We start from the raw sequence: 57,671 nt of genomic DNA on the forward strand, positions 1-57,671 counted from the left end.
TTTGGCAATGGAATAGGCGCCGCCGCCGCTTGGATAGGCGATGATGCCCATTATGTAAGAGAGAATGAGAATAAACAGCAGAATGACCGATGCCGCTGTTATCGGCAATACGAACCATAGCCCTGACCGGCCCAAATGCGCAAGCTCTGTTAAGCCCGCTTCAGGACCATAAGCCACAGATGAATATAAGTCAGCTGATAAGATAGGGAGGGCAATCATCCAGAACAGCTTGTTATGTTTCTCATGCAGCTCTCGGGAGCGCATCGGACGCCCGATGACGACTCTTTTAAACGTACTGAAGTTAACGACAGCGTACCACATCACGAACAAAGCGATGATGACAAGGACGATCTCGATGAGGCGAATGTGATGGATCAAGGCTTTGGTCCTCCTTTAGTGAATTGTTGTCCGTAGGATTCCCTGTTACGTCTCTCTTTACCATACTGATGGATGCGAATGCGAGGCGGATGTGGCAGCGCACATAAGAAAGAGGTCCGCTCTTCGTCATCGCGAACCTCTCTTCTTCATTACATCAAGTCACTACATCAGATCAGTTTCTTCCGGTGCAGCACGGTCAGCAGCCGATAGAAGTCATAGCTGCCGCCGACTGTCGCATCGATCAGCTTCGCTTTGACCGCTGCATCGACTGCGTCCTTCGCCCATGCCGGAATCGCATCCATCTGATCTTTCGCCTGAATCTGGGCAGCCTGTACTTGCAGCGCAGCAACTGCCGCAGTTTGAACATTAAGTGCAGCGCTTAGCAGCTTCACCTGGTCCATTAAGTCTTGAAAAGCTTTCTTCTCCTCTGCCGTCATCGGTTCATCGCCTCCATTCTTGCTGTCATATTGCGTTAATCCGCTCCCATTGATAATTGCAATGATCTGCTTCGCATAGTCCGGATCTGTCGCATAACCGCATTCCAGCAGCATTTGTGCTTGCTCGAAAGGCCCTTTCGCTTCACGGACCCGCGTATACCGGCTGCGAGCAAATAGCAGATCTTGATCCTTGAAGAAGTCATAAACGCTGTCGTATGCGCGGAAGGTTGCAACGACATCAACCCTTCTCCCATTGATGACTTCCCACGTCTGCTTGTTCACGACTGCCCCTTTCCAATAGCCGTTCGGGACAGCGGAGCCAACCTTATAGCCTGCTAGATTGTTCCAATAGGGGATATTGCCGCCGGTCTCAAGCCAGCACTGCGCAAGCCGCACAGACGGATAAATGGGCGAGCCTTCCAAGTAAAGCTGCTTGGCGATCGGGACTAATTTTGCAAAAAAACTGTCCATCTTGTATCCACCTCCCACCGTCGATCATATAGCCGAATCAAAACTATCAATCTACTTTCTCTGTATATGCTAGAGTTCATAGATTGGATACGGCACTTGCGCAGAATAGCAAAAACCCGCTATCATGCATTGGTCGCACGACAAGCGGGTTTAAAGGTTCTTAATAGATGACCCATAGCCCAGGTTAAGACTGCGATTTCTCTCGACTGCGTCCCCGTAAGCCATGTAGACCGAGCAGACCGAATAAACCAAGCCATCCGGGATATCGACTCCGATGATTATCCTCCTGCCCGAGAAAAGAAGTTCAAAATAGGCTTATTTTTATGTGTCATAAAATTTATATTGACATAATAACGATTGTGTGGTATAATAAAATATTTATTTGACCGAAAGTAATCTATCCGCTATTATTGTCGTTAGACTTAACAAGCGGAGGTTTTGAACAATGCAAATTCAAGCAGGAATCGCGATGCTAGACATTACAGCCACAATTATGGGACGAACGAATTCCATTTATCCGAGTGTCATCTGGAACGAGAATCAAGCGGTCCTGATTGACGCTGGCTATCCCGGACAAGCCGCGCTCATCCAAGAAGCGCTGCAGCGCGAAGGCTTGCCGTTCGAACGACTAACCGACATCATTATCACCCATCAAGATATTGACCATATCGGCAGCCTGTCTACTCTATGCGAGGCAAGCATGGCCCCGATTCAAGTATGGGCATCTGCAATCGAGAAGCCTTATATCCAAGGCGAACGAATGCTCATTAAAGTGACTCGAGCGGGAATTGACCTAGCAGTGGCTTCACTGCCGAAGGAGATGCCCGGGGCTCAGAAGCAAGCGTTCCGTTACGCGCTCGAGCATCCGCCGACTGGCAAGGTAGATCAGCTGATCGGATATGGCGAGAACGCGCAGCCGTTCGAGGGAATCACAGTAATTGATACGCCGGGGCATACGCCTGGTCACGTCAGTCTCTACCATTCTCCAAGCCGCACCTTAATCGCTGCCGACGCATTAATGGTCATCGACGGCGTGCTTCAGCTCGGCCAATTCAACTACGATAGCGCGGCTGCAACGAAGTCGTTGCAACAGTTCACCGCATACGACATAGAGCAAGTTATTTGCTACCATGGCGGACTATACCGAAGCGGCGACGTGAACAGCCGCATTCAATCACTCATCCAAGAAATATAACAACAGCAAGAAAGGGAGCCTCGCCACACGGCGAAAGCTCCCCTCTCTTCATACATCTATTCCTTCTGGCACGCTTCACACACGCCATATACTTCAAAGCGATGATTAATAATTTTGAACGAGCCCGGCAAATCCAGCGATTGCTCCATTGGGCAATACTCGAACGTGAGCGTCTTCTCGCAGTTCACGCAAATCAAGTGATGATGATGGTGCGACAGACAGCTGGTCCGAAACTTCAAACCGCCCTCCATAAAATAAAACTGCTCCAGCGCGCCCATCTCACTCAGCAGACGCAGGTTGCGATACACCGTATCGAAGCTTACGCTTGGATACGCAACCGTCATCTGGTCATAAACATCCTTTGGCGACAAATAACCTTCCGTCCGCGCGAATATCTCAGCCAGCTCACGGCGCTGATCCGTAATGCGCCAGCCGTTCTTCGACATCACTTGTATCATTTGCTTCACAGGATCATGTGTATGGTCACCCGAGTCCACCGATTCTGAATGCTCGTGCGGATGAGTATGTGCATGTGCATGTGCGTGCTGTTCTGACATCAGCCAATCGTCCTTCCCTTACCTCGTGCGGGCAAACCTGTCTTTTTTCATTAGTTTAGCATAAATCATAACGGACTTGCGCATTTTTGAGCAAAAAGAAGGTCTCCTCTAGCGTCTCGTTAGACGATCCAACCAGAAGGATGCCTTCGTATAAAAAAACGGCCCGGGTCATTAAGACCCGCGGCCGCCGCGAAACTTCTGCGTATGTGTTTTCGCTTCTTCAATATTCGTCACCCGATTCCGGCTCCATTCGAGCAGAATGCGGTCAATGTAGCGGAAATGCAGCTTCCCTGCAAATACCGCTTCCTTCAGCGCGAAGCGGATCAGCTCATCCGGATACCGGTCCTGATCCACCCAAGCGCTGATCGTCTCGCATTCCATCGGGGAAAGCGGACGACCGAATTCCTGCTCGAACACCGAGAACAGATCCGACGAAGTTGCAGCTTGGGCCGCAGCACTGCTGCTGCGCTGCTGCAGCTCCCGCTCCGTCTCGAACGACTGCTTCGCTTCGTCCGCCAGCCATTCGGCGCAGCGGATGACGAAGCCGTTCCAGTTGTAACGCTCTGTCTGCATGCCGCTCTCCGAATCGATCTCATCATCAATTGCGAGCAGACCTTCCTTCATGAGACGGCTTAGCAGCTGATGCGCCGCCTTCGGCATTAAGCCAAGGCGCTCCGCCAGCTGCTCCGGCGTAGGAAAGTCGACACCTTCAAGCTGACGGTACATCATCAGCTGCACCATCAGCATCATCTCGGTGTCGGATAAACCAACGCCGCGGTAAGCACGCAGCAGACCGGCTGGAACGACGACACCGCCGCCGTTCATTGCCGCCGCCATGCCTCTGGCGTAAGCTTTCCACATTTCATTTTTCACCGGTTATGCCTCTCCCCTTGTTTATGGATACAAACGGTACAGTAAACGTGGGAATGGAATCGTCTCACGAACATGTTCCAAACCGCAAATCCACGCTACCGTACGCTCAAGGCCGAGCCCGAAGCCGGAATGCGGCACTGTGCCGTATTTACGAAGATCAAGGTACCATTGGTACGCTTCCGTCGACAACTCGTGCTCAGCGAAGCGCTCTGCCAGCAATTCCGGATCGTCGATCCGCTGCGAGCCGCCGATGATTTCCCCATAGCCCTCAGGCGCGATCATATCGGCACAGAGCACAACCTCCGGACGGTTCGGGTCCGGCTTCATGTAGAACGCCTTGAACGATGCCGGGTAGTGCGTAATAAATACCGGACGATCGTGTGCCTCTGCGATTGCCGTCTCATGCGGCGCACCGAAGTCTTCGCCCCACTGGATTTCTTGGCCTTGCTCCTGCAAGAACTTAATGGCATCGTCATACGTGATGCGCGGGAACGGTGCCTGGATATTCTCCAGCTTGCTAATGTCGCGGCCGATCGTTTCGAGCTCCTTGCGACAGTTCTTCACAACGTTCTGCACGACGAAGGAAACGAATCGCTCTTGTACGCGCAGGTTCTCTTCGTGATCGACGAAAGCCATCTCCGGCTCGATCATCCAGAATTCGATCAAGTGTCGGCGTGTCTTCGACTTCTCTGCACGGAAAGTCGGACCGAACGAGTATACTTTGCCAAGCGCCATTGCTGCCGCTTCCATGTACAGCTGTCCGCTTTGCGTTAAGTACGCATCTTCTTCAAAATATTTCGTATGGAACAGGTTCGTCGTTCCTTCGCACGAAGAAGGCGTCAGAATCGGCGGATCTACGAGCGTAAAGCCATTGTTGTCGAAGTACTGCTGAATCGAGCGGATAATCTCGGCGCGAATGACGAGAATGGCGCGCTGCTTCGGCGAACGGAGCCACAGGTGACGGCGGTCCATCAAGAAGTCGACGCCATGCTCCTTCGGCGTAATCGGGTATTCCTGCGTCACTTGAATGATCTCGATGTCTTCAACCGTCAGCTCGTAGCCAGACTGACTGCGCGGCTCCTCACGTACAATACCTTTCACATAAAGCGAGCTCTCCTGCGTCAGTTCCTTCGCAGCTGCCCAGATCTCTTCCGATATCTCGCTCTTCACGACGACGCCCTGCACATAGCCAGTACCATCGCGCAGCTGGAGAAATTGGATTTTGCCGCTGGAACGTTTGTTGTTTACCCAGCATCCAATCCATACCGATTGACCAGCGTTGTCCTTCAGCTGGCTAATTGTTGTTAATGTTTTCATATTCGATTCCGCCTTTACAAGTATTCAACTTTTACAATTTACTTCTATCCTGCTAGGTTTATGATGATTTCACAATTTCAAACGTATCTCTTGCGATGAGCAGCTCTTCATTCGTCGGTACAACGAGCACACTCGTACGGGAGCCGTCCTTCGTAATGTAACGCGCTTCCTTGGAACGCTCCTGGTTGCGCTCTTCGTCGAACTCGATGCCAAGGAACGTCAGCTTCTCGCATACGGCCTTGCGAACCGGCCACGAATTCTCGCCTACGCCAGCGGTGAAAATAACCGCATCAATGCCGTCCATCGCCGCTGCATAGGCACCGATATATTTGCGGAGCCGGTATGTATACATATCGAATGCCAGCTTCGCATGGCTGTCGCCTTCGTTCATCGCTTGAACGATCTCGCGCATATCGCTGCTGATGCCGCTAATGGCTAGCAATCCGCTGTGCTTATTCAGCATGGAATTGACTTCGTTCAGCGTCAGCTCTTCCTTGTTCATCGTGAACGGCACGATTGCCGGGTCGAGGTCGCCGCTGCGCGTCCCCATCATGAGCCCTTCGAGCGGCGTTAAGCCCATGCTCGTATCGAGCGTCTTGCCATGCAGAATCGCTGCGCAGCTTGCGCCGTTGCCGATATGGCAGGTCACGAGCTTCAGCTCCTCAAGCGGTCTGCCGAGCGCTTTCGCCGCTTGCTTGCTCACATAATCATGCGATGTGCCGTGGAAGCCATATCGTCTGATCTTGTGACGGCGATAGAGCACCATCGGAATCGGGTACAGGAAGGATTCCTTCGGCATCGACTGATGAAACGCCGTATCGAACACGACGACCTGCGGCACGCTGGGCAAATTAAGCTCGACGCCTGTAATGCCCATCATCGCAGGCGGATTATGTAGAGGGGCGAGGTCGAACAAACGTCTGATCTCCTGCTTCACCTCTTGCGTGACAAGCGTCGATTGCTTGAAGCTCTCGCCGCCGTGCACAACCCGATGACCTACCGCATTAATCTCAGAGATTGCTTTCAGCACGCCATGCTCCCGGTGCGTCAGCATATCAATGACTTTGCGAACCGCTTCATTATGATCGAGAATTTCGCTTACGCGGTTCACTTCGATGCCGCCGGTAGGTTCATGCGTCAGAATCGAATCATCCATCCCGATACGCTCGACGCGGCCGACTGCGAGAACATCCTCGCTCTCCATGTTGTAAAGCTGATATTTTAACGAGGAACTCCCCGCATTCATCACTAGGATAATCATACACGGACTCCGTCCTTATCGTAGTTAAAGAAGCCTGCGCCGCTCTTCACGCCGAGCTGCCCGCCGCGAACCATCTTCTTCAGAATGAACGACGGCCGGTACTTCAGCTCGCCATATTCACGGAACATTCGCTCTAGCGCGGCAAGCACCGCATCCAATCCGAAACGATCCGCCATCTCGAAGGGTCCATGCTGGAACGAATATCCGATCCGCATCGCGCTATCTATATCGTTAACCGATGCAACGCCTTCTTCAAGAACATGCATCGCTTCGTTGATGAATAGACAAATAAGCCGTGTCGTTACAAAGCCAGGCGATTCGAAGACCATGACTCCGTTCTTATGTATCGTGTTCTCGACAAAATACTTCGTTTGGTTGAATGTTTCATCCGACGTCTTCAGGCCTCGCACAATTTCAACCAGATCCGTCTTGATTACCGGATAGACGAAGTGCATGCCAATAACCCGCTCCGGATGAGCAGTCACGCTTGCAAGCTCCGTTAAGCTCAGTGTTGACGTATTGCTCGCCAAAATAACATCCGGCGCGCAAATATCATCCAGCTGCTTGAAAATATCAAGCTTGCGCTCCAAATCCTCGGTAATGGTCTCGATGACGAGCTCGCACTCCGACAGATCGCTCAGATGCTCCACTTTATGAATCCGGTTCATCACCAGCTTCTTCTCTGCAGAAGTGAGCGCCCACCGCTCCATTTGCTTATCTAAGCTTTGCTCGATCATGCTGAGCGCTTGATTTAGCCTTTCTTCGTCTTGTTCTACCATGCAGACATCAAGGCCGTTGAAGGCGAGCATTTCGCAAATGCCCTGACCCATCGTTCCGGCGCCAACGACGCCTGCTTTCCTTACTGCTGTCAACTTCCCACCTCCATAGTTCAGTAGTTATTATACCGTTTTTAAGCAAAAATAAGAAGGACTCCTCCGGAGTCCTCCGACCTTCGAGTTTAAAACAATCGTCCTTCGGCAGCGATAATATCGTGTTCAAGTAGTATGCTCGTCTTTATGGCAATTTCGATCGCGCGTTCCATGACATCCAAGCTCATGCTTGGCATATTCGGCCGCTCTGCGATTTGGGCAGGCAGATAAGGAATATGAATAAAGCCGCTTTTCATAGAGGGATATTCTGATGCAATTATATGCTGAAGTCCATAAAATAGATGATTGCATACAAACGTGCCTGCGCTGTAGGAGACGGACGCCGGTATTCCGTCTTGGCGAATCGCTGCCGCTATTGCTTTTACAGGCAATGTAGACCAGTAAGCTGCCGGACCGCCTGGGATGATCGGCTCATCAATCGGCTGATTCCCTTCGTTGTCCGGGATCCGGGCATCGCTCAGATTAACAGCAACTCGTTCGATAGCAATATCGCTTCTCCCACCAGCTTGGCCGATGCAGATAACCACATCAGGCTTCACATCCAGAAGCAGCTGCCGGAGCAGCTTCAATGACTGATGGAAGACGGTAGGAAGCTGTCTGGCCTCCACCTCAAGCCCCTCGAGCTTTCTATGGTGAAGCCGGCTGACCACTTCCCAGGATGGATTGATCGTATCCCCGCCGAACGGATCAAAACCGGTAAGCAGCACTTTCTTCATTGAACACGCCTCCAATGTTTGCATATAACCTTAATCTATCAACCTTAGCCTATCATAACAGCTGCAAGCAAAGAAACGGAGTCCGGGTAATCCCGAACTCCGTTTCTCATTTATATCAGGCTGCGCTCGCCAAGCCCCAATCGCTCATATTGCTCCGGCGGTGCATCGTTTTCTCGCATTAGCCCGATCATAAGCTCGACCAACCGCGCCTCCACCTCGGGATCATGCAACGGGGCAGCTTGCTCTGGATCATGTGTCAAATCGAATAAGAGCGTACCGAATTCATGCAAATTGCCCCGTGTTTGAACCGGAATGCGAAGCGGCTTGATCTGCTTCGTGAAGGTGAAGGGCTCCGCTAACTCAAGCTGCTTCAATTCCTCTGGAGCGAAGCGGCTCCGCATGTGAGTCGGCATAAGCGTGTAATCGTACAGTGGCTGGTTGTCTGCAGCCGCTGCCGCTCGCATGTAAACGTATCGTTTGTCCGTTATGTTGATGTGTCCGCCGTGTATGCCGAACAAGGCTGCCTCACGAATGGGCACATCCGCCTCAATTGTTCGGCGCAACGATCTGCCCTGCATATCCTTCGGCCGCTCAATGTCGAAGAAATCGAGCAGCGTAGCCGGCAGGTCAATCATTTGCACCAGGCTTTGGCGCCGCTCGTTCTGAATGCCCGTCCGCGGGTCCCATATGAACAGAGGTGTATGCGCGACTTCATTATAGAATGGCTGCACGCACTTCGCCCATTGATCATGCTCGCCGAGCAAGAAGCCGTGATCCGTGTTCACGATTAGCAAGGTATCTTGCCACAGGTCCAGCCGGTCCATCGTATCCAGCACTTGTCCCAAATAGTGATCGCACATCGAGAGCAGCGCGGCATATTCGAACCGCATATGCCGGACGTCCTCCGGCTCTTCGGTAACCGGCCCGTAAATCGGCCAATCCGCAAGCGTCCCTTCGTAATCATGCGAGTACCGTTCTTTAAACTCTGCCGGGCTGTAGAAGGGCTCATGCGGATCGAAGGTTTCGATCTGAAGATACCAATTGTCTTCCAAATAATTGGATTCGATGAATTCAAGACCGCCTGCGAAAGTCCGTGCTTGCGGAAATTGCTCCTGCTGCTGTATGTATTTCCGGTTGACGCGATCTTGACGAACCATTTTCTTCGCAATTGGATGCAGGTGATCCAAGCCGGCGCCATCCGGGTTTCTTACTTCGCCTTTCCACGGATCGCCCTCCTGCCCGCGAATAAGCTCAAATGAATTGTACCTTGTATGATACGTCCCGCCGCCATCCTCCCAATAATGCTGATGATCGGTGACCAAATGCGTATACACCCCGGCATCTCCCATCAACGCTATGGCGGAGTCGTCGAACGGTTCGAGCGGTCCCCAGCTGCGATGCAGAAAATTATGCCGGCCGGTATGGAGCTCTCTTCTGGCGGGCATGCAGGGCATGCTGCCAACATAGCTGTTGTCGAACACGGTCGTCCTTTCCGCAAGTCGCTTAAAATTCGGGGTATGGATCCAATCGGGCCCTCCATAAGGGGACAGCATATGCCGGTTCAACGTATCGAACATGACCATAATTGCTTTCATTGCGATATCTCACCTTTCTATGCCGGACGCTTCCTGCTTCCGGATCATTACCGTGCCTTTGCCTTACGCATGCGCGATACGCGGCATAAATAGCGGTTCCTGTTCCAATCCGGCCCATGCATACTTTAGAAGCAAGCTCGTCTTGATGGCTGCATAATCCGGATCGTTCCACCGATTGTGCCGCTCTTCTTGGTCGGCTTCGAGGTCATAGAGCTCGCCGTATTCCTGCTTGTAATAAACCGTCAGCTTATAGCGCTCGTCCACATATGTTTTCAGATGAATGGTCGTGGGCTCGTGATGATTCTCACAAAGAATGTGATCCCTCGCAGCAGCCTGACGACCGTTCCAAACCTCGTGCTGATCCTTGCCCGACATCGTGTACGGGACCTTCAGTCCGGCAAACGAAAGGAAAGTTGGCGCAAAGTCCACTAGGGATTGCAGTGAGTCGTTCACCTTCCCCGCAGGGATATGTCCGGGGTAACGGGCCAGCATCGGGACGCGGATGAGATCCTCGTAATGGAACGGTCCTTTTGCCGTCAATCCGTGATGACCGTAGAAATGGCCATGATCGGATGTGAAGACGACCAGTGTATGGTCCGTCAGGCCAAGCTCATCCAGCTTGTCGAGAATGCGTCCAATGTATTTATCCATCAGGCTCGTCATGGCATAATACGTCGCAATGTCATGCCGAAGCGCAGCCTCCTCATACCTATGCGAATGCATGCCGTGAATGCCGAAGCCGGTCTCTTTATAGCTGCTGAAGTCCGGATTCTCTTCCTGAGTCAGCCGGAAATGCGGCGGGTTCGCATCGTGCTCATGAGCCGCGCCACTTGGAATCGTCAGCCTGTCAGGATCATATATCGTATCCCACGGCTCTGGAACCAAGTAAGGCGGATGAGGATCGAATAAGCTGGACCATAGGAAAAACGGAGTGTCCTCCCGTTCATATTGTTCCAGCAGAGCATTCGTCCGTTCGGCAATCCATGCGTCATAATGATATTGCTCAGGGATGTCCCACTTATGGACGGCAGATTGATCCATCGTTCCGGTCGGAGCCACGAAGTAGTCTCTCCAGTTCGAGCAGCCCTTCTCTTCCAGCCATATCGCGTAATGCTGCCCAATGTGAGCTTCATTCGCATGGTTTCGAGCCAGCTCCACATGACGGAAGCCATAGAATGTCTCATCAAACTCTCTCCAGAAATCCAAATCCTGAAGCACTGGGTATGACTCCAGCGAAGTGTACTCGGGCGTCGAGGCTAGCGGCTGGAAGTGAGCCTTTCCTACCAAGGCCGTAGCGTAACCCGCCTCGAGAAAATCTTCGCCAACCGTCCGCACCTTCTCGGACAGCTTGGTGCCCAATGTCCATGCCCCATGCTGACTCGGATACATCCCTGTGATCAGGGAGCTTCGGGTCGGCGTACAGGTCGGGTTCGGACAGTACGCCCGCGTGAATGCCGTGCCTTCACGAACCAGACGATCCAGATTAGGCGTCGAGATCTCAGAGTTAAAAGCTCCTATCGTATTCCAATGCTGTTGATCGCTGGTGATCAACAATACATTCGGCCTGCTCTTCATCGGCTGCTGCACTCCTTTATCTGATTTGGAGACGATCGTTCACTTGCCAGTTCACTTGCCAGCCGCCTTAGCTTTAAGCATCGGCAGCACAGCGGAAGCCTAAGTTTCCCGTAGAGCTGTCAGGTGTGTTGGAGCTGCGGGCGGCAACCCGGTAGCGATTGCAGTAGGAGGTATGACAGAGATAAGAGCCTCCGCGCATAGCACGGGAGCTGCCTGTTCGCGGCCCTCTAGGATTCATCGCCCTTCCTGGAGCGGCAGGCACTCTGCTGAACCAGTCCGAACACCATTCCCACACGTTGCCTACCGTTTGGTAAAGTCCGTATCCGTTCGGAGGAAACGATCGGACCGGTGCCGTCCCTGCATAGCCGTCCGATGCGTTGTCCTTGTCGGGAAATTTCCCTTGCCAAATGTTGCAGCGATGCTCCCCGCCGGGCTTCAGCAAATCTCCCCACGGATATCTTTTCTGCACAAGGCCTCCTCTTGCCGCGTATTCCCACTCCGCTTCCGTAGGCAGCCTTTTGCCCGACCATTCCGCATACCGGTTCGCATCATTCCACGAGATATGGATGACAGGATGATCTGGCCGCGCTTCAATGGAGGAGCCAGCGCCTTCAGGACGATGCCAGCTCGCGCCATTCACAGCAAGCCACCACGGCAAGCCTGGAACCGGACGGGAATCAGACGCTCGCACCCGCTCCGGCACGAATAGATGGAACACATATGACCAGCCGAAACGTTCCGCCTCCGTCACATAACCCGTCCTGCTGACAAACTCGGCAAATTCGGCATTGATCACCGTACAGCTGTCGATATAGAACGGGCTGAGCTCCACCTCTCGAATCGGACCCTCTCCATCATCGGGAAATCCTTCCGCGTCCTCGGTACCCATTAGAAAAGAACCGCCGGGCAGATGGATCATGCTTACCTTTGCGTCGCGTCCTACAACTGTGTGTAGCTGGGCATCGTTTTCTACGATTGCGGTCTGCGTCAAGCTTTCGCGACCCATGCTGCAGCACGACGGCCTGCGTTCTGTTTCATACATAGATGACACTCCTTCCTGCCAAAATATGAGGCACTCAGCGGCTGAACGCCGGATTGCCCATCGGAATCTCAGCCTCTATCCGCTCGCGCCATCCGCGAAGCTTCCGGTGCAGCCGCTCAGCAAGCTCTGGCTGCTGCTCCGCGATATTGTGCTCTTCCGAGAGATCCTCTCTCAAGTTGTATAGCTCCAAGCGTCCGTCTTCGAAAAATTCGATGAGCTTGTAATCCCCTTCCCTCACCGACGACCCCGGAGTCCCTCCCTGATTCCCATAATGAGGGTAATGCCAGAATAACGTGTCCCGGTCCAAGGACTCCGCTCCATTCAACAAGGGTACCAGACTGACGCCATCCTCGTGCTGCTCTGGCAGCGGATCAACTCCTGCCAATTCCAGTAGCGTTGGATAGAAATCTGGACTTGTCACGGGAATCTCGCTGACGCTGCCCGGCTTCACAACGGCTGGCCAACGAACGATGAGCGGCTCCCGAACGCCTCCTTCGTACATCCAACCCTTGCCTTCTTGAAGCGGACTGTTGCAGGTTGGCGATCCTTCCGCCGTTGCCAAGCCGCCGTTGTCAGAAGTGAATACAATCACCGTATCTTCCAGCTGCCCCGTCTCTTCTAACGCTTCTCTTAATCGGCCGATATTCCAATCGAGGTTATAGATCATCGCTGCGTACGCGGGATCGGACTGCAGAATCCGCCGTTGCACCCGCAGATGTTGTTTATGTTCGCATGGGAAGGGCTCTCCTTCCACAAACGCTTCGAGCTGGTCCAAACCGAGCACTCTAGCCTTCTCCGCGAAACGCTCAGTGAGCTCTGCGTTGACCTCGATCGGGATGTGCACCGCATAATGCCACAAATTCAAGAAGAACGGCGTCCCGTCATTTTGCCGGATCAGCCGGATCGCCTCGTCCGTCAGTCTGTCGGTCAAATATTCTCCGTCCGGACCCTCCTCAAGCGTCTCAATTCCATACGGGCTAAAAAATCCATTCAGCGGCATCCCCCAGCTGCAGCCGCCAATATTGACGTCGAAGCCGTGTTTGTCCGGATAATATGATTGTCCGCCGAGATGCCATTTGCCCACATGCCAAGTCTGGTAACCATGCTCCTTCAATGCAGAAGCCACACTTTTCTCCTGAAGCGGAAGATGCTTGATGTAAGGCGCATCGATCAGTTTTCCTGCCGTCTGACCGCCAATCCAGTTGGTCACGCCGACATTCGCCGGATATTTCCCGCTCATAATGCTTGCACGGGTCGGCGAACAGACAGGAGCAGCGGCATAGGCGTCCGTAAACCGCATCCCTTCTGCTGCCAGACGGTCCAGATTAGGTGTTTCATAAAAGGTGCTGCCATAACAGCCCAAGTCCTTCCAGCCCATGTCATCGATTAGGATAAACAACAAATTCGGTTTCTTCTTCGGTTGACCCATCTGCTTCTTCCTTTCCTCTATAATCGTGAAGAAAGCCCGCGATAGCGCGCGGGCTCAGCTTTTACTTAATAAGGTCGGTCTCCTACGATCGCCACTCGCTCCGCAACGCGGCGGTTCGGGTAATAGTCCGAATTCGCGTAATGCTGCGTGGCGCGGTTATCCCAGAAAGCGATGGAGTTCGCTTCCCAGCGGAAGCGGACCTGAAACTCGGGCAGCTGCGAATGGCGGAACAGATACGAGAGGAGTTCTTCGCTTTCCTCTTGCTCCAGACCTGCGATCCGCACCGTAAAGTTCGGATTGACGTACAGCGTTTTTCTCCCCGTCTCCGGATGAGTGCGCACGACCGGATGCTCCGCAGCCGGAAACTCCTCCTGGCGGACCAGCAATTCCTCGGGGGACAGCCGCACGCCGAAGACGTGGGTAAAATCATGAATCGCCGTCAGTCCGTCGATTCTCTCCTTAATCTCATCGGGCAGGTTGTCGTAAGCGGCACCCTGATCTGACCATAAGGTCTCCCCGCCTAAAGCAGGCGCTTCCGTAACGCGAAGGACAGCTCCAAGCGCAGGCGTCAACCGCCAGCTTACGTCTGAATGCCAGTTGTTTTCATACCCGGCTTTTTTGTCATCCTTGGCGAAACGAACAACCTCATCCGATGTTCCTTGGGGCAGGAAAGGATGTGTCTCCAGTTCTCCCCACAGACGGGCGAACGACTGATGCTGCTCGCTTGTGATGTCCTGATCACGGAAGAAAATCACTTTCCACTCCAGCAGCGCACGATTCAACTCCTGTTGGAGCTCTGGCGTCACGGGATTACGAAGGTCGACGCCTTCGATTTCCGCGCCGATCAGCGGACCGTAAGGCTTGACTTGAAACAGCGTGTACGGCTGCTCCTCTACTCCTTCCGGCAACCGGTTGATGATGCGAGGGCCTCCCTTAATGCCTCGATCCGGAATTTGACGTGGACGCTCTTCGGATACAATTGCTTTCGTCATAGTAAATTCTCCTCACTCTCTAATAATGAATATATAAGGACAAGTCGATATTAATAACCTCTTGGCCATTCTCGTTCTTCGGCAGGAATGATAACGGGAGACTGACCTTCCGTCTCACGGATTCTCCTCAGCAGCTGCTCTCTGAGCCGCGAAGCGTCGCCTTGATGAACGGGAATTCCGGCGAGATTGAACAATTCATCAGGATCGGCGTGCAGGTCATATAGATATTGCTCCACGTAAATGTCCGATCCAGCGTGCTTCCAGCCATCCTTGTCCGGCGCCGTCACCGCATACTTCCAACGGTCCGTGCGAATGGCGCGGCCGACATGGTCTTCGCTAATTTGAACGAACACCTCCTCCGGCCAGTCCGCCTTGCCGCCGTTCAGCAATGGGAGTATGGATCTTCCTTGCATCTCGGGAGGAACGGCCAGCCCTGCCGCATCAAGCAGTGTCGGGGGCAGGTCGATCAAGCTGACGGGCTGGCGAATTTGACCTCCGCCTGTAAAGCCGGGACCCTGAAGAGCGGTCGGCACCCGTATGGAGCTGTCGTGAGGCGAACGCTTATATTCCTGGTTTCTCGTCCGGAAATGACAGCCGTGATCCGACGTATAAAGAACAATGGTATTGTCAGTCAGCGACAAACTCTTCAAGCTGTCCAGCAGTCTTCCCAGTGCTTCGTCCAGCCGCTTCACCATGCCGCAATAACCTGCGTAATGCCGATGCGCCGTCCCGCCAAGTGCAGCGAGATCGGGAGGAAGCGGCGCGCCGCGATAACGCTCCCGATAACCATCCGGCGCTGGGTAATTGTCGAGATGATTTTGCTGATGCGGTTCAATATAGGAGACGAAGAGATAGAACGGATCATCCTGGTTCTGATCGATATAGCGGATGGCCGCATCCGTCAGCGCGTCCACCCGATAACCCGGCAGTCGAACCGGCTCGTTCTGATCGTCATACACGACTGTTCGATAAGAGTCCGACGTATGCTCCAAGCCGTTGGAGGCAAGCCAATATTCGTAGCCGCCTCTCTGGTTCGCCGGTACGGGCTCTTCGCCGGCCAGATGCCATTTGCCGATATAACCGGTTCGATAGCCTGCGTCGCGAAAATGATGCGCTAACGTTCTCGTCCCTTCCGGCAGCGCAATTCCGTTGTGATAGCACCCCGTTGTCGTTGGATACAAGCCGGTCTGCATGGCAGAACGAGCAGGGCCACAAACCGGCTGACACGTAAAGGATTGATGCACATCGGTCCCCGAACGGGCCATACGATCGAAATTCGGCGTTAAATCAAGCGGATTGGCATGGACGCCTGTCATGTCCCAGCGCTGCTGGTCGGTGAAAAACACAATGACATTCGGACGATCACTTCGATTCTTCATATACGACCACCATATCCGCTTATTTGCTTGCGCCTTCCTTCTTGTACTCGTCATTGACCGACTTCAGAATTTCATCGCCGCCTGCTTGGCGCCACTCCTTGCCGAGCTGCGCGAGCCCTTTATCGACATCAAGCTTGCCCTTCAAGAGGTCCACGAAATATTGGTTATAGACTTCATTGACGGCTTTGCCGTATTCGATCTCCGCATCCGTCTTGCGGGTAATGAGATTCGGCACGAAATATTGCGAAGCCACTTTAACCGAATCTTTGGCGCGATCGATATTCAGCTCCGTCTGCGGCAAGTAGTCTTCATCGATTGGCCAAGTCACGTTGCCCCAAGCAAGCGGATGAGCCCAGCCATTCGGGGCGAATCCGTCTTTCTCGCGTTCCGCTTCGTTGTAAGTAATTTTATCCCCTTGCTTCGTATAGTGGACTCCCTCGATGCCGAGCTGAAGCAGGTCGCGGCCTTCCTTGGACAGCATGAATTCGATGAACTCTGCTGCTTTCTCCGGGTTCTTCGCTTTATTGGTAACAGCCGTGAACAAAGCCGTCTTCGGACGAGTAGCCATACCTTGCTTGCCATCCGGTCCAGTTGGCGGTGGCGCATATCCGAGCACGCCATCCGGATTGACCTGCTTCAAGCTTCCTTCAATACGGCTCACATGGCGGAATAATGGACCATCCATGACGCCTGCTTTGCTTTGGAAAAACTTCTGTTCCTTCGCCGGTCTGTCATACAAAATAAATTCGGGATCGATCAGCTTCTCTTTGTACCATTTGCGGAGCTCCTCAATGCCAGCTTTGAAGGCTGGGTGCTCGAAGCGAGGGATGACCTCTCCTTTATCGTTCAGCACATAGTCCGCATCTGGAAGACCGTACGCATAAAGGACGAAATCGAATGCAGTTAGAGCGTCGCCGGGAACCGGCTTGTTCGTGATATAGCCGAAGGTGTCCGCCTTGCCGTTGCCGTCAGGGTCCTTCTCCACGATGGCTTTCAGCGTATCTTCAAATTCATCCAATGTTTTCGGATGCTGCAGGCCCAGCTTATCCAGCCAGTCCTGACGGAATTGAACGGTGTAATTCGATTTCTCCATTCCGCTCACGAAGGGGTATCCGTAATATTTTCCGTCTACCGCTGTCCACTGCAGGCCATTATCGAGCTTGGCTTTAATCGTAGGGAGTTTGTCAAAGTAATCATTCAGCGGAAGCAGAATGCCTTCCTTGATCCACTGGGAGACAGAAGAAGAAGGATACTGCGTCGTCACAACGTCAGGAAGATCTCCGCTCGCAATCGCTACGTTAATCTTGTCGTACGAGAACTCAGGTGCGATCTTAACTGTCAGCTTGATGTTCAGCCGCTTGTTAATCTCGGCAATAATGCGATCGTTCGGCACCAGCGGCTTCGCCCCTTGGTCGCCCGTTGTCAGATAAACGAGCTCATACGGCTCTTCGGAAGCGGAATCCGTTTTAGCAGCAGAATTAGTCGTAGAATTTGTAGCAACATCGTTAGTGCTGGCTTCCTTTGCATTATTGGCTTCCGGCTTATTCGAGCATCCTGCTGTTAGGATTAGCGCTGCTGCTGCTGCCAAGACCACCCATTTACGAATTGTTTTCTCTCTCCTATGCTTCATTTCTTTGCCTCCTGCTTGATTTTTTTATAGTGAAGGAATTACTCCTTAACCGCGCCAATCAAAACGCCATTGGTGAAATATTTCTGGAAAAACGGATAAATGAGCATGACCGGAATGGAAGCTGCCATGACCGTCGCCATCTTGATCGAAGGTCCGAGGAGAAACACGCTGTCGCCGCCTCCCGAGTACGAGGATTCGTTCTCGAACAGCATACTTCGCAAGAACAGCTGCAACGGCCAAAGCTCCTTGTCGCTGATGAAGAAGATCGCATTGAAGAACTCGTTCCACCGGGTAACGGCATAAAAGAGTGTGATGGTGGAAATGGCCGGCATCGATAACGGGATCACAATCTTGTACAAGATCCCCAGGTCATTGCAGCCATCGATTCGTGCCGCTTCGACCAAGCCGTCCGGCAGCGCAGTGAAGAAGTTCTTCATAATGATCAAGTTATAGGTGTTGAGCGCGCTCGGGATGATGAGCGCCCATACCGAGTTCATCATGCCGAGGTTTTTGACCAATAGATAAGTCGGAATGATGCCGCCGCTGAACATCATCGTAAACACGAAGAGAAACATAATGACGCGGCTTCCTTTCAACCCGGGTCTGGAAAGCGCATAGGCAGCCATTACCGTAAGGATCATATTCAGCGCCGTACCCACAATCGTGACGAATAGCGTCACTCCGTAAGACGTCCAGAGCTCGCTCATCGAGAACAAGTAGGTATATGCTTCGAAGGTGATGTGTTTAGGAAACAGATGAATACTTGATCCGAGGTACTCATCCAGCGGAATGATGGATACAACGAACGTATCCCAGAACGGATATATCGTAACGATCGCTACAATCGCCAGGAAGCCCATATTGAATGAATCGAATAGCTTTCCTACTCTGCTTGTGAAATGCATAATCTCCCTCCCGTATCAGTAAACACCTTGTTCTCCCATCCTCCGGGAAAGCCAATTGGCCAGAACGAGCAGCGTGAAATTGATCAACGATTTAAACAATCCAACCGCCGCCGCAAGACTGAACCTCCCATCCGTCAAGCCAATCCGGTACACATAGGTGTCGATAATATCCGAAACGCGATATACACCCGGATGATATAGCACGAAAATTTGCTCGAAGCCCGCTTCCATAATGCCGCCCAGCCGAAGAATGAGAATGAGCACGATGGTGCTTCTGATCAGCGGAATCGTGAGATACAGAAGTCGTTGAAAGCGATTTGCCCCGTCGATAACTGCCGCTTCGTACAGATGAGGACTGATTCCGGCCAATGCCGCTATGTAGATAATTGTGTTCCAGCCGAACTCCTTCCAGATCATCGAGAAGACAAGCGTGCTGCGGAAATAGGATTCTTCGCTCAGAAATCCAATCGGCGAGCCTCCGAACAGCTTAATGATGTTGTTCACCACACCGCTGTCCGTGGAGAGCAAGTTGATAAGAATGCCTCCCAAAATGACCCACGAAATAAAATGAGGCAGGTAGATCACAGTCTGTATCGTCTGCTTGAATATCCTTACCCTGACCTCGTTCAACAGCAAGGCAGCGATAATCGGAGCGGGAAATCCAAAAGCAAGCCGGTACAGCGAGATGACGACGGTGTTTTTGATGACCTGCCAAAATTTATCCTGCGAGAATAAATACTCGAAATGCTTCAAGCCTGCCCAATCGCTGCCCAGAATTCCTTTAGTAATGCTGAATTCCTTGAACGCAACGACCGCGCCATACATCGGGATGTAATGGAAAATCAGGTAGTATAGCAGCGCCGGTACCAGCATGAGATACAAGTAACGGTTGAACCAGATATATCTGAGAAGACGACTTGCTCTCTTACGAACGCGAACCGGCGGTCGAGCTGCAGCCTCTTTGAGTGCAGCTTCTTTGAGCGCAGGCTCGGTGTCAACGAATTCCATCTTAGATGCTCCCTTCCCATGAAATAATAAAAAGACACAACATGTTCGTTCATGTTGTGTCTCTGGTTAACCAGTCGACGCTTTATTCATCTCGAAAATAATAGGTGTCTCCGGAGCCTAGGTAAGGTTCAAGAATCTCTGGTCAACCAGGCGATTCTTCATAAAAAAAGGAGACGCAGCACCTCTAAAGGCACTGGTCTCCGGTGGTCCGGTAGATAATATTATAATTCCGATGAGTTTACTGAGTTATTATGTGACTCATATTATCATGCGTGTAGTTGGGCGTCAACGGTTATTTTTGAAAAATATTACAAAACCTCAGTGCTGTGACTAGTTACGCCGCTTCAGCAAGCAATTCACGGAAGCGATCGCCGCTTAGCGTTTCCTCGATGGTAAGCACATCGAGCGATGCTGTGAACACTTCGCGATTGCTCTCAAGCAGCTCTTTTGTGCGGACCATTAGCTCATCCAGAATGGTGCGCGTGATGGATGCCCATTTGTCCGGCGTCATCATCGACGATTCAATAATGCCAAGCTCGGTGAGTCCACACTCGACCATCGAGCGCACAATGTTCATCGCTTGGTCGAAGTCGCTGCGCGAGCCCGTGCTGCGATCGCCATAGAACATTTCTTCCGCCGCTGCGCCGCCAAGCGCAACTATGATTTGACCCTCTAGAAACTCTTTCGTATACAGATACTTATCTTGCTGCGGATTATGACGCACATAACCGAGTGCCTGTCCGCGAGGTAATAATGCAACCTGTGATACGCTGCCCGGACGGACAACCTCCGCCGCAATCGCATGGCCAAGCTCATGCAGCGCGACACGCTCACGCTCTTCCTTGGTCGCTTCACGGTCTGTGCGCTCACCCATCATCACTTTATCGATCGCCATCGACAGGTGACGCTGGCTGATCGCCTCGCTGTCTTCACGCATCGCATAGATCGCCGCTTCGTTCATGACGCTCTCTAGCTGCGCGCCTGAGAAGCCGAACGACTCTTCTGCAATCTTTTCCAGGTTCACTTCCGTAAGATCAAGCGGTTTATTCTTCGCATGGATGTTCAAGATATGAGAGCGGCCTTTCTTATCCGGCAAGTCTACCGAAATATGACGGTCGAATCGGCCAGGACGAAGCAGCGCGCTATCGAGCATTTCCTTGCGGTTCGTTGCACCAATGAGCAGAATACGCGGCGTATCCGACGTATGAATGCCGTCAAGCTCAGTTAGCAGCTGGTTCAGCGTCTGGTCATACTCGCGCTGTTGGCCGCCGTCACGCTTACCGCCAATAACATCAATTTCGTCGATGAAGATAACCGCACTGCTCTTGTTCTGCTTCGCCGCTTTCTGCCTTGCTTCCTTGAACAGATCACGGATACGGCTAGCGCCGACACCGACATACATCTCCACAAATTCAGAACCGGATGCGCCAAGGTAGATCGAATCCGTATATTGTGCCGCCGCCTTCGCAAGCAGCGTCTTGCCTGTTCCCGGAGGGCCAGTCAGCAGAATGCCTTTGAGCGGACGAATACCGAACTTCGAGATCTGATCAACCTTCACGAGAAAATCAAGCGCTTCGACAAGCTCCTGCTTCGCCCGTTCTTGCCCGCCGATCTGATCGAACGACATCGGCTTCGTTGGCCGCGTCTTCGTTCTGCGCTCGCCGCCTACCGTTGCCAAGTGACCGCGTGATCTTGCCATATAGAGCAAACCGCCTACAATCGCGCCTAGAAGCACAATCGGAATCGTATTCACGCCCATAATAAATTGCAAAAATAAGAGAAAGACCGGCACGAAGCCGATCACGATTTCCTTGCCATACTGTTTAAACATTAGGCCACGCTCCCATCTTGTTCGGTGTGCGGGGTAGAACAACATACTTCACGGATGTATCGTCTTTCAGCGTAATGTATACGTTGGAATCATCCATCTCCGAAGTCGCCGTAACGGCCGGGAACTTCGTGTGGGCTTCCTCAATTGCTTGCGGAATCGAACCATACTCGCGGTGGTCCATCGCTTGCGCGACATCGAACAGCATCGTCGCCCATACATCTTCAAGCTGCTTAGATGGCTTCGAATCTCCGATATTCAGCTTCAATTCACGATCGCCAATGATGTTCTCGCCTTCAGTTGCAATATGATCGTATACATCGCGGATGTTAGCATCCCGGTCTAGCTTCATATCTATCGTAACGGTGTTCCGGTTAATAACAGGTGTCGATTCAATAACGCCGGGCGTCCCTGCAACTATTCGTTCTAGCGGCTTTACAGCTGCCACGCTATGATAAGTAAACCAGCCGCCAACTAACACACCAGCCGAAATAACAGCGGTCAGGACTGCAGGCATCAAACGGATTTTCATAGCAAAAAGCCCCCTTTGCTTCTACTGATTGCAATACTTTCGTCTATCGTCAACTGCTATACGAAAGTATATCACAACCTGTTTAACCAGGGGGCGTGTAATAATAGGGAACTATGGCTTAACTTGCTGACACTGCTGTTTGCTTACAGTGATGGCAATTAACGTGTCGGCAGCTTGTACGATACGATGAAGGAACCGTCTCTGAACCGGTAGAACTCATAGAAATGTGTTTCTTCGCCCGCTTGATTGCGCTCATAGAAAACTTCCCATACAGGTTCTCCGCCGAACAAACCGAGCTTAATATGTTCAATTAATGCATCGGGTTTGCTTTGCATGAAGCTATCCTGGATCTCCGCTTTCGTCTTGCCTTGATCTGCGCGAAGTGTAATCGATTCCTCTTTCTTCAGCCAGACGTATGTAATGTCGTTGTTGTGGTCTTTGCCTTTGACCACCCACACCGGCTCATCCCACACGTAGTGATAAGAGCTGTCGACACTGCTCAGACTTCCGACCTGCATCGCTTGTTCTTCCGCACTTCGCTCTTCTTCCCATACCGGAGACTGAACGGAGCGGTAATAGACGTTAAGCGCTGTTAAAATAACAAGAATCGAGAGCGACACGAGTAGAACCCAGCGCCACGGCGTCATGACTGACGGTCGTCTTGATCGATTGGCACGCATTAGCTTGATAACAGCCTTTCGAAGCAGGCTTGCGCTTCAGCACGGATTTGTGCTTCGTCTAACAATACGCAATCTCCATTCTTCACGACCTGAACGCCGTCTACCCAAACATGCACAACGTCACGGCCCGAGCCGGAATAGACAAGGTGCGAAACAATTTCCGTCTGCGGATAGAAATGCGGCTGCTCGATATTAATCGCGATAAAGTCGGCTTTCATGCCTTCCTTCAGCATGCCGATTCGCTCTTCCTGCCAAATCGCGCGAGCGCCGTAAACCGTGCCAAGCTTGAGCGCTTCCCAAGCCGGAACTGCTGTCGGATCGCCGGAGATGCCTTTGTGAATAAGCGCTGCCAGGCGAATCTCGTCGAATAGATCGAGATTATTGTTGCTTGCCGCGCTGTCTGTGCCAAGCGATACGGTAACTCCGGCTTTCAGCATGTCAGGCACGCGAGCAATACCGCTCGCCAGCTTGAGGTTGCTTGCCGGATTATGCGATACGCTTACGCCGCGCTCAGCAAGCAGCGCGATCTCTTCATCCGTCAGATGCACCGCATGCGCGACAAGGGACTGACGGGAGAAGAAGCCAAGCTTGTCCAGATGCTCGACTGGCCGGCATCCGTAATCATTCACGTTCTGCTGCACTTCAGCAGCAGATTCGGACATATGCGTATGAAGCGGCACGTCCAGCTCATGTGCGGCTTCTACGATACGCTTGATGTAATCCGGCGGACATGTGTACGGCGCGTGTGGAGACAGCATCGTGCGGATCCGCCCGTTAGCTCGTCCGTTCCAGTCCTGCACGAACTGCTTCGCTTCATTCAGCTTCGCTTCCTGCACATCCGGCGGACATAGTCCAATGACACCGCGAGTCAGCAGTCCGCGCATACCGGATTGCTCAACGACTTCAGCGACGATGTGCATCCGGTCGTACATATCGACGAATGTCGTCGTACCGGACTTCAGCATCTCCGTAACGGCAAGCGCTGTTCCCCAGCGGCAATCTTCATCGGTATATTTGCCTTCCATCGGCCACATCTTCTGCTCTAGCCATACTTGCAGATTCTCATCATCCGAATAGCCGCGAAGCAGCGACATCGCCGCATGACCATGCGTATTAATAAGGCCTGGCATGAACACAAGACCTTTACCATTTATCCGTTCTGCGCCTTCCGGTTCTGGATCCGGCGCTTGCTCGCTCAAATATAGAATCGTATCGCCTTCGATGACCATATGGCCTTTCAGCACTGGACGCTGCTCGTCCATCGTAACGAAACTGCCATTCTCAATCCACAGTCGTTTCATCTTCTTCCTTGTCCCCTTCTTCGTCCAAATAATAAGCGAGGCTCATGAGCTCCGTTGTAAAGTTCGCATAGTGTATGCGTACACGCTCCTGCACTCGGAGAATGGTCGGCGCAAAATTCAATATCCCGTCAACGCCTGCTTCGACGAACTTATCCGCAACATTCTGCGCTTCCGGCGCCGGTACAGTAATGATGCCGATTCGGATATTCCGCTCCGCAATGGTCTCCTTGAGCTTCTCCATCGGAAGCACGGTCAGCCCGTTAATCGACGCGCCAACCATCGAAGGATGGACGTCGAACACAGCCGTAATCTTCATATTATCCTTCAAAAACGTATTATAATTGCACAGCGCTCTGCCAAGGTTTCCGGCGCCGACCAGACCAACGTTCAATGGCTGGTCGAGCTTCAGAATTTGACGGATCTTGTCAATGAGATACGACACATCGTAGCCGATCCCTTTGCGGCCGAAATCACCGAAATAGGCTAGATCCTTGCGAATTTGTGCAGGGTTCAGATCAAGCTTGCTCCCAAGCTCCTGTGAGGATACCGTCTGCACATCGCGCATCGTGAGGTCGTTCAGCACTTGCAAGTAAACCGGTAGCCTGCGAACGACCGCTTCGGATATTTTCATCGGCTTCATGGCGTAACCTCCTGGATCCCTTCTTCACCTTTGGCGAGCCATTCTCGAATTCTCGGCACGATTTGATCCTGATGCATCGTCTCAATCTTCGGTCCTGGCAGCGAGTACAAGAAATATTTGCCGTAATACGTATCAATAATACGAGTATCGTAAATAAGTACGATTCCACGATCATTCCCTGTCCGGACAAGTCGACCGAAGCCTTGCTTGAACCGGATAACGGCTTGCGGAATGGACAGCTTCATGAACGGATTCTGGTTCTGCTCCTGCAGCATCTCCGATTTTGCTTCCACGAGGGGATGGTTTGGCGGCTGGAATGGCAGCCTTACGATCGCAAGCGTCGTGAGCGCATCACCTGGAATATCGACGCCTTCCCAGAAGCTGCTCGTGCCAAGCAGTACGGAAGCATCCTGCTGCGTAAACCTTCGAGTCAGCTTGCTGCGGTTGCTGCTGTCTATCCCCTGCCCGAGCACCTGTATGCTGTGAGCGGTAAGTGCTTCCTTTAACGGATCATACACCTGCTTCAGCATCCGGTAGGAGGTGAATAGGACGAGCATCCGGCCTTTCGTCTCGATCGCGGTCTCTGTTAAAGATTTCACAAGCATTTCGTTGAAAAGCGGATCGCCAGACGCGCCCTTGAGAACTGGGAAATTGCGCGGGATGATCACAAGCGCTTGCTCCCTATAGTTAAATGGCGATGGCAGCTGTACCGTCTTTAGTCTGCCTTCGCGTTCGTCTGCCGTTAATCCAAGCTGCTCGCACGCATACTGGAATGACTTCTGAACCGATAGTGTGGCAGACGTCAGAATGACGCTTTTCTTCACTTCGAAGAAATAAGTCCGAAGCTGGCTGCTCACATCTGACGGGACGGAATATAGCTGTACCGACTTGGCACGGGAGTTGCTATTGCCTTCCATCCAGTAAACCGTATCGGATTTGTCCGCTTTCATAAATTGACGCAGATCATCTCTCGCTCTCGCCAAATCCTTGATCGTACCGCTAAGGTCGGTTACGAGTGCTGTAATCCCGGGATCGTCCATCTCATCCTTGATCGCTGTGAATACTTTATCGAGCGGCCGCACAATTTGGCTCAAATAGCCGTTAATCGCCTCTTCAACGAGCTGAGCATCGGACCACGCTGCAGGAAGCTTCCCTCCTCGCAAGCGCAGCACATATTGGCCGGATTCGGATCCGCCGCTATCAAGCGCTGTGCTCTTCGAACCGTTACCGCTGCCTGTTCCCATCATGGAGTAGAGCATCTCGAACAGCCGGTCCCACTCATCCCGCAAATCGCCGAATACCGGCACGACTTCATCGATCTCCTCGCGCCACTTTTGCGTTTTCTCGATGTTCTCGCTTGCCAGCCTGCTTTTCAGATGTATCAGCTGACCGTTCCGAGCATCCTTGCAAAGTCGAAGCACCGGATGCTGCACCGAGTAGTATGAGACTTGCGTACCTAGATGTTTGCCTGCTACCTCTTCCATGTGATGAGCTTCATCTAGAATGAGATGCTCGTAACCTGGAAGCAATCGATGGTCAGCGCGGATGTCTGTGAACAGCATCGAATGGTTCGTAATAACGACATCGGCGATGTTCGCTTCTTGCTTCGCGCGATGATAATAACAACGCTTGAACCACGGACAGCTTCGATTCAGGCAGGAATCCGCATCGCTTGCGACCGCACTCCAGAAATCCGCGCCGCGATTGCCGAAGTTCAGTTCCTCTTGATCGCCATGCTGTGACTCACTGAGCCAGACGACCATTTGGGACGCAGTAATTCGATCCTCTGCAGGGGAAGTAAAGTCACGCATGTTCACTTTTCCTTCGAACTTGCGCAGGCATAAGTAATTGCCGCGTCCTTTGAAGACGGCGGCTTTGAACGGATATGGCATTACAGCAGCGAGGAGCGGAAGATCGCGAGCCCGAAGCTGTTCCTGCAAGTTAATCGTATGAGTGCTGACGACTATCTTCTTATTGTGCTGGACACCATAGTACAGGGCTGGAATTAAATAGCCGAGAGACTTACCGGTACCCGTTCCCGCTTCAATGAGGAGATGCCGTTCTTCATCCAGCGCATCAATGACTTCCTGAAACATCATGTTTTGCGGCTCACGCTCTTCATAACCCGGAATAATTGCGGCTATTTCCGCTTTAATATGTGCAAGGAATTGTGGGAAGGTCCAATCTGCGACCGATTGGTTGTCTTCATCCGTTCGCGGATGCTCTTCTTCCGTCCAGTCGCCTGCTTTCATGGCAAATTGCCGGAAGTAATGGTACGCATCCAGATCAATGGACGTTACCAACTCTTTGCGCTGCGCTACGAGCCCGATAAACCAGCCAAGATCGTCGATTTCATCGCCAAGCAAGCCGGCAAGCCGCTGCAACGTAAGCAGCGGCATGCCTTCAAGCTTGCGACAGCATTCGGCGAACAGTTCTGCCGTAGCCAGTGCATCGCTGTCTGCGCGGTGATGCGACTCATGTTCGATGCCGAACAGTTCGGTTACAGCACCGAGCTGGTAGGTCGTTAAGGTCGGATAAAGAATGCGAAGCAGATCAATCGTATCAAGCCGTCTGCCGTCAAACGGCATATACCCTGAGCGATCCAGCGCTGCATTCAGAAAACCGGCATCGAAGCTGACGTTGTGCGCGACGAGAACCGCATCATCGAGCAGCGGAATCAATTCGAGCAGCACCTCTTCGAGCTCAGGAGCATCCTGCACCATCGTTTCATCGATGCCAGTCAACTGTGTAATAAACGGCGGTATCGGAATTGTAGGCTTCACAAATGTGCTGTACGTTCGAATGACCGACATTTGTTCATCCAGCAGCACTAGACCAACCTGTATCATTTCATCGCCGGTTCCATGTCCGGTCGTTTCCAAATCCAGTACGGCAAAATTCATCCGAATAAGTTTCCTCTCATCCAAACTAAAACTAAAGTTGGCCGCTCCCGAAAAATAAGGATAAATGCCCGCTGTGCTGCTCGCATGATTTCATATTGGACAGCGGATCTGTAAAGTTCGGATCAGCCTCATGCGCCTTCTCAAAATACCTCGTCGCCTGTTCCAAGTTCATGCGAACCGCTTGGATACACCCTAATGCATTAAGGCCAAGCGCCTTCCATTTCGGATGCTCCGTCACTTCCACGAGCAGCGTAAAGTGGCGCTGCGCTTCATTCCATTCCTGCATATGCATATAGGTCATCCCGAGGAACAGCCTTGCCCGGTTGTCATCCGGCGCCAATCGCACCGCTTCTTCAAAGTGGTTCGACGCTTCACGGAACATAAACAGTTTAAAGTAGCCTTGCCCCTTTGACATCGATTGGCATAAATCAATGGCTGCTTCGTCGTACCCATCGGCACCTGCAGCAGCATGTGAAGCCGATTGCTGTGGTGCAGGAGACTTGCTGGCAACATTGCGTTTGATCGCCGCTGGCGGCTGTGAAATGGTCTTCGGATACCCAAGCGCTTGCGGTGGAGCTGCAAGGTCGTTCTTCTGTACATGCGCTTGTGATTGCGATTCAGCTTGCGATTTCGACTGAGCTTGCGCTACCTGCTGCATCTCGCGGGAATCTGCCATTTTTTCTTCAAACTGAAGCCATTGCTCAATGAAATCGTCGCTGAATTGCTTAAGCGTTGCGAGCTTTTCATCCATCTGCTTACGCTGCATGTCATTTGCACTTGGATAATGAATAATAATATCTTGGAGCATTTCCTGCATTGTAGCAAATACGTGCTTAATCATAGTACGCACCCGCCCTCACGCCGTATTGGTGGTCATAAAGAGTGAATTGTTATGCTCATTCTTTGCGCCGGCGCGTCTTTTCATACTCGTGCCCAACCGTTTCACAACACTGGCATGAGGGGAGGGTGGATGGGATTACATCATTGTGGCGTGAATTTCTTCTCCAAGCACTTGAGACGGCTTATTCGCTGCATCAAGAATAACAACCTTCGGCTTATAAGAACGTGCTTGCTCATCGGTCATTATGCTGTATGCGATAATAATGACATTGTCGCCAGGCTGAACAAGCCGCGCTGCAGCGCCGTTCAAGCAGATGACACCTGAGCCGCGCGGACCTACAATGACGTAAGTTTCCAATCTGGCGCCGTTGTTGTTGTTAACAATTTGCACTTTCTCGTTCGGCAAAAGATCGGCAAGCTCCATCAAGTCTTCATCAATGGTGATGCTACCCACATAATTGAGGTTCGCCTCTGTTACTGTTGCTCTGTGCAGCTTCGATTTCATCATCGTTCTGAACATGTACGCCACCTCCTTGCAGTTCGAATACACGGTTATCAATTAAGCGAGTGCTGCCGAATTTGACAGCAAGCGCGATAATAAGAGTACCTGAGAATTGGGATAAGTCCTGATTCATAGCAATGCTGGATAAGGATGGATAAGTCAAAACTTCGGCATAATCAATGACTGCTAACGGTGCTGTCTCAATGGACGACTGAATACGTTTCGCAAGCTCTTGCGTTGACATTCCTGCCTCTTGGAGCCACGAATCAGCCTCGCGTAACGTCTGAGACAAGACGACCGCTTGCTGCCGCTGCTCCTCGTTCAGGTACACGTTGCGCGAGCTCATCGCAAGTCCATCTGCTTCGCGTACCGTTTCGCAGCGGACGATCTTTATTTGAATGTTCAGATCATGGACCATTTGTTCAATAACGGCAACCTGCTGAGCATCCTTCATTCCGAAGTAAGCATGGGTAGGCTGGACGAGGTTGAACAGCTTACTGACAACCGTTCCAACTCCGTCAAAATGTCCCGGTCTTGAAGCGCCGCACAGTCGGTCCGTCACATCGCTGATCAGCACACGGGTTAGCGGTTTCGTCGGATACATTTCCTGAACCGATGGCATAAATAGAATATCTATTCCGTTCTTCTCAGCAATTGCCGCATCTCGCTCAATATCCCTTGGATACCGGTCAAAATCTTCATTCGGTCCGAATTGAAGCGGGTTAACGAAGACGGACAATACGTTGAAATCGCATTCTTCGTCTGCGCGCCGCATGAGACTGGCATGCCCCTCGTGCAGGAAGCCCATCGTCGGCACAAGCCCGATTCGACCATCCGGCGACAGCTTGCGCTGCTCGGCTAGGTGCTGTCGCAGCTCTCCAATCGTCGTACAACGAATCACGATACGCCGCCTCCTTTGGTTGGCTGCTGCTGTTCTTGCTCGCTTGTCGCCGCTACTTTACTCGCGCTGCCGCTGCCATATAGATTGTGCAGAATCTCCTGCTCCATTGGGAACGCATGCTCTTGCTGCGGAAACTCCCGTTCTTTCACATCTTTGACATACGAACCGATCGCGTTCCGAATCGTCGTGCCAATGTCGGCGTACGTCTTCACCATGCGCTTTGCCTGATAAGGAGATGCATATTGCAAAATATCATGATACACAAGTACTTGCCCGTCACAGCCACGGCCTGCGCCTATTCCGATGGTCGGGATCGACAGCGCCGACGTAATCGCTTCGGCAAGCGGCTCTGTAACAAGCTCTAGCACGATGGAGAATGCGCCGGCCGCTTCAAGCGCCTTCGCATCATCAATGAGCTTCCGGGCTTCGGCTTCAAGCTTACCTTGTACCTTGTAGCCGCCAAGCTGATGCACGGATTGAGGCGTTAAGCCGATATGCCCCATAACCGGAATGCCGGCTCTGACACATGCCGCTACTTCCTCTGCGATCTCTGCGCCGCCTTCCATCTTGACGGCATGCGCTCCGCCTTCTTGCAGAAGTCTTGCGGCATTGCGAAGTGTCGTTTCCTTGCCGAGATGATACGTCATGAACGGCATGTCTGTGATGATAAATGTATGTGCAGCACCGCGAGCTACCGCTCGTGTGTGGTAGACCATATCGTCTAATGTGACTGGAATTGTCGTATCGTACCCGAGTACGACGTTGCCGAGCGAATCACCGACCAGAATAACATCAATGCCGGCCTCCTCGGCGAGCTTTGCTGCGGGGTAATCGTAGGCGGTTAGCATGGAAATTGGCTCGCCGCTTTGCTTCATCTTCTTAAGCTTCGTAATAGTCAACGGTTGTTTCATTGCTCCGTCCTCCTTACAGATTGGATTTGTCGAACTCCGATTATGGTCGCGATTGCCTACCTAAAGCTTTCACGATCGTAAGGAGTCCTATGTGATCAACACAAAAAAACCTTCTAGCCGCCGCTAAAAAGGTTCCAATCCATAAAGGAACGTGTTGCTGCCATAAATTCATATAGCTTCCTTCTGTCTCGGTCCCTACGGCTCAGAGCAGAATGCGTGACGTGAATGGACACAGATTACATTGCCGCATGCTGAAAACTCCACTTGCTGGTGCAGTTCGCATTTGAGTAGCGATACCGCCCTTAAACGGAGCATGACTAGTAAGGCGAGTATACCAAAAAAATGGTTCCGCGTCTATGAACGGTTACCCCTGCCCAGGCACTTGTTCCGCAGAAAAAATCGGGATAATCGACCCATCTTCTTTCTCCACCAGCAATGCGCCTTGGTCGCTCAAACCGACAGGCGTTGCGGTAATTTCACCGCCAGCGACTAGCAGTTTACGAGGTTTATGCAGCGTCACCGAAAGTGCCTCCCAGAGCGTCTTGATCGGAGCAAAGCCATCCTTCAAGAAGATTGCATATAGCTGCTGGAACTGTGCGAAGAAGGCCGCGATAATCTCCGCTCGGTCGAGCGTCCGCCCCAGCTCAATTGCGAGCGATGTCGCTATATCGTGCAGCTCAGGCGGATAATCGTCATGCGACAGGTTGACGCTGATGCCGATTCCTGTAACTACGTAGCGCAGCCGCTCGTCTTCTGCGGTCGATTCAAGCAGAATGCCACTAATCTTCTTGCCGCCGATAAGCAGATCATTCGGCCACTTAATGCCGATGTCGAGTGGCGCTGCAACGCTTCTTAGCGCTCGACATAGCGCGACTGCAGTTAGCAAAGTCAGCTGCGGCGCGAATTGCAGCGGAATGCCCGGACGCAGAACATAGCTCATATAGATGCCCTTGCTTGAAGGCGACACCCATTTGCGTCCCATCCGCCCCCGACCGCTCGTCTGCTGCTCAGCGATGACAAGCGTTCCTTCTGGAGCGCCGTCTTCGGCTAGCCGCTGTACGATATTCTGGGTCGAGTCTACGGATTCGAACAGCTTGACGTTCTGCACAAGCGACACGCCTTTGTCCTGGAGCTGATGCATTAGTTCAGGCAGGGTCAGCCTGGAAGGACGGCCAATCAGCTTGTATCCAAGCCTGCGTGAAGCTTCGATTAAATAGCCTTCCGATTCAAGCTTCTTAATATGCTTCCACACCGCTGTGCGGCTGATATGCAGCTCTTGGCTGAGCAGCTCGCCAGATATATAGCCTTCCGTCTGCTGCTCCAGCATTTGTAAAATTCGATTGTTCATAACGGCTCCTCATTGGCAGCTAGCCCGATCGCAAATCTATGGGCAGCGTAATTAAGCAACGGCTGCTTCTCATTCGGCACCTCGCCAAGCGCGGCGGCGAGCAGCAGCCCATTCATCATTTGGCCAAGCCATGGTCCTGCCGAGCGGCCCTTCTCGAGAGCTTGCACGTCGCTGCCTCTAACAGCTAAGTCTTTCAGTACAACAGCGGGAAGCTTGTCCATGCGAAGTTCCAGCTGAGCTAGTAGCTCTTCGCCAGTAGCCGCTTGCGGCGACGGCGAATGCGACGATGACGAGTGCGAGTTCGATGGAAACAGCGGCATTAGCACTGGTATCGCCCTCATTATGCGCAGCCATCCGCGGGCAGCTGCGATACCGTACTTGCCGACGATCAGCCGGACCCACTGGTCACTTAGCTGCTCATCTGATAATGTATCGCAGCTGCTCGTCAGCTTGCGATGCAGTCCAAGGACAGCCGCAAGCTGTGCGCTGCGGGCTGTCGCGTATTTCAAGGCGGAGAACAGCTCCGCTCCTTGCTCCTCTGTGAACTGGAGCGCGATACATAGCGCAGCCCAGCGGTCTTCTGGCTGCCCAAGCTCAATCAGAGCTCGTATCGCAATCTGCTGCGTATGCTGCGGCGTCTTGACAGGTCCGCTTGTTTGCCACATGCGATAACGCGCTGCGGCTGCAGTAAGCGGCTCAGGCAGCGGCACCTTCGTGTACACGAGCAGCTCGCTAACAGCGAGCAATGCTGCTGCGTGCTGCGGCCCGCTTCCGCCGATCATCTTGTCCAGCTCTAGCCCGATACGCTCCATCGCAATATGCGCGAGCAGCCCGCGATGCCGCAGTATCGCTCGCCAAGTGCCATGCGCGATCCGCAGCTTGTACGCGGCTGCGAAACGAACCGCTCTCACGATGCGCAGCGCATCCTCCTGCAGCCTCGCATCTGCATCGCCAACACAGCGTAGCACTCCGCGGCGCAAATCCGCGAGCCCGCCGAACGGATCAACGATGGTGCCATCCGCACGCATCGCCATGCTATTGATCGTAAAGTCTCTCCGCAGCAAATCCGCTTCAAGACTGGTCACGAACTGAACCTGCGCCGGCCGCCGGAACTGTTCATAGGCCGATTCCGTCCGAAACGTCGTAATCTCGTACGTTTCCCCATCATGAACGACGGTTACCGTACCATGCTGAAGCCCTGTCGGAATCGTATGCGGGAACGCCGCGATCACTTCCTCCGGTGCCGCAGAGGTCGCGATATCGACGTCCTTCAGCTCCTTGCCGAGCAGCGTGTCACGAACACAGCCGCCGACGAACACCGTTTCGAAGCCGCGCTCCTCCAGCACATGCAATAGAGGGAGAGCCTTCGTCAGCGCATCACTCCATGACATTAGGCTCTCCCTCCTTTTTGACTAACCTTCTTATTCACAGACCGGCACAGGAATATCAGCTTCAATTCCAAGCACCTTATAATAGATCCGCTCGTATTCTGCCGTTATCAGATCATTGCAGAATTGACGGCGAGCACGATTGAGGCACGCCTCACGGAATTTCGAATACATCCCTTCGCTGCGCAGCAGCTTAATCGCGTTGTATGCCATCTCGTCGGTATCGCCAATCGGCGACAGGAAGCCGGTTTCGCCATGTGTGACTAGCTCCGGAATACCGCCTGCGATCGACCCGATCGTCGGAACGCCACATGCCATTGCTTCCAGTGCAACAAGGCCGAAGCTTTCCTTCTCCGAAGGGAGCAGCATCACATCCGCAATCGAGATGACCTGTGCAACGTCATCCTGCTTGCCGAGGAAATGAACACGGTCCTGCAAGCCAAGCTGATTAATGCGCATCTGCACCTTCGGCAGATCCGGTCCTTCACCGACGAGAAGCAGGCGGCTCGGCACCTCTTTCACGACTTTTGCAAATATATCAATGACATCGTTTAGTCGTTTAACCGGACGGAAGTTCGAGATATGCATCAGAATCTTCTCATCCTTGCTCGCAAAATCACTGCGCAGCGAGCTGCATTCACGCGGATAGTAGACTCGTTTATCGACAAAGTTATACGTCAATTCAATCGGCTTATCGATATCGAGCAGCTCGCGCGTTTCTTTAATCAGATCGTTCGAAACAGCCGTAACGGCATCGCTCTTGTTAATACCCATGCGAATAAGGTCTTTCAGCGATTCATCCTGCGCAAGCACCGTAATATCTGTGCCATGCAGCGTCGTTACCGTTCTCAGCTCGTCGCCAACCATCTGTTTAGCCAAATACGCGCATACCGCATGCGGTACCGCGTAATGCACATGCAGCAGATCGAGCTTCTGCATCTTCGCAACCTGCGCCATTTTGCTTGCTAATGAAAGATCATAGGGCGGATAACGGAAGACATAGTAATCGTTAACTTCAACCTCATGATAGAATATATTTTTCTGGAATTGCCCCAAACGGAACGGCACGCTGTGCGTTATAAAATGAATTTCGTGCCCCTTCTCTGCAAGAAGCTTCCCCAGCTCCGTTGCGACAACGCCTGAACCGCCTAATGTCGGATAACATGTAATGCCGATTTTTAAGCGTTTAGCCATGCTTCACACCCCCTGTTGTTACAACGCTACTGCCTATGTATATGCCAAAAATAAAAAATTCAGCTTTACATTTAGAAAATAGAACTTGCTTACCCCGTATAAACGGCTGCCTCAGAGAAACTTATAAATTGTATAAAGTTAAAATAAAGTTACCGCATGTGGACGCCTAATTGCAAATCCTTCGCCGTATCCGAACCCTCTCGTCTGCCCCAGCAGCATGTCTCTTGCCTCGACGCGCTGGATATAGCGGTCTGTCAGCGGAGTCCGCACACGGTCTTCGCCTTCCGCGGGAGGCGCGAATTGCGAGCGGTATGCTTGCAGCGCACGAATCTTCGTATCCATATGCTCGCTAATGTCCGTAATCAAGCTGACATCGTTCTGGTCATTGATGTAATAGAAGTACAGATGCTCGACTTGTACCGGCGGCAGCTCCGGCAAGTAATTACGAAGCTTCGCATTGAAGACCGCCTCTTCGATCAGCCGGCTGCAGATGACATGGTCCGGATGACGGTCCGACCAATACGGCGCGAACACGAGACGCGGACGAACCCGGCGGATCTCGGTGACGATTGCAGCGAGCTGCTCCGATGAACCTGTTAAGCCCCGGTCCGGCAGTCTCAGCACGGAGCGATCGGATAGACCAAGCACCGCAGAGGCTTCGGCGGCTTCCTGCCGCCTCGTCTCCACGGTGCCGTTCGAAGACATCTCCGCTTCCGTTAAGTCACATATTGCTACTTTGAAACCAGCTTGCACATGCTTGGCAATTGTGCCGCCCATGCCAATCTCAACGTCGTCGGGATGCGCGCCAAATGCTAATATATCAATCGTGCTCATTAATTTTCACCCGGCTTATATTTGTGGACAAGTTCCCGCCATGCAAAGTCGCCGCGCTGCAATGCGCGCACGAGCAGCTCGGCTGTTGCTACGTTCGTCGCCACTGGAATGCCCTGCACATCGCAAAGGCGAAGCAGTGCAATAATATCCGGCTCATGCGGCTGGGCCATCAGCGGATCACGCAAGAAAATAATAAGGTCCATTTCGTTCTGCGCAACGAGCGCGCCGATCTGCTGGTCGCCGCCAAGCGGCCCTGACATAAAGCGGTGGAGAGACAGCTTCGTCTGTTCCATAATGCGGGTACCGGTCGTACCTGTCGAATATAAGGTATGCCCCTGAAACACATGCTCATAGGCTGTTACGAAATTGACCATTTCATCTTTCTTTCGATCGTGAGCAATAAACGCGATATTCATCTCTCTCTCGCACCTCTCTCGTATCCACGGTTTCTCTCTATAGCAGCCTGCCCCTTCGGTAAGCTGTTAGTCCATTAAATGCTCGAAACCATAAATAAGTCCCGTATAAGCCATTACTTTCTTGCATGCTACACTGACGCCCGGCATATATCCGGCACGCTCATAGGAATCATGGCGAATCTTCAATGTTTGGCCGTATCCGCCGAACACTACTTCTTGCTGTGCAAATACGCCTGGCAAACGAACACTATGTATACGGAATCCATTATAATAGCCGCCACGTGCGCCTTCGATCACTTCTTCTTCCTTCGGATTACCTTGGCGGAGCTCTTGACGCGATGCCGAGATCAGCTCAGCGGTCTTGATCGACGTACCGGAAGGCGCATCAAGCTTCTGATCGCCATGATATTCGATAATTTCAACATGAGGCATATATTTGGCAGCTTGCGCCGCGAATTGCATCATTAGAATGGCACCAATAGAGAAGTTCGGTGCGATCAAGCCGCCGATGCCCTTCTCCTTGCAAAGCTCGTCCAGCTCAGTGATCTGCTCCGGCGTGAAGCCCGTTGTGCCCATGATTGGGCGTACGCCATGAGCGATTGCCGTTCTTGTATTGCCATAGGCGGCATGAGGTACAGTGAAATCAACGAGCACGTCAGCGTTCGCAGCTGCAAGCGCCGCTTCAAGATCAGCGCTTACTGTTACTCCGCAGGGCTGGAGTCCGACCAATGTGCCTGCATCGATCGGACCAGCGGATGGTGATACCGCCGCAGCCAGTGTCAGCATTTCATCCTGTAGTACCATTTTCACAACTTCTCGGCCCATTCGGCCGCTTGCTCCAACTACTGCAACGCGAATTTGTTCATTTGACACAAGTTTCACCTGTTCCTTCTCCGTTTAGTTCGCCCACTCTTCGCTCGCAATGTCCGACTCCGGCGGTTCATATCTGCAAACAGCCTCCGGGCTGCGGAGTGCTCCGGCTCGAGTCGAACCGCATCACGCGCGCAAGCAGCCGCTTCATCGTAGCGGCTAAGCGTCGCATACGCAGCGCCAAGCATGAGCAGCGCTTCTATATTCAGCGGGTCTAGCCTTGAAGCTTCGCGTAACAGCTCCAGCGCATCTTCGGTGCGCGCCGGATTGTTCGACAAGATGCTCTCCGCTTCAATGACGAGTGCTTTTGCTTTTACATTTTCCAGATGAAACTGGTATTCTATTTGTTCTGGATTCAAGCGTACGGCCTGCTCTGCAAGCGTAAGCGATTTCTGCCATTTTCCGCTGCGGGCGCAAGTAATGGAGCATTTGTAATACGCCGCTCCATTCGTTGGTTCCAGCGCAATCGCCTCTTCAAAGTGTATGATTGCCTGTTCAAAATCGCCGCTTAGGATGGCTTCGTAAGCTTTCTTAATGCTGCTGCTATCTCCGTCCATCCGCCCATCCTCCTTGTACACAGGTTGATGGTACAGCATATGTAAGGAGGTGAGTTACTGTTCGACGTTTTTTCGCGTCCAACGGTCCGCATCCCGAGTATTAAACTTATTCATTACACGGTCATGCGCTTCCGCAAGATCGATGCCTAAAGAATTGGCGAAGCAAATGACGATAAATAGAATATCGCCGAGCTCCATCTCGATGGAATTATCAGCTTCATCCGCTTTCTTCGGCTTCTCGCCATAATGATGGTTCACTTCGCGCGCAAGCTCGCCCACTTCCTCGCTCATTCTCGCGAGCATAGATAATGGGCTGAAGTAACCTTCCTTAAACTGCGAAATATAGTCGTCAACCTCGCGCTGCAGGTCTGCTATCGTTTTCTGAGACAACGTGTAACATCCTTTCTTGACGTATATAAATTCACATGATTCACTTGTACAAATTTCTATCATGTCTCCGCGAAACGTTAGCTTCTTACCACCAGAGAACGGCGACAACCGTTAACACTTGGACAACCAACTTCTCTTCCCATATGTTATATCAAAGCGCTTTTGAAAACAATGCTTTTGACAATCCCTGCAAAGAGACATACTATGTTATAGCCTTTATCATTTTGCGACCATTTGAAAGGAGTAGCATCTTAGATGAAATTCAATCTCTCTCAGCTCCTGCACACGCTTCCGCTAGTCATGCTGGGGACAGCCATCTATGCTTTTGGTTTACAGTACTTCGTTATACCTAATCAACTCATGGAAGGCGGCGTAACAGGCGTCGGGATTTTGCTAAACTACGCGCTCGGCTGGCCGTTATCCATCACCACGCTCGTGCTTAATATTCCGCTGTACTTTCTCGGGTGGAAGGTGCTTGGACGCTCGCATATCGGCTACACGATATTCGGATCCGTATCGCTCTCCGTATTCCTTGCTTTAATGGAGAAACTCATTTCCTCCGGTTGGATTGAGCCGTTCCGCACTTCAAACGATTACATACTTGCTGTACTGTATGCCGGAGTGACGCTTGGCAGTGGCCTCGGTATCGTCTTCCGATATGGCGGAACGACTGGCGGCGTTGATATTATTGCGCGAATTGCAACGAAGATGAAAGGCTGGAGCATGGGACAAGTCATCCTTGTGTCCGATATCATCGTTATTGGACTCTCCCTGCTCTATATCCCGAAGGAGAAAGTGTTGTACACGCTCGTAGCCGTCTTTATCGCGTCCAAGCTGATTGACTTCATTCAAGAAGGCGCATATGCAGCGAAAGCGTTCTCCGTTGTAACAGATCATGGCGAAGAGATGGGCAAGCTTATTAACGAGACGATGGACCGCGGAGTCACGCTCTATCCGGCTAGGGGAGCCTATTCCGGCAAACAAAAAGAGGTCGTATACTGCGTCGTTGCCCGCCATGAAATCCGGCAGCTCAAAACGATTGTTCGCAGTATCGACCCACTTGCATTTATCATTATTACCGACGTGCACGAAGTGCTCGGCGAAGGCTTTAAGGAAGAATAACCGAACCGAACCGTACCACGCCGCACCGTACCACGCCGCCCTCGTCTAGTTCACCAAGATCCGCTTATTTTAACTTATTGCGGGATACCGCTTCTCCCTCATCCCGGTAGATGCTATATTTGCGCCAGCCTGCAAAGCCAAGAATGGCCATTACGAAAGCGGCGATGAACATTTCAACGATCTGACCGCTGCCCTTGCGATATTCGCCAATTGTCATACCCGGCGTTATCGCTTCGGCTAAGGCAGGCTGGCCATCCGATAATCGGAACAGCCGGCTCGCAGCTGAATCAAGCCCATTCAGCGCATATAGCACCTCCTGCGGCTTCACCGTTCCCCCACCCACGGCTGCCAAGATCCGCTCCGTATACGTAATTTGAGCCTTCACCGCTTGAATCTGACTCTCATCCCGCTGCATAAGTGCCGCTATTTCAAAACGATCCATATGATCGCGATAGATATCCAGGTTCACCTTAGCCGCTGCGACGTGGCCTTCAATCTGAGATTGCCACGCTACTTTGATACGGTTCTCATCATCCTTCAGCACGCCTTCATATTGCAGCCATAGCGGGACTGTTGGACGATAGAGCGCATCGCTCGCGAGCTTGAGCTTCGCTGCCTCGAGATACCATTGCTGGCTCATCCCTTTCTCAGAGACCCTTTGCTTCATCTGCTTCACGGTTTGATCGAATGCAGCCCAGCCCGCTTCTGTTCCATTCTTACGGACAGCTTCGTATGCGCTCAGCCCTTCGATCCGCTGCAACAACGTGTACACGACTTGTCTGTTAGCATCATTTGCAGCCGTATATAGCTGATCTGTCAACTGACTCAGCTTCGATAGCGGGCTGCTGTCCAGCTTGTCCGACGCCGTACTCTCAACAGCGGGAGTTGGTGCCGCAGCTGCAGCTTGCGAAGCAAATCCGCCTATCGCCAATACTCCTATAATCACTGCACTGCAGAGCAGCGCGAACAACGATGATGCTCTCATGCTCATCCCTCCCCTAATTAATTTATGGGGGGATGTCCAATCTTAGACCTTCCTAAGCGATATAAACAGCCACGTCAGCAGTAGGCTAACAACAGAAAGGCCCATCGTAAACGATTGAATCGCTCCGATGTTATTCTCAAGCTCATCCGGAAGCCACGGAAATACGAAGTAGGTGTAATCAATCGTATCATTGAGCAGCAACCACACCAGCGCAAGGAATGCAGCAAATCGACCAAAGATGAAGAAACGGATGAACAGAAGCGCTTCAATAGCCATCCCGAGGTGCGAAACGATGAGCATATAATGCTCCCATTGCAGCTGATCGCCTTGTGCGCCACCTGCCAAGATCATCGTGACCGCCCAAAATCCGTATTTGATCGAGGTAACGACGCCTAGCGCTTCAATAATGGTGCGCAAGCCAATATAAATCGGACTCGGCTTCGATAACCGAGGGTAGAGCAGAAACAGTAGCGATAAGGTGAAAAACAAGCTTGCTGTCGGACTGTCCGGCACGAAAACAACCTGCCATAGCGACTGGTTCTGAAGCGTATATTCAATTTGCTGGCCATACCATATGTATCCGTATATTGTACCTGCCGCGTTAATCCAGAACAGCGTCCAAAGCATGAGCCGGCTCGTGAGCAGCTTCCGGCTAACCAATACACTTGCAGCATTCACGTCGAACAACCCCTTCAACAATTTGAAAAAAACCTGATCGCTTAGAACGATCAGGTTTTAGTTTATGCTATAAGCTATGCTTTTTTCTGTTTAGCAAGCCAAGTCGTCAGCTGATCGATTTCCTCAGGGCTGAGCTTGTCTTTGAATGAAGGCATGTTGTTTTTACCGTTAGTTACGATATCAACAAGCTCTTCTTTCGAGAATTCATCACCGATTCCGTGGAACGATGGAATGCCCGCACTTTCATTACCTTTAAGATCAGCGCCGTGACATGCCACGCACTGTGCTTTCTGTGTAATTTGAACAGCAGGATCGTCTTTACCCACGAGTGGAATATCAACTGGTGCAGCTTCGGCGCTACCGCCGGATGCAGCCGCTTTCTTAGCGGCTTCCTCTGCTTTCTCTTCACGAATGATATGCTCTGGAACCGTGTTCGTCAGCTTCAGCTCGTGCTGGTAGTGATCCCACGATTGTTTCGTCAGGTAGAAGACAGAGATAAGCGACATGAACATCAGAATCGCTGTAATTGGACGTCTGTAGAAACGACGCTCTTTGCCAGTATCCAGGAATGGAGCCAGTAGAAGCGCGCCGAAAGCAACACCAGGAATACCGACTGTACCGAGAACGACGTAGTCCTTCGATACGTATTGCAATTTCAAAAATTGATACAGGAACAGGAAGTACCAGTCCGGCATCGGAATAAACGCAGCATTTGTAGGATCTGCAGGGTAACCAAGCGGAGCCGGTTCTGCAATCGTCAGAACTAGGAATCCGACGAGTACAACGACACCTACCATCCATTCTTTCAGCAGGAAGTTCGGAATGAATGCTTCCGATTTACCTGGGTAGGAAGAATAGTCAGGAGGGATAGACGGACCTGTCTTCGCTTTTTTACGAACCCGCGAATCACCAACGAATACGACTTTTTCGTTCGATTTGTGACCGTGTGCCATTCGCAATATGCCTCCCTTCGGCTTATAGTGGTCCCGAAATACCTTGCTTCCGGATCATAAAGAAGTGTGCCGCGAGAAGCGCAAGAAGCGCACCTGGCAGGAAGAAAACGTGAATTGCGAAGAAGCGAGTTAACGTTTCAGCGCCTACGATCTCTCCGCCTTGCATCAGTTCTTTGATATATGTACCGATATACGGCACGGATTCAGCGATTTGAATACCGACCTTCGTCGCGAAGTAAGCTTTGTTATCCCACGGAAGCAGGTAGCCTGTGAAACCAAGTCCGAGCATGATGAAGAAAATCAACATACCGACAACCCAGTTCATTTCGCGAGGTGCCTTATAGGAACCCGTAAAGAATACGCGAAGCGTGTGTAGGAACATCATTACAATTACAAGACTCGCTCCCCAGTGATGCATGCCGCGAACGATACCGCCGAATGCAACTTTGTGCTGGAGATAGTCAACCGATTTGTAAGCGTTAATGATATCTGGAACGAAGTACATCGTCAGGAACATACCCGACAAAATTTGAATTACTGTGATGAAAAACGTCAATCCGCCGAAGCAATACACGAATGCAGAGAAGTGATGCGCAGGGTTTACGTGCTCCGGAACTTCGTGGTCCGCAACGTCCCTCCACATCGGCGTAATATCAAGACGTTCATCAATCCAGTTGTATACACCTTTCATCATCTGAGCTTACGCCTCCTTATTTCACCCGTGTGTTTGCTTTAACTGGGCCAAGATACACCCATTCATTCTCAATCTTCAAGTCATATTCATCGAGCGGCTTCGGAGCTACGACCAAGTTTTTACCGTCCTTGGTGTAATGTGCTCCATGGCACGGACAAACGTACTCGTTGTTCTTCTCCGTGTTCCAGCCAATTGTGCAACCCAAGTGCTTACAAACCGGGGACAACGCGAATGCTTTTCCGCTGTCATCCTTGGAGATCCAAGCTGTCAATTCTGGATCGCTGACATACCAGCCGTCCACTTGGTGAATTTTGAACTTGAACTCTTGAGGTTCGTTCGTAAGTTTGCTTGCTTCAACTACTTTAATCCACGTTCCGGCTGATTTCTTTTGCAGAATTGGATCAACCGCGAAACGGATCATCGGTAGTGACATGCCTGCAGCCATGAATGCGCCTGCGCCGCCTAGCGTATACGACAAAAATTGACGTCGAGATATGCCACGTTTAGCCGTGCTATTCGCTTTATCCTGTTTTCCATGGTTACTCATCTTCTGTTCTACCCCCTTTGCTGAGCCATATCTTGTGTTCTGCCGGAGTAGGCAAAACATACGTTGAACTTGGACATTACCTATAATAGCCTAGGTCATATAGAGCGTCAAGAATATGGCAGGCGTTTTTGCTCATCTGTTCAAGAAGCGGTCTTCATTTTGTTGTCATTTTGTCACATTTAACCTTGTCTCTGGCTATGTTTTTCCCCAACCGCTGTCACCTTATGCGTATTCTGCCACGCACATCTTCCTACCCTTACGCTCGTCCGAGCCAAAGCTGTCGAACGGCATCATTCACGCTCTCAGCTGCAGGCAATTCTCCTTGTTCATCAAGGCTGATTACGAGGTCTGCGCCTGTCTCCGCGTGTGATTCACCAGGTAATGGACTATTCAATACGATTATCACGTATTTAAAGCCGACTTGACGCAGATTACCGGTCAATAATTGCAATTGCCTCATAAGCTCCGGCGACCATGCGCCATATTGGCAAGCTGGATAGGTAACGATTCTTCCTTTGAACGGAATCTCGATCAGATCGAGCACATCCCGCAGTCGTTCGAGTGCCGCTGTAGCCTCATGCGGCATCTCTGTTCCTTGCAGACCGGTTACAGGCAGAACCGCCGTGTCCAGATATGGGGCAAGCTCTGCCCAGCTGTCTGCACTTAAATCGCTAAATTTCATTGAGTTATTCACCAGTCCTTCATTATGTAAACAAGTGTCGAATTTCAACACTTCTCTACCATCCTACCACATTTCCGGAACACAAAAACAGCCTGCACCTCACGACCAAACGAAATTTTCATTTCGCGAAAGGACGATTGTGCAGGCTATAGCCCATGCGGACGTTCATATCCGCCTTCATTATACGTATAGTGACTTCAGCTCGTCAGTCAAGCGACGGAACGTATCTCGATCGCCTGATGCAAGCGCCTCATCAATGGCTTGATAAAGCTTATCCCTACGGAATTTGAGTACAGCTTCATCGAGTAACATTTCTGCAGCGAGCCCGAGCATCACTTCGTACGATACTTTCATTTTGTCCATAGGATACACCTCCAACACCGCGTTTAAGAGATCCTATAATCCTTCCTTAGGCGCCAATAGCTTTCCATCCGATCTGTGACGATTCCCGCAGGCGAATAAGTGAAAGCATATAGGTGGGTACCATCTGTCTGTTACCCTTTACTAATACAAACCGGCTCTACGTTATCATATTCATCTTGCCAGCCACCGCTAAGGACGATGGCCCCCTCACATGCACGAATGTGCTGTTGCCTAGATTTGATTCATCTCATCCTATCTGATCTGCTCTTCTCGTCAGCTGTTCAAAACAATCGCTTCATCATCAATGCTCAGTCCCGCAACAATCGTGCGGCCAAGCGGCGTCATCCGAATGACTTGTCCATGCTCGTGGTGATCGCCAATCCGCAGAAGGCCCAGATGCATCAACATACTAATCAATCGCTGCTCGAGAATCGTTCCCGGCTCGTCGTAGTAGAACGGTTTGATGTAAGGCTTCAACGTACTGTGCATCGTATCTGCACTGACCCAGCTTCTTCCGAGCTTATCAATCCAGTGAACAATCGCTCTGATATTCGGAATGGGCCCTTTGTACAGCCGCAGCCAAAATTGATACAGCTTGTCCGATGCCTCTGGTGTGCGAAGCTCTTGTCGCTCTTTACCTGCAGCTGTCAACTCGAGTCCGGTGCTCGTTTCTGCAATCCATCCTTTATAGAAGCAATAATCGTAGAGGAGCGAGAGCCGGTTCGGATATTCCTTCATTCTTCTGCCGTAACCGAAGCGCCATTCTCCCTTGACAGGCAATTGCTCCTTCACCCCAAACAGCTCCAATAGCTGCAGGACATTCCGCTTATACATGAAGCCTTCGCTCGTTAGCGGAATTTCATTGAGATGAATGTAGGTGAGCAGCTGTGCGACATCTTCGCCCATCAGCATCTGTTCATCGCGATAAGCATGAGGTTCATCGCCAGTATATACGACTTGGGAGACAAGCCTGCGTTCCATCGTTTCCTTGAATCTTTCCTTCAAGTCTGCAGGCACCTGGAACAAATAACGATTGGGTCCAGCATAACCATTGAATAGCCAACCGTATTGCTTGAACCTTGAGATCGTATCGCGCGGGCCATCCTCCTGCACTTGCTTCTCTTTCGATGCCCGGCATTTGTTTGATAGTTTAGCAGCTTTGTTCTTTGCGGATTCCGCTTTCTTTGAGACTGGTAATGCATGGCTTCCATCGTCTGCGCCTTGTTTCGGTTCTTCCGCAGAACTAACAAACCGGCTCTGCTGTACACGTGCGACTAGCTCTTCCAAGCTGAACGCATCTCTGGCATCAAAAAGCAGCGAATTGATGAATCGTAGATCCTCCAGCTTCATCGCGCCAATCTGTGCTTCAAATACATCTCTTCGATTCACAGTAGACAGGATCGACTGGATGAGATCATTCTTCGAATTCCCGTTGCACTCACATTGATAGGTCGTCGCGATCCGACTTAGCTGCCCAATATCCGCATAACTAAGCATATCTGCTAAATTCATATACAGCCCTCCGTTCCAAGCGCCTCACAGGTTTACTACCATTATGGGAACATTGACGAAAATTATAACCAGAGCAATAAAAAAAGCCGTCAATCCTCTTAGAAATTCGAGGATTGACGGCTGTTCTGTATACGAGTTAATTCTGCAACTGTTCCAAATGAAGCGTGCAATTGTGGAGAATCGGATTCCAGTTTGAATCAGTACGTTCCATAATAGAGAATGACAAATTGTGAATCGGCTTATCAGCAAGATCTGTGCACATCGCTTTGAGCAGCTGGGCTAGCAAGCTGCCGTGGGTTACGACAAGAATGTTCCGCGCCTCGTTCGCTGCAGCCGTCTCTTCGACGAAAGCGAGCGATCTCTCGCGTACGGAAGCATCGCCTTCTTGTCCGCAGTCGCATCTCTTCCATTCCGGACCCCAAAGACTCAGCCTCTCCGCTTCTGTCGTTCCTTCTATCTCGCCATAGAAACGTTCCCGAAGCCTTGTATCAGGCGGTAAAAGAGGGATTTCGAGCGCCTTCGAAATAATGGCTGCTGTCTCGATGGCTCTAGACAAGTCGCTTGAGATGATTGCGTCCCATTTCATCGCTTCATGCTGAAGACGATAAGCGAGCGCGCGAGCTTGACGGATACCTTCGTTATTGAGCGGGATATCCGTTTGTCCTTGTATTCTGCCAAGTGCATTCCAATCTGTCTTGCCGTGCCGAATCAGTCCGATTCTCAAGCTTTCGCTCCCCTTTTCATGACAGTCTGAAAGATATGTATGTTGGAAATCCAGCTTAATTACGTGTACGTGAGAACCAGTTAAGAATAAGCAGCGTTACGATGATTCCTAGCAGCGACAACGCCACATAGTATTGCGGAACCGTTGGTACAATATTCAGTACAATTGGATCGCTGATGCTCGCTACCGGTACGTCCGCGTAGAAGTCGGCGCTTATAACGGTGCTGTCTGTAGCTGCATTCGCTGTCTCCAGAAGCCCAGTCAGTTTGGCCACTTGAGCAGATGAAGCATCATTGGTCCCCGTCAGCAAATAAAACAAGCCGCATACGAACATAGCCATGAAACAAGCAATAATTAAGGTGACGTTTCTGCGGAATGACCTCGTGAACTGATAGCTCCGGTTCGGTACAGGCATGTACCAGGATTGTTCGTTATATATACGGTCCATGACGCCAAAGTTCACATGGTCAATCGGACCGATTTCCTCTGAATCTTCCGAGAAGACGCGAATTAACTGTTCGCTCTCTTCCCAAATTTGAAATTCCTCCCTGCATGCTGCACAGGTTAGGAGATGCTCATCGACGGACTTGCGTTCGATGTCGTCCTCCGGCAAATCCCAGTAGACACCAAATAATTGCCCGGCTTCAAGGCATTTCATCGCATTTTCATCCCCTCGTATTCCTCCAGCATCGGCGACTCCCCGAAATACGGCTCAAGCTGTACTTTGACACTGCTGCGTGCTCGAAACAGAAGCGACTTGACGGAGCTAACCGTCTGACCAAGAATGCTGGCAATCTCTTGATAATCCAGCTGGTCATATTCCCGTAAAATAAGCGCGGAACGCTGTTTCTCCGGCAGGCTGTTTATCGCTTCACGAACCATCGACATCCGTTCGTTCTGCAGCAGCCGGTGTTCCGGCACTGCATCTGGCGGGGCAATCGGAATGAATCCGACTTCATCGAAGGACACGCTGCCTGTTTTTTGCTTGCGCAGTTCGCTAAGTACCGTATTTCTTGCAATGGTGTACAACCACGTAGAGAAGGAAGCATCGACTTCCCGGAATGAATGCAGGCTGCGATACGCCTTGTAAAACGTCTCAGAGCATAGATCCTCTGCCAACAATTCAAGCTTCGCACTCTTTAACATGTGGTAGATGAAGGCAAGGATTTTACGTTGGTAGCGCCGCATCAATTCCGAATATAGCTGTATGTTTCCATCTTTGATTTCGCGTATAAGCTGGGAATCCGTCATCGCGGGCGACCCTCCTTGGCCTTAGGAGTGCTCCCGGTTCGGTATAACATTGTACCGAAACGAGAGTGAAAAGTTGCGCGATCCCAAACAAAAAAATTCATTCATTCTAAAGATCACTATTAAATTCGTGAAATGAGTCCAAATTCCTGCTTCTTTCGACATGAAAGCGGTGCCCATTTTTTTACAATCAACACGCCAATTGTATCATGAATCCTTTTCAGTAAGGATAAATTTTTTTCAAAGCTTCGTGCAGTCAACGCACCGTACTCTCATTACCCACAACAATAAACGGATGAAACGATTTAAATGTTCCACTTCAGCAAAAAAAAAAGACCGCCCTATTAGGGCGGCCCCGCAAATTCTGCGATGGATTAGGATAGGAGTGGAGAGAAACCATACTGTACTTTTATTATATGTATACGTTTTCATTCTGTCAATAAGCGTTTTCATTTCATAACATACAACTTAAAAATGAACAGAATAGCCAATTTCGCCCAATTTTAGAACAGCCCTATCCAAATCCTCTTGAGTCCGGAAGCTGAGACGCAGAACGCCTGGCACATCTTCTCTACTCTCAATAATCTGAACATTGCTAAGATTGATCTCGCTGTTGCCGAGCTCCGTCGCCACTTTGCCGATAATGCCCGGATGATCCGGCACATCAATATAGCATTCGAATACGGAATGAATCATTCCTTTGCGGCGCTCCGGCAGCGTGCTGCGGAACTGGCCCGACTTCTTGAACGCAGCCTCGATCCCTTCGCCGTCTTCGTTCTGCAGCATCTCAATGAAGGCCGTCGTACCCGCTTGCCACTCCTGCAGCAGCTTAAGAAGCACAGTTCGGTTGTTCACCAAAATGTCGCGCCATACTACCGGATCGCTGGAGCCAATACGCGTAATGTCACGGAAGCCTCCCGCTGCAAGCTGACTGTACAGCGAATTCCCTTCGTTATGGCCGCGTACAAGGTTTACAAGCGCGACTGCAATGATATGCGGCAGATGGCTAATTGCCCCGACGATCTCATCATGCTCCTCGGGGTGCACATGAACGATGTGCGCTTTTGTATAAGTGAGCAGCTCCGTCAGACGGTCTACATCGTATTGAGCTGTCGACGGCTCTGGTGTCAGCACGTAGAAGGCATTCTCGAATAGATACAAGGAAGCCGCCTCTACACCTGAGCGCTCGGAGCCTGCCATCGGATGGCCGCCGATGAATACTGCGTCGCCTAGCTTCGCATTCCGCGCTGATGCAGCGACAGATGCTTTGGTGCTGCCTACATCCGTAATGATGCAGCCCGGCTTCAGCTCAAGCTGGCTAAGCTCGTCCACGTATTGCGCAAGCGAGCCGACAGGCACACATAGAAAAATAAAATCCGCGCCTTCTGCTGCCTCGCGAAGAGACGTCGTCGCATGATCGACGACGCCCCTCTCGAGGTACTTGGCTACGGATGATTCGCGTACGGAATGACCGACAACGGTTAAGCCCGGTTTGCCTTTAAAGCAAAGCGCAAGCGAGCCGCCGATCAGTCCGACGCCGAATATCGCGATTTTTGTCATGATGTTAACCTAGCACCGCCGCTTCCTGAAGTACTTCTTCCAATGCGCGGATAAACGCTTCGTTCTGCTCGCGGCTGCCAACTGTAATCCGAATATGAGTCGGGTAGTACGACCAGCGTGCACGGGAGATGATCCCTTTGCGCAGCAAACCGTCGAATACCTGCTGAGACGGGAGCTTCACATCGACCATGACGAAGTTGCCGTGCGCCTCGAAATAGCTCAAGCCGAGACGGTCGAATTGCTCATTCAAATACGCGATGCCTTCAGCGTTACGCAACTTGCAGTTGTTCAAGAACTCAAGATCTGCAAGCGAAGCCTTCGCTGCGGCCTGTCCGAAACGGGAAGTGTTGAACGGCTCGCGAACTTGATTGATGGAACGGATCACATCTTCGTGACCGACGCCATAACCGATTCGCAGCGAAGCAAGTCCGTACACTTTGGAGAAAGTGCGCAGTACGATCACGTTCTTGAATTCCGGTAGCAGCGTAATGCCATCTGGATACTCTGCATCGAGCACATACTCGAAGTAAGCCTCGTCAAGTACAACGAGAACATTCGAAGGCACTTGGCGGATGAACGCTTCCAGCTCCGCTTTGCGCACAATTGTACCCGTTGGGTTGTTCGGGTTACACACCCAGATGATCTTCGTGCGATCTGTCACTTTCGCGAGCATCGCTGTCAGATCATGCGTACCGTCATTCAGCGGAACCTCGATTATTGTTGCGCCTTCAATCTCGCAGTTGTGCTTATATTGCGGGAATGTTTCATCCGCCATAATCGTCTCGTCGCCAGGCGTCAGATAAGCACGTGCCAGCATTAGAATGACTTCATCAGAGCCAGCGCCAAAAATAATCTGCTTCGGCGTCACGCCAAGATATGCTGCCAGGTCATTCGTCAGCTCTACGCTGCCGCCGTCCGGATAAAGGCTAACGTTCGAAAGTTCATTCTGAATAGCCGCTTTGGCATGCTCAGAGCTGCCAAATGGATTCTCATTGGAAGCAAGCTTGATTACTTCCTTCAGCCCAAGCTCTCTCTTCACTTCTTCAATTGGTTTACCAGGTTGGTACACAGGCAAATGCACAATACTTTGTTTTGGTTGCATGAATAATCACCTCATAAATAGTGGCGTAGAATAGGTTACAAACTTTATTTCAATATTGTCTCATAAGTTGCTGGCATTTAAAAGAGTGCACCAGATATTTTCTTTCACGCTTTTAAGCTTTTATGCACAGAAGCATCTGTCTGAAATAGTAAAGCCCTCTTGCCGCGCTTTGCGCTAGCTAGAGGGCTTCATGGTATTCAATTACGCGCGGCCGCTCAGCTCACTCACGAACTGGCGAATTTGATTAAGCCCGTCCTGCTTCGTTTCCGGCGACTGGAGCAGCGGGACAACCTCTTCGATCTTGCGCACGATCGCGCTGCCGACGATAACGCCATCGGCTTGCTTGCTGAAGCGCTCGACCTGCTCGCGGTTCGAAATGCCGAAGCCCACTGCAATCGGCGTTGCTGTCGCACTGCGAACAGTTGCGAGGAACTCGTCAATTCCCTTGTGGAAGTCAGCACGCACGCCTGTAACACCTAGTGATGATACGCAATATACGAAGCCGCGGGCCTTCGCAGCGATCCGTGTGACACGATCATTCGACGTCGGCGCGACGAGAGGAATAAGATGAATATCGGCATTTTCTGCCATTGCACGAAGCTCTGCATCCTCTTCAAGCGGCAAATCCGGAATGATAAGACCACTGATGCCTTTTGTAGTGATAAGGTCAAAGAAGCGTTCCAAACCAAATTGAAGAATGGGATTGTAGTAGGAGAATAGAATAAACGGCAGCTTTACGCCTGCAGTTCTCGCTTGGTCGGCCACCTCGATTACGTCCGCCAGTGTAACACGAGCGTTCGAGAGCGCCCGCTCCGATGCACGCTGAATGACTGGACCGTCTGCAAGCGGGTCGGAGTAAGGTACGCCAAGCTCTACCATATCCGCGCCAGCTTGCTCTAAGGTTTGAATAATGTCCACTGACGTTGCCAAGTCGGGATCGCCAATCGTTACAAAAGGAATAAGTGCCGTACGGCCTTCCTCGTGGAGGCGCTGGAATGCTGCATCAATTGCATTAATGGCCATTGCTATCCCCTCCTCCGTTCAAGTAGCCCATAATCGCTTGCACGTCTTTATCACCGCGGCCGGAGAGGCAGACGACTACGATCTCCTCACGGCTCAAGGTCGGAGCGAGCTTCACAACTTCCGCAATGGCATGCGCCGATTCAAGCGCTGGAATAATACCTTCTGTACGAGACAACAATTGAAGCGCATCGAGCGCTTCTGCGTCCGTAATTGGCACATATCTCGCGCGTTCGATATCCTTCAAATAAGCATGCTCAGGACCAATACCCGGGTAATCAAGACCAGCCGAAATAGAGTGTGCTGGCAGAACTTGACCATGGTCATCCTGAAGTACGTAGCTGAGCGAGCCTTGGAATACGCCATGACGGCCCTTCGTCATCGTCGCAGCATGCTCTTCTGTATCTACACCGCGACCAGCTGCTTCAACTCCGATCAGCTTCACGCTGTCATCACCGATGAACGGATAGAACATGCCGATTGCGTTGCTGCCGCCGCCGACAGCCGCCAGAACATAATCCGGCAGACGGCCCGCTTCTTTCACAATTTGCTCTCTCGTCTCATCTCCGATAATGCGCTGGAAGTCGCGGACAATCATCGGATACGGATGCGGACCCGTTGCCGAACCGAGAATATAGTACGTATCATCGACGTGGCTGACCCAGTAACGAAGCGTCTCGTTACAAGCGTCCTTCAGCGTGCGCGTACCAGAAGTAACTGGCACGACTTCTGCGCCGAGCAGCTGCATTCGGAACACATTCAGCTCTTGACGCTTCATATCTTCCTCGCCCATAAACACTTTGCATTCGAGTCCTAGCAAGGCTGCGACGGTTGCAGAAGCAACGCCGTGCTGGCCTGCGCCGGTTTCGGCGATAATCTTCGTTTTGCCCATCCGCTTCGCGAGAATGCCTTGGCCGATGGTGTTGTTGATCTTATGCGCGCCGGTATGGTTCAAATCTTCGCGCTTCAAGTAAATTTGCGCACCGCCAAGCTTCTCCGACAAGTGCTGGGCATGATACAACGACGTCGGACGACCGGAGTATTTATGCAGCAAATTGCGGATTTCCGCAAGAAAATCAGGATCCTTCGAATAGTGCTTGTACGCTTCCTCCAGCTCAAGCAGTGCGTTCATCAACGTTTCCGGTACATACCGACCGCCGAACTTGCCGAAACGGCCATTCAAATCTGGAACTTCGATCATACACCATTCACCCTTTCTGCAAACAATCTAATTTTCTGAATATCTTTCACGCCATCCGTCTCTACACCGCTGGACACGTCCACCCCGCTTGGCGAATAGCTGCTGAGCAGCTCCCCGACATTATCAGGATGCAGGCCGCCTGCGACATAAAGCGGAACTCCGATCCGCGCGGCAACCAACGCATAGCGGTCAACGACATGCCACGCGAAAGTAACGCCTGTTCCGCCACCGGCTGTATCAATGAGGAAACCGTCTACGACACCGGCAAAAGCCGCCAAGCGATCTGGCCCGGCTGACGCCGCCCCAACATCTCCCTCGCTATCTTCAGCCACGACCGAGAACACCTTCCATACCATCACTTCGAGCAAATTCCGTACTTCTGCACAGAACGCGGGCGTTTCTTCTCCGTGCAGCTGAACAACGTCCAGCGGCGCCTCTGCGAGAACTTTGCGCAGCTCATCAATCGTCGGATTCACGAAGACACCTACTGATTGTGGCGCTGAGCCAGACGGCGTACGGAGCTTCCGCACCTCGCCGATCAGCTCGCCGGCAAGCGCCGGCGACACTTGCCGCTTGCTCTTCGCGAAGACGAAACCGATCTCGTCCACAGGCAAACCGTCCATCGCACGAACGGTCTCGCTATCGCGCAAACCGCATATTTTGACACGCGTCATTATACCTTCACCGGCCCCATCAAATGTGCGACGGCAGTGCCGACATCCGGCTGACGCATGAAGTATTCGCCGATAAGTACCCCTTTAGCTCCAACCGATTGGACAAAATCAATATCTTCTTGCGAGGCTAAAGAGCTCTCGCTAATTACTGTAATGCCCGGCGGAACTAGGCTAATCAACCGTTCAGTCGTCTTAATATCCGTAACGAACGTGTGCAGATTGCGGTTATTAATACCGACAAGCGTCGCTTTATCCAGCTCCAGCACCGCTTCCATCTCCTGCTCGTCATGCACTTCTACCAGTACATCAAGACCAATTGACTTCGCAATATCATATAGCTCTGACAGCTCGGCAGGCTTCAGAATTGCGGCAATGAGCAGAATCGCATCGGCACCGATTAGCCGTGCTTCATATACTTGGCGGTAATCGATCGTGAAATCCTTGCGCAGCAGCGGCAGGCTTACAGCTTGCGACACTGCCGTTAAGTACTCATTCTGACCTTGAAAATAATCAACGTCCGTCAAAACCGAAATGCAGTCCGCTCCCGCTTCTTCATAGATCCGCGCCAGCGTGACAGGATCAAAGTCGGCGCGAATGAGTCCTTTGGAAGGCGAGGCTTTCTTTACTTCTGCGATCAAGCCAAGCGGGCGATTCCGCCTCACGGTTATCGCGCTCTCGAAGCCTCGGCAGGCAGGCAGCGCTGCAATTTGGCGCTCCACTGCAGCCAAATCGAACTGCGCGGCAAGCGCTTCTACTTCTTTGCGCTTTGTTGATACGATTTTATCAAGAAACATGGCTCAACGCTCCTGTCGTTTCAATCAGCTGCTGCAGCTTAACTGCTGCTTTGCCGGAATCAATGATGCCCTTCGCAATAGCTACCCCGTCTTGCAGAGTGTCTGCTTTGCCGCCCACATAGATGCAAGCTCCGGCGTTCGCCAGCACGATATCACGGTACGCCCCCTGCTCTTCACCGCTGAAGATCGTTCGGATAATACGCGCGTTCTCCGCTGCGTCGCCGCCGATGATATCGGATAACGAGCGCGTTGTAAGTCCGAGCTCTTCCGGAGTAATCGTGTACGTTCTCAAATCGCCTTTCAGCAGCTCCGAGATTTGGGTTGGTGATGAAATGCTGATTTCATCCAGGCCATCGTAGCTGCTAACAACCATCGCCCGATTGAGACCAAGCTCACCGAGCACTGCTGCGATCGTGTCCGTACGTGAGCGGTCATAGATGCCGATCAGCTGACGATCTGCATTCGCAGGGTTCGTTAGAGGACCGAGCATATTGAAGATGGTGCGGAATCCAAGCTCCCGGCGGGGTGCAGCTGCATGTTTCAAGGACGGATGGTACAGCTGCGCAAACATAAAGCAGATTCCGATTGCATCCAAGCAGCGAGCTGCTTGCTCTGCGCTTAGTGTAATATTGACGCCAAGCGCTTCGAGCGTATCCGCGCTGCCAGATTTGCCTGACATCGCCCGATTGCCGTGCTTCGCAACACGGATACCCGCCGCTGAAGCGATAATCGCCGAAGCGGTGGAAATATTGAATTTATGCACGCCGGAGCCGCCTGTGCCGCAAGTATCCAGCAGCCCCCCGCGCTCTGTATTCACGTGATGGGAATGCGCGCGCATTGCTTCTGCAAATCCCGTGATCTCGTCCTTCGTCTCGCCTTTCATGCGGAGTGCCGTGGCGACGGAGCCGATCTGTGCGCCAGTAGCCTCGCCATTCATGATTAACTCCATTACGCCGCGCGCTTCCTCACGCGACAGGCTTGTGCCGCCGATTAGCGTCGTCAACGCTCGCTGCATCGTAATCAATTCGCTCGTTACTGTCATACTCCTCACCCTTTCGCACCCGCATAATAGTCCATATTAATCATGTTCACGCCGCGCTTCGGTTCTGCGAAGATCTCCTCTGCCGCGCGAACCGCCTTCAGCATCGCCATCGCTTTATTCACCGTTTCCATATACTCATTCTCCGGTACGGAATCCCATACGATGCCGGCCCCTGCTTGTACATAAGCTTTGCCATTCTTGAAGATTAGCGTCCGAATCGTTATGCATGTATTCAAGCTGCCGCCGAAACCGAGATAGCCGATTGCACCAGCATAAGCGCCGCGCGCTTCATTCTCAAGCTCAGCAATAATCTCCATCGCGCGAAGCTTCGGTGCGCCCGAGACTGTACCTGCCGGCATACAGGAGACAAAAGCGTCGAAGAAATCTTTGTCCTCGCGCAGCTTGCCGGAAACGTTGGACACAATATGCATAACGTGCGAGTAGCGCTCAATATCCATGTACGAATCGCAGCGAACGGAACCGAACTCAGATACGCGGCCGATGTCATTGCGTCCCAAGTCGACGAGCATGAGATGCTCTGCACGTTCCTTCTCGTCCGCGAGCAGCTCTTTCTCAAAGAGCAGATCCTGCTCAGGCGTCTTGCCGCGAGGCCGTGTTCCGGCAATTGGACGCGTCTCCACTCGTTCGCCGTCTACCTTTACCAGCGCTTCCGGCGAAGTGCCGACAATGACTTCATCATCCATTTTCAAATAGTACATGTACGGCGAGGGATTCATCGTACGCAGTACGCGGTATACATGAAGCGGATCAACTTCCGTCTCGATGCTGAACCGCTGGGAGAGCACCACTTGGAAAATATCTCCTGCGCGAATGAATTCCTTCGACTTCTCAACGTTCGCAAGGAACTGCTCTTTCGTCAGGTTCGATTGCACATCGCCGAGATCTGGATCTGCCGGCACAGTGCCGCCAGCGAGAGCCGATTGCAGCGGCTGCTGCAGCCGTTCGATTGTCGCCTCGATCTTGCTGACCGTCTGCAGATATATCGCTTCGATATCCCGGTCTGTCGCTCCATGCGGGATATGTATGTTGCCAATCACTTGCACCTGCTGCTTGAAATGATCGAAGACGATAATTTGATCGCAGAACATAAACTGCAAATCGTTCATGTTCAAATCATCGATGCGGTGTGCAGGAAGCTTCTCGTAATACTGCAGCAGATCGTAGCCGAAGAATCCGATCGCTCCGCCTGTAAAAGGTGGCAGCCCCGTGATGGATGGACTGCGGTATGCTCGCAGATGTGCTTTAAGCAGCTCGATCGGCTTATCGCGAAGAATCGTCTCTTCGCCGTTCTTCTCAATGACCATCTCGCCGTTCTTGCCACGGATCAACATGAATGGGTCTGTGCCGATAAAGGAATACCGCGCCCATTTCACGCCGCCCTCAACGCTCTCAAGCAGAAACGCACGACGTTCTTTATAGAAATGCTGGAAGATCCGAATGGGCGTTTCGGTATCTGCCATCACATTACGTACAATTGGAATCAAATTATAAGTGCCGGCCAACCGAATGATTTCTTGAAGTTCCTGATTCATCTTCGATCTCTCCCCTGTAGGAAAAATAAAAAAACTCCTGCCGCAGCAGGAGTGTTAGTGTCAGAAGATAATAATGAGCATTGATTCGAATGCAGAGAATTAGCGTCAGCTCCCTATTATGCGCCCCACTCAAAAATTAACGAAAATGGGTACGACTAAATAAGGTTAAACAGCTACGATCCATTTCTCCGGTCTACTCGTCTCAACTCTAAAAGCACTAGGCTCAGCTCTGCTCATCTCTTCTAAAAAACATCTCGTACTGCTCATCTCAAACTATGCTCTGCTCATTCTTCAAGTATGAAATCACTATACACTAGTGCAATCAGATCCGTCAATGAACTTTTATGTCGCGTGCGTGCACTTATTTTAGCTTAAGATTTGCTCAAGTCAGGACGCAGCGCCTTTGCTCCGCCTAAGTAGACATGCTCAATATCCTGTTGCGATTTATCCGTGTTTACAAGCACCATGAGACGAATGCACATCGCTAGGCTGCCCTTTACCGGCACTTCAAGCGCACACATTAATGGGACAAGCTCCCAGCCTGCCATCGCACGGATCGCACGAGCAGGGAACGTTGCATCGAGATCCCCAGTTACCGTGACGAACACGCTGGCAATGTCTTCAGGCGATACTTGATTGGCGCTCACGATAAGGTTAAGCATTTCTGCCGTCGCTTGCAGAATCGGCTGCTCCTCATTCACTTCTACCGTAATTGCTCCGCGAATTCCCCGAACACTCATCTTTAAACGGCCTCCTGTTTCAATTGCTCCACGATTTCACGAACGAGTGCAGATGATACTGATTTATTAATCTCCACGATGCCAATTGCGGTTGGGACGATGAACACCATCGTGCCTTCCTGGAATTTCTTATCATGCATCATTGCACGCATAATTTCATCGGTATCCAAATGCTCTGGCAAACGAACGGGCAGCCCTACCCGCGACAGCACACGCTTCGTCACATGGTAGACTTCCTCGGGTGCTCCGAGCTGTACAGCAAGCTTAGCAGACCCAACCATGCCGATCGCAATCGCTTCACCGTGCAGCAGCTCATTGTAACCAGCAACCGCTTCCAGCGCGTGTCCGATCGTATGGCCCAAATTCAGAATGGCACGCAGATCATTCTCGCGTTCATCCTTGGACACGACCGCGGCTTTCACGCTGCAGCCTTTGAATAGCGCATAGCCGAGCGCATCTGAATCTAGCGCTAGCAGCTTACCGGCATTCTCATCGCACCAAGCTACGAACTCCGCATCCCAGATGAGACCATGCTTCACCACTTCGGACAAGCCAGCCTTCACTTGACGTTCCGGCAGCGTTTGCAAAGTAAGCAAATCGTATAGAACGAGCTCAGGCTGATGGAACGCGCCGATAATATTTTTCGCAAGCGGATGGTTAACCGCTACTTTACCGCCGACACTGCTGTCATGCGCCAGAATCGTAGTCGGCACCTGCACGAACTTAATGCCGCGCATATAAGATGCTGCAACGAAGCCTGCCAGATCGCCGACTACGCCGCCGCCAAGCGCC

58 protein-coding genes (2 of these 58 cut by a window edge) are annotated in these 57,671 nt (G+C 51.7%); 2 read left to right on the forward strand and 56 right to left on the reverse strand.

The genetic code is table 11. From position 1 onward, the window contains the following. Window positions 1–378 carry the beginning of an APC family permease gene (locus AC0LWF_RS09630; protein WP_474651335.1) on the reverse strand. Its footprint begins 1,530 nt before the window's first position, so 378 of the gene's 1,908 nt are visible here — the first part of the coding sequence; the start codon lies at window positions 376–378; the stop codon falls past the left edge of the window. Window positions 379–545: 167 nt separating this feature from the next. Then, window positions 546–1,286 carry a glycoside hydrolase family 73 protein gene (locus AC0LWF_RS09635; protein WP_474651336.1) on the reverse strand — a complete coding sequence of 247 codons (741 nt, stop codon included), beginning with the start codon at window positions 1,284–1,286 and terminating at the stop codon, window positions 546–548. Between the two features lie 445 nt (window positions 1,287–1,731). Here AC0LWF_RS09635 and AC0LWF_RS09640 point away from each other — a divergent pair, with 445 nt between their 5' ends. Further along, window positions 1,732–2,481 carry an MBL fold metallo-hydrolase gene (locus AC0LWF_RS09640; protein WP_474651337.1) on the forward strand — a complete coding sequence of 250 codons (750 nt, stop codon included), beginning with the start codon at window positions 1,732–1,734 and terminating at the stop codon, window positions 2,479–2,481. Window positions 2,482–2,537: 56 nt separating this feature from the next. Here the strand turns inward: AC0LWF_RS09640 and AC0LWF_RS09645 are convergent, their stop codons facing one another. The 33 genes from AC0LWF_RS09645 to AC0LWF_RS09805 form a co-directional block, all read right to left on the reverse strand. Next, complete coding sequence (locus AC0LWF_RS09645; RefSeq protein WP_474651747.1) at window positions 2,538–2,939, reverse strand: Fur family transcriptional regulator; 402 nt, start codon at window positions 2,937–2,939, stop codon at window positions 2,538–2,540. A gap of 270 nt (window positions 2,940–3,209) precedes the next feature. Beyond that, window positions 3,210–3,911 (reverse strand): DnaD domain protein, encoded by a 702-nt coding sequence (locus AC0LWF_RS09650; RefSeq protein ID WP_474651338.1) that lies wholly within the window; start codon window positions 3,909–3,911, stop codon window positions 3,210–3,212. A gap of 21 nt (window positions 3,912–3,932) precedes the next feature. Further along, a complete protein-coding gene (asnS, locus tag AC0LWF_RS09655; protein ID WP_474651339.1) occupies window positions 3,933–5,228 on the reverse strand; it encodes an asparagine--tRNA ligase in 1,296 nt (431 codons plus the stop codon). A 58-nt stretch (window positions 5,229–5,286) separates the two neighbouring features. Next, on the reverse strand, window positions 5,287–6,489 hold the full coding sequence (locus AC0LWF_RS09660; protein WP_474651340.1) for an acetate kinase: 1,203 nt from the start codon (window positions 6,487–6,489) through the stop codon (window positions 5,287–5,289). After that, window positions 6,486–7,361: a 3-hydroxyacyl-CoA dehydrogenase family protein gene (locus AC0LWF_RS09665; protein ID WP_474651341.1), complete on the reverse strand. Its 876-nt coding sequence runs from the start codon at window positions 7,359–7,361 to the stop codon at window positions 6,486–6,488. Before AC0LWF_RS09665 ends, AC0LWF_RS09660 begins: the two co-directional genes overlap by 4 nt. A gap of 86 nt (window positions 7,362–7,447) precedes the next feature. Next, entirely contained in the window at window positions 7,448–8,095 is a 648-nt protein-coding gene (gene pcp, locus AC0LWF_RS09670; protein ID WP_474651342.1) for a pyroglutamyl-peptidase I, read from the reverse strand. 110 nt (window positions 8,096–8,205) lie between these two features. Further along, complete coding sequence (locus tag AC0LWF_RS09675; RefSeq protein ID WP_474651343.1) at window positions 8,206–9,690, reverse strand: sulfatase; 1,485 nt, start codon at window positions 9,688–9,690, stop codon at window positions 8,206–8,208. Between the two features lie 63 nt (window positions 9,691–9,753). Then, window positions 9,754–11,265, reverse strand: a complete 1,512-nt coding sequence (locus AC0LWF_RS09680; RefSeq protein ID WP_474651344.1) for a sulfatase family protein — start codon at window positions 11,263–11,265, stop codon at window positions 9,754–9,756. A 73-nt stretch (window positions 11,266–11,338) separates the two neighbouring features. Further along, on the reverse strand, window positions 11,339–12,307 hold the full coding sequence (locus AC0LWF_RS09685; RefSeq protein ID WP_474651345.1) for a formylglycine-generating enzyme family protein: 969 nt from the start codon (window positions 12,305–12,307) through the stop codon (window positions 11,339–11,341). A gap of 34 nt (window positions 12,308–12,341) precedes the next feature. Further along, the gene (locus AC0LWF_RS09690) at window positions 12,342–13,736 is read right to left on the reverse strand and encodes a sulfatase (protein WP_474651346.1); all 1,395 of its coding nucleotides are present in this window, start codon (window positions 13,734–13,736) and stop codon (window positions 12,342–12,344) included. Between the two features lie 65 nt (window positions 13,737–13,801). After that, the gene (locus AC0LWF_RS09695; protein ID WP_474651347.1) at window positions 13,802–14,728 is read right to left on the reverse strand and encodes a TauD/TfdA dioxygenase family protein; all 927 of its coding nucleotides are present in this window, start codon (window positions 14,726–14,728) and stop codon (window positions 13,802–13,804) included. A gap of 50 nt (window positions 14,729–14,778) precedes the next feature. Then, entirely contained in the window at window positions 14,779–16,107 is a 1,329-nt protein-coding gene (locus tag AC0LWF_RS09700; protein WP_474651348.1) for a sulfatase family protein, read from the reverse strand. A gap of 19 nt (window positions 16,108–16,126) precedes the next feature. Beyond that, entirely contained in the window at window positions 16,127–17,737 is a 1,611-nt protein-coding gene (locus AC0LWF_RS09705) for an extracellular solute-binding protein (protein WP_474651349.1), read from the reverse strand. A gap of 38 nt (window positions 17,738–17,775) precedes the next feature. Then, complete coding sequence (locus AC0LWF_RS09710; protein ID WP_474651350.1) at window positions 17,776–18,642, reverse strand: carbohydrate ABC transporter permease; 867 nt, start codon at window positions 18,640–18,642, stop codon at window positions 17,776–17,778. 15 nt (window positions 18,643–18,657) lie between these two features. Continuing rightward, on the reverse strand, window positions 18,658–19,650 hold the full coding sequence (locus AC0LWF_RS09715) for an ABC transporter permease (protein ID WP_474651351.1): 993 nt from the start codon (window positions 19,648–19,650) through the stop codon (window positions 18,658–18,660). Window positions 19,651–19,984: 334 nt separating this feature from the next. Beyond that, window positions 19,985–21,481 carry an AAA family ATPase gene (locus tag AC0LWF_RS09720; RefSeq protein WP_474651352.1) on the reverse strand — a complete coding sequence of 499 codons (1,497 nt, stop codon included), beginning with the start codon at window positions 21,479–21,481 and terminating at the stop codon, window positions 19,985–19,987. Beyond that, entirely contained in the window at window positions 21,474–22,010 is a 537-nt protein-coding gene (locus AC0LWF_RS09725) for a hypothetical protein (protein WP_474651353.1), read from the reverse strand. Before AC0LWF_RS09725 ends, AC0LWF_RS09720 begins: the two co-directional genes overlap by 8 nt. 158 nt (window positions 22,011–22,168) lie before the next feature. Then, window positions 22,169–22,690, reverse strand: coding sequence for a cell wall elongation regulator TseB-like domain-containing protein (locus AC0LWF_RS09730; RefSeq protein ID WP_474651354.1), 522 nt, complete (start codon window positions 22,688–22,690; stop codon window positions 22,169–22,171). After that, window positions 22,690–23,991 carry an amidohydrolase family protein gene (locus AC0LWF_RS09735; RefSeq protein WP_474651355.1) on the reverse strand — a complete coding sequence of 434 codons (1,302 nt, stop codon included), beginning with the start codon at window positions 23,989–23,991 and terminating at the stop codon, window positions 22,690–22,692. The genes AC0LWF_RS09730 and AC0LWF_RS09735 overlap by 1 nt, the downstream gene beginning before the upstream one ends. Next, the gene (locus AC0LWF_RS09740; protein ID WP_474651356.1) at window positions 23,972–24,631 is read right to left on the reverse strand and encodes a redox-sensing transcriptional repressor Rex; all 660 of its coding nucleotides are present in this window, start codon (window positions 24,629–24,631) and stop codon (window positions 23,972–23,974) included. The genes AC0LWF_RS09735 and AC0LWF_RS09740 overlap by 20 nt, the downstream gene beginning before the upstream one ends. Then, the gene (gene dinG, locus AC0LWF_RS09745) at window positions 24,628–27,558 is read right to left on the reverse strand and encodes an ATP-dependent DNA helicase DinG (protein WP_474651357.1); all 2,931 of its coding nucleotides are present in this window, start codon (window positions 27,556–27,558) and stop codon (window positions 24,628–24,630) included. Before dinG ends, AC0LWF_RS09740 begins: the two co-directional genes overlap by 4 nt. A 7-nt stretch (window positions 27,559–27,565) precedes the next feature. Next, a complete protein-coding gene (locus tag AC0LWF_RS09750; protein ID WP_474651358.1) occupies window positions 27,566–28,375 on the reverse strand; it encodes a tetratricopeptide repeat protein in 810 nt (269 codons plus the stop codon). 135 nt (window positions 28,376–28,510) lie between these two features. Continuing rightward, window positions 28,511–28,894, reverse strand: a complete 384-nt coding sequence (gene panD, locus AC0LWF_RS09755; protein ID WP_474651359.1) for an aspartate 1-decarboxylase — start codon at window positions 28,892–28,894, stop codon at window positions 28,511–28,513. After that, entirely contained in the window at window positions 28,821–29,777 is a 957-nt protein-coding gene (panC, locus tag AC0LWF_RS09760) for a pantoate--beta-alanine ligase (RefSeq protein WP_474651360.1), read from the reverse strand. Before panC ends, panD begins: the two co-directional genes overlap by 74 nt. Then, complete coding sequence (gene panB / locus AC0LWF_RS09765; RefSeq protein ID WP_474651361.1) at window positions 29,774–30,688, reverse strand: 3-methyl-2-oxobutanoate hydroxymethyltransferase; 915 nt, start codon at window positions 30,686–30,688, stop codon at window positions 29,774–29,776. Before panB ends, panC begins: the two co-directional genes overlap by 4 nt. Window positions 30,689–31,052: 364 nt before the next feature. Beyond that, on the reverse strand, window positions 31,053–32,036 hold the full coding sequence (locus tag AC0LWF_RS09770; RefSeq protein WP_474651362.1) for a biotin--[acetyl-CoA-carboxylase] ligase: 984 nt from the start codon (window positions 32,034–32,036) through the stop codon (window positions 31,053–31,055). Beyond that, on the reverse strand, window positions 32,033–33,427 hold the full coding sequence (locus AC0LWF_RS09775) for a CCA tRNA nucleotidyltransferase (RefSeq protein ID WP_474651363.1): 1,395 nt from the start codon (window positions 33,425–33,427) through the stop codon (window positions 32,033–32,035). Before AC0LWF_RS09775 ends, AC0LWF_RS09770 begins: the two co-directional genes overlap by 4 nt. 30 nt (window positions 33,428–33,457) lie before the next feature. After that, a complete protein-coding gene (bshA, locus tag AC0LWF_RS09780) occupies window positions 33,458–34,618 on the reverse strand; it encodes an N-acetyl-alpha-D-glucosaminyl L-malate synthase BshA (RefSeq protein WP_474651364.1) in 1,161 nt (386 codons plus the stop codon). 138 nt (window positions 34,619–34,756) lie between these two features. Continuing rightward, on the reverse strand, window positions 34,757–35,452 hold the full coding sequence (gene bshB1 / locus AC0LWF_RS09785) for a bacillithiol biosynthesis deacetylase BshB1 (protein ID WP_474651365.1): 696 nt from the start codon (window positions 35,450–35,452) through the stop codon (window positions 34,757–34,759). After that, the gene (locus tag AC0LWF_RS09790; protein WP_474651366.1) at window positions 35,452–35,868 is read right to left on the reverse strand and encodes a methylglyoxal synthase; all 417 of its coding nucleotides are present in this window, start codon (window positions 35,866–35,868) and stop codon (window positions 35,452–35,454) included. The genes bshB1 and AC0LWF_RS09790 overlap by 1 nt, the downstream gene beginning before the upstream one ends. 66 nt (window positions 35,869–35,934) lie before the next feature. Beyond that, the gene (gene dapB, locus AC0LWF_RS09795; RefSeq protein WP_474651367.1) at window positions 35,935–36,750 is read right to left on the reverse strand and encodes a 4-hydroxy-tetrahydrodipicolinate reductase; all 816 of its coding nucleotides are present in this window, start codon (window positions 36,748–36,750) and stop codon (window positions 35,935–35,937) included. Continuing rightward, on the reverse strand, window positions 36,747–37,295 hold the full coding sequence (locus AC0LWF_RS09800; protein ID WP_474651368.1) for a tetratricopeptide repeat protein: 549 nt from the start codon (window positions 37,293–37,295) through the stop codon (window positions 36,747–36,749). Before AC0LWF_RS09800 ends, dapB begins: the two co-directional genes overlap by 4 nt. A 54-nt stretch (window positions 37,296–37,349) precedes the next feature. Then, a complete protein-coding gene (locus tag AC0LWF_RS09805; RefSeq protein ID WP_474651369.1) occupies window positions 37,350–37,685 on the reverse strand; it encodes a nucleotide pyrophosphohydrolase in 336 nt (111 codons plus the stop codon). 255 nt (window positions 37,686–37,940) lie between these two features. On the opposite strand from AC0LWF_RS09805, the gene AC0LWF_RS09810 reads away from it, so the two are divergent. Then, window positions 37,941–38,807: a YitT family protein gene (locus AC0LWF_RS09810; RefSeq protein WP_474651370.1), complete on the forward strand. Its 867-nt coding sequence runs from the start codon at window positions 37,941–37,943 to the stop codon at window positions 38,805–38,807. 64 nt (window positions 38,808–38,871) lie between these two features. Here AC0LWF_RS09810 and AC0LWF_RS09815 read toward each other — a convergent pair whose 3' ends face one another. The 21 genes from AC0LWF_RS09815 to aroB form a co-directional block, all read right to left on the reverse strand. Further along, entirely contained in the window at window positions 38,872–39,792 is a 921-nt protein-coding gene (locus tag AC0LWF_RS09815) for a sporulation protein YpjB (protein WP_474651371.1), read from the reverse strand. Between the two features lie 42 nt (window positions 39,793–39,834). Then, the gene (locus tag AC0LWF_RS09820; RefSeq protein ID WP_474651748.1) at window positions 39,835–40,419 is read right to left on the reverse strand and encodes a DUF1405 domain-containing protein; all 585 of its coding nucleotides are present in this window, start codon (window positions 40,417–40,419) and stop codon (window positions 39,835–39,837) included. Window positions 40,420–40,544: 125 nt separating this feature from the next. Next, window positions 40,545–41,423 carry a c-type cytochrome gene (locus tag AC0LWF_RS09825; RefSeq protein ID WP_474651372.1) on the reverse strand — a complete coding sequence of 293 codons (879 nt, stop codon included), beginning with the start codon at window positions 41,421–41,423 and terminating at the stop codon, window positions 40,545–40,547. Window positions 41,424–41,445: 22 nt separating this feature from the next. After that, window positions 41,446–42,117 carry a menaquinol-cytochrome c reductase cytochrome b subunit gene (qcrB, locus tag AC0LWF_RS09830; RefSeq protein ID WP_090574015.1) on the reverse strand — a complete coding sequence of 224 codons (672 nt, stop codon included), beginning with the start codon at window positions 42,115–42,117 and terminating at the stop codon, window positions 41,446–41,448. A 16-nt stretch (window positions 42,118–42,133) separates the two neighbouring features. After that, window positions 42,134–42,664, reverse strand: coding sequence for a QcrA and Rieske domain-containing protein (locus AC0LWF_RS09835; RefSeq protein WP_474651373.1), 531 nt, complete (start codon window positions 42,662–42,664; stop codon window positions 42,134–42,136). A gap of 256 nt (window positions 42,665–42,920) precedes the next feature. Beyond that, entirely contained in the window at window positions 42,921–43,346 is a 426-nt protein-coding gene (locus AC0LWF_RS09840; RefSeq protein WP_474651374.1) for a DUF2487 family protein, read from the reverse strand. 180 nt (window positions 43,347–43,526) lie between these two features. Then, on the reverse strand, window positions 43,527–43,709 hold the full coding sequence (locus AC0LWF_RS09845) for an IDEAL domain-containing protein (RefSeq protein WP_090574012.1): 183 nt from the start codon (window positions 43,707–43,709) through the stop codon (window positions 43,527–43,529). Between the two features lie 273 nt (window positions 43,710–43,982). Then, the gene (locus AC0LWF_RS09850; RefSeq protein WP_474651375.1) at window positions 43,983–45,221 is read right to left on the reverse strand and encodes a hypothetical protein; all 1,239 of its coding nucleotides are present in this window, start codon (window positions 45,219–45,221) and stop codon (window positions 43,983–43,985) included. A gap of 136 nt (window positions 45,222–45,357) precedes the next feature. Then, window positions 45,358–45,945 carry a histidine phosphatase family protein gene (locus tag AC0LWF_RS09855; RefSeq protein ID WP_474651376.1) on the reverse strand — a complete coding sequence of 196 codons (588 nt, stop codon included), beginning with the start codon at window positions 45,943–45,945 and terminating at the stop codon, window positions 45,358–45,360. A gap of 55 nt (window positions 45,946–46,000) precedes the next feature. Further along, complete coding sequence (locus AC0LWF_RS09860; RefSeq protein WP_474651377.1) at window positions 46,001–46,603, reverse strand: anti-sigma factor family protein; 603 nt, start codon at window positions 46,601–46,603, stop codon at window positions 46,001–46,003. Beyond that, window positions 46,600–47,196, reverse strand: coding sequence for an RNA polymerase sigma factor (locus AC0LWF_RS09865; RefSeq protein WP_474651378.1), 597 nt, complete (start codon window positions 47,194–47,196; stop codon window positions 46,600–46,602). Before AC0LWF_RS09865 ends, AC0LWF_RS09860 begins: the two co-directional genes overlap by 4 nt. Before the next feature lie 465 nt (window positions 47,197–47,661). After that, the gene (locus AC0LWF_RS09870; protein ID WP_474651379.1) at window positions 47,662–48,753 is read right to left on the reverse strand and encodes a prephenate dehydrogenase; all 1,092 of its coding nucleotides are present in this window, start codon (window positions 48,751–48,753) and stop codon (window positions 47,662–47,664) included. Window positions 48,754–48,757: 4 nt separating this feature from the next. Continuing rightward, the gene (hisC, locus tag AC0LWF_RS09875) at window positions 48,758–49,855 is read right to left on the reverse strand and encodes a histidinol-phosphate transaminase (RefSeq protein ID WP_474651380.1); all 1,098 of its coding nucleotides are present in this window, start codon (window positions 49,853–49,855) and stop codon (window positions 48,758–48,760) included. A gap of 201 nt (window positions 49,856–50,056) precedes the next feature. Further along, a complete protein-coding gene (trpA, locus tag AC0LWF_RS09880; RefSeq protein WP_474651749.1) occupies window positions 50,057–50,872 on the reverse strand; it encodes a tryptophan synthase subunit alpha in 816 nt (271 codons plus the stop codon). Further along, window positions 50,868–52,076: a tryptophan synthase subunit beta gene (gene trpB, locus AC0LWF_RS09885; RefSeq protein WP_474651381.1), complete on the reverse strand. Its 1,209-nt coding sequence runs from the start codon at window positions 52,074–52,076 to the stop codon at window positions 50,868–50,870. Before trpB ends, trpA begins: the two co-directional genes overlap by 5 nt. Further along, window positions 52,073–52,750, reverse strand: a complete 678-nt coding sequence (locus AC0LWF_RS09890) for a phosphoribosylanthranilate isomerase (protein WP_474651382.1) — start codon at window positions 52,748–52,750, stop codon at window positions 52,073–52,075. The genes trpB and AC0LWF_RS09890 overlap by 4 nt, the downstream gene beginning before the upstream one ends. Further along, window positions 52,750–53,544: an indole-3-glycerol phosphate synthase TrpC gene (trpC, locus tag AC0LWF_RS09895; RefSeq protein WP_474651383.1), complete on the reverse strand. Its 795-nt coding sequence runs from the start codon at window positions 53,542–53,544 to the stop codon at window positions 52,750–52,752. Before trpC ends, AC0LWF_RS09890 begins: the two co-directional genes overlap by 1 nt. Beyond that, entirely contained in the window at window positions 53,534–54,586 is a 1,053-nt protein-coding gene (gene trpD, locus AC0LWF_RS09900; RefSeq protein ID WP_474651384.1) for an anthranilate phosphoribosyltransferase, read from the reverse strand. Before trpD ends, trpC begins: the two co-directional genes overlap by 11 nt. 5 nt (window positions 54,587–54,591) lie before the next feature. Then, window positions 54,592–56,139, reverse strand: a complete 1,548-nt coding sequence (trpE, locus tag AC0LWF_RS09905) for an anthranilate synthase component I (protein ID WP_474651385.1) — start codon at window positions 56,137–56,139, stop codon at window positions 54,592–54,594. A 371-nt stretch (window positions 56,140–56,510) separates the two neighbouring features. Further along, complete coding sequence (aroH, locus tag AC0LWF_RS09910) at window positions 56,511–56,879, reverse strand: chorismate mutase (RefSeq protein ID WP_474651386.1); 369 nt, start codon at window positions 56,877–56,879, stop codon at window positions 56,511–56,513. 2 nt (window positions 56,880–56,881) lie between these two features. Next, on the reverse strand, window positions 56,882–57,671 hold the 3' portion of the coding sequence (gene aroB / locus AC0LWF_RS09915) for a 3-dehydroquinate synthase (protein WP_474651387.1). 317 nt of this gene lie beyond the right edge of the window; only the last 790 of its 1,107 coding nucleotides appear in the window; the start codon falls outside the window, past its right edge; it ends in the stop codon at window positions 56,882–56,884.

Source organism: Paenibacillus sp. sgz302114 (genome assembly GCF_056120345.1).

Bases quoted from the DNA above. Each gene is read 5' to 3' on its own strand.
- AC0LWF_RS09640 (WP_474651337.1), top strand. From the start codon at position 1,732: ATGCAAATTCAAGCAGGAATCGCGATGCTAGACATTACAGCCACAATT.
- AC0LWF_RS09720 (WP_474651352.1), bottom strand. From the start codon at position 21,481: ATGTTTAAACAGTATGGCAAGGAAATCGTGATCGGCTTCGTGCCGGTC.
- AC0LWF_RS09835 (WP_474651373.1), bottom strand. From the start codon at position 42,664: ATGAGTAACCATGGAAAACAGGATAAAGCGAATAGCACGGCTAAACGT.
- AC0LWF_RS09680 (WP_474651344.1), bottom strand. From the start codon at position 11,265: ATGAAGAGCAGGCCGAATGTATTGTTGATCACCAGCGATCAACAGCAT.
- AC0LWF_RS09635 (WP_474651336.1), bottom strand. From the start codon at position 1,286: ATGGACAGTTTTTTTGCAAAATTAGTCCCGATCGCCAAGCAGCTTTAC.
- aroH (WP_474651386.1), bottom strand. From the start codon at position 56,879: ATGAGTGTTCGGGGAATTCGCGGAGCAATTACGGTAGAAGTGAATGAG.
- AC0LWF_RS09715 (WP_474651351.1), bottom strand. From the start codon at position 19,650: ATGGAATTCGTTGACACCGAGCCTGCGCTCAAAGAAGCTGCACTCAAA.
- AC0LWF_RS09740 (WP_474651356.1), bottom strand. From the start codon at position 24,631: ATGAAGCCGATGAAAATATCCGAAGCGGTCGTTCGCAGGCTACCGGTT.
- bshB1 (WP_474651365.1), bottom strand. From the start codon at position 35,452: ATGAGCACGATTGATATATTAGCATTTGGCGCGCATCCCGACGACGTT.
- AC0LWF_RS09725 (WP_474651353.1), bottom strand. From the start codon at position 22,010: ATGAAAATCCGTTTGATGCCTGCAGTCCTGACCGCTGTTATTTCGGCT.
- AC0LWF_RS09645 (WP_474651747.1), bottom strand. From the start codon at position 2,939: ATGATACAAGTGATGTCGAAGAACGGCTGGCGCATTACGGATCAGCGC.
- AC0LWF_RS09750 (WP_474651358.1), bottom strand. From the start codon at position 28,375: ATGATTAAGCACGTATTTGCTACAATGCAGGAAATGCTCCAAGATATT.
- trpE (WP_474651385.1), bottom strand. From the start codon at position 56,139: ATGAATCAGGAACTTCAAGAAATCATTCGGTTGGCCGGCACTTATAAT.
- AC0LWF_RS09815 (WP_474651371.1), bottom strand. From the start codon at position 39,792: ATGAGAGCATCATCGTTGTTCGCGCTGCTCTGCAGTGCAGTGATTATA.
- panD (WP_474651359.1), bottom strand. From the start codon at position 28,894: ATGTTCAGAACGATGATGAAATCGAAGCTGCACAGAGCAACAGTAACA.
- AC0LWF_RS09865 (WP_474651378.1), bottom strand. From the start codon at position 47,196: ATGACGGATTCCCAGCTTATACGCGAAATCAAAGATGGAAACATACAG.
- asnS (WP_474651339.1), bottom strand. From the start codon at position 5,228: ATGAAAACATTAACAACAATTAGCCAGCTGAAGGACAACGCTGGTCAA.
- AC0LWF_RS09825 (WP_474651372.1), bottom strand. From the start codon at position 41,423: ATGGCACACGGTCACAAATCGAACGAAAAAGTCGTATTCGTTGGTGAT.
- AC0LWF_RS09675 (WP_474651343.1), bottom strand. From the start codon at position 9,690: ATGAAAGCAATTATGGTCATGTTCGATACGTTGAACCGGCATATGCTG.
- AC0LWF_RS09690 (WP_474651346.1), bottom strand. From the start codon at position 13,736: ATGGGTCAACCGAAGAAGAAACCGAATTTGTTGTTTATCCTAATCGAT.
- AC0LWF_RS09890 (WP_474651382.1), bottom strand. From the start codon at position 52,750: ATGACGCGTGTCAAAATATGCGGTTTGCGCGATAGCGAGACCGTTCGT.
- bshA (WP_474651364.1), bottom strand. From the start codon at position 34,618: ATGGCTAAACGCTTAAAAATCGGCATTACATGTTATCCGACATTAGGC.
- AC0LWF_RS09820 (WP_474651748.1), bottom strand. From the start codon at position 40,419: ATGCTTTGGACGCTGTTCTGGATTAACGCGGCAGGTACAATATACGGA.
- trpB (WP_474651381.1), bottom strand. From the start codon at position 52,076: ATGATCGAAGTTCCAGATTTGAATGGCCGTTTCGGCAAGTTCGGCGGT.
- AC0LWF_RS09850 (WP_474651375.1), bottom strand. From the start codon at position 45,221: ATGAATTTAGCAGATATGCTTAGTTATGCGGATATTGGGCAGCTAAGT.
- AC0LWF_RS09710 (WP_474651350.1), bottom strand. From the start codon at position 18,642: ATGCATTTCACAAGCAGAGTAGGAAAGCTATTCGATTCATTCAATATG.
- trpD (WP_474651384.1), bottom strand. From the start codon at position 54,586: ATGACAGTAACGAGCGAATTGATTACGATGCAGCGAGCGTTGACGACG.
- panB (WP_474651361.1), bottom strand. From the start codon at position 30,688: ATGAAACAACCGTTGACTATTACGAAGCTTAAGAAGATGAAGCAAAGC.
- AC0LWF_RS09660 (WP_474651340.1), bottom strand. From the start codon at position 6,489: ATGATTATCCTAGTGATGAATGCGGGGAGTTCCTCGTTAAAATATCAG.
- AC0LWF_RS09790 (WP_474651366.1), bottom strand. From the start codon at position 35,868: ATGAATATCGCGTTTATTGCTCACGATCGAAAGAAAGATGAAATGGTC.
- trpC (WP_474651383.1), bottom strand. From the start codon at position 53,544: ATGTTTCTTGATAAAATCGTATCAACAAAGCGCAAAGAAGTAGAAGCG.
- hisC (WP_474651380.1), bottom strand. From the start codon at position 49,855: ATGCAACCAAAACAAAGTATTGTGCATTTGCCTGTGTACCAACCTGGT.
- AC0LWF_RS09705 (WP_474651349.1), bottom strand. From the start codon at position 17,737: ATGAAGCATAGGAGAGAGAAAACAATTCGTAAATGGGTGGTCTTGGCA.
- AC0LWF_RS09770 (WP_474651362.1), bottom strand. From the start codon at position 32,036: ATGAACAATCGAATTTTACAAATGCTGGAGCAGCAGACGGAAGGCTAT.
- AC0LWF_RS09700 (WP_474651348.1), bottom strand. From the start codon at position 16,107: ATGAAGAATCGAAGTGATCGTCCGAATGTCATTGTGTTTTTCACCGAC.
- qcrB (WP_090574015.1), bottom strand. From the start codon at position 42,117: ATGATGAAAGGTGTATACAACTGGATTGATGAACGTCTTGATATTACG.
- AC0LWF_RS09800 (WP_474651368.1), bottom strand. From the start codon at position 37,295: ATGGACGGAGATAGCAGCAGCATTAAGAAAGCTTACGAAGCCATCCTA.
- AC0LWF_RS09845 (WP_090574012.1), bottom strand. From the start codon at position 43,709: ATGGACAAAATGAAAGTATCGTACGAAGTGATGCTCGGGCTCGCTGCA.
- pcp (WP_474651342.1), bottom strand. From the start codon at position 8,095: ATGAAGAAAGTGCTGCTTACCGGTTTTGATCCGTTCGGCGGGGATACG.
- AC0LWF_RS09695 (WP_474651347.1), bottom strand. From the start codon at position 14,728: ATGACGAAAGCAATTGTATCCGAAGAGCGTCCACGTCAAATTCCGGAT.
- AC0LWF_RS09730 (WP_474651354.1), bottom strand. From the start codon at position 22,690: ATGCGTGCCAATCGATCAAGACGACCGTCAGTCATGACGCCGTGGCGC.
- AC0LWF_RS09870 (WP_474651379.1), bottom strand. From the start codon at position 48,753: ATGACAAAAATCGCGATATTCGGCGTCGGACTGATCGGCGGCTCGCTT.
- AC0LWF_RS09840 (WP_474651374.1), bottom strand. From the start codon at position 43,346: ATGAAATTTAGCGATTTAAGTGCAGACAGCTGGGCAGAGCTTGCCCCA.
- AC0LWF_RS09685 (WP_474651345.1), bottom strand. From the start codon at position 12,307: ATGTATGAAACAGAACGCAGGCCGTCGTGCTGCAGCATGGGTCGCGAA.
- AC0LWF_RS09860 (WP_474651377.1), bottom strand. From the start codon at position 46,603: ATGAAATGCCTTGAAGCCGGGCAATTATTTGGTGTCTACTGGGATTTG.
- AC0LWF_RS09735 (WP_474651355.1), bottom strand. From the start codon at position 23,991: ATGAAACGACTGTGGATTGAGAATGGCAGTTTCGTTACGATGGACGAG.
- AC0LWF_RS09775 (WP_474651363.1), bottom strand. From the start codon at position 33,427: ATGTCATGGAGTGATGCGCTGACGAAGGCTCTCCCTCTATTGCATGTG.
- AC0LWF_RS09810 (WP_474651370.1), top strand. From the start codon at position 37,941: ATGAAATTCAATCTCTCTCAGCTCCTGCACACGCTTCCGCTAGTCATG.